Origin of the sequence: Bacillus sp. M13(2017) (assembly GCF_002218325.1) — a bacterium.
Taxonomy (GTDB): Bacteria; Bacillota; Bacilli; order Bacillales; family Bacillaceae_G; genus Bacillus_A; species Bacillus_A thuringiensis_K.
On the sequence record NZ_KZ268511.1, the window covers coordinates 1 to 57,671 of the forward strand.

Here is a 57,671-nt window from a genome sequence, read left to right on the forward strand (position 1 = left end):
GAGAAGAAAGATTCATAAACAAATCATTCTATGCGTATAACGAAGCTTCATTTAATGCAGCAAAAGCAAATGCTGGAGCATTATATAATCCGCAGAATTTTAGAGTTGTGGATGGGACAACTAGTGGATGGTTAAAGGTTAAAACATGGGAAGGCGAGAAATGGCTGAATCTAGATGGAGAAGAAAGATTTATAAATAAATCATTCTATGCATATAATGAACCTTCATTTAGTTCAGCAAAAGCAAACGCTGGAGCATTATATAGTCCGCAGAATTTTAGAATAATAGATGGGACAACTAGTGGATGGTTGAAGATTAAAACATGGGAAGGCGACAAGTGGATTAATCTTAACCAAACAGATTCTGGTAATTCTGGAGTGGTTGATCTTGCTTTAAAACAATTAGGAAAACCATATGTATTTGGAAATAGTGGACCTAATTCATTTGATTGTAGCGGTTTTATTTATTATGTATTTAAAAATAATGGATACAATATTGGAAGAACAAGCGTAGCTGGATATTGGGGAATGGTTACAAAAATAAGTGATCCTCAACCAGGAGATTTAGTATTCTTACAGAATACATATAAAGCGGGTCCTTCTCATTTAGGAATATATTTAGGGAATGGTGAATATATTCATGCTGCTGACGAAACAACAGGTGTAATTAAAAGTAAGATAAATAGTTCATACACTCAAAAGCACTTCTTGGGGTATGCTAGATTTTCAAAATAATTAAATTGGATTCAATAAAAAGACAGTTATCTATGGATAGCTGTCTTTTTATTATTTGTGTTGACTTGACTACTTATATATATTCACAAGCGAAACAACATAATATTAATACGGAAAAATATATTAATATGAATTTTTGCATATTTTAAAATTCAATATATCCCTCAAAAAATTTTAATTGTATAATATATTTTGTCATATTTTTAGATTTTTCGACATAAACCAACAAAAATAGAGAACGTATTGGGAGAAGACATTATGTATACAAAATTATTAAAATCAATTACATCATTATCACTTATTGGTGGTGCGTTGTTATATACAAATGGCAGTGATGTGAAAGCTGCTGAAGTGGGTGTTTTTTCTGATGTGCCGACATCACATTGGTCATATCCTGCAATTAAAGATTTAGCGAGTAAGAATATTATTTCCGGTTATGGAAATGGGATATTTGGTTTTGGAGATGTTGCGACAAGGGAGCAAGTTGCGGCTTTAATTTATCGAGTGTTAGTACCGAATAAACAAGGCGGTTCGTTTAGTAATGATGGAACTCGTTTCGTATTAAAGGATGGGTCTACGTTTAAAAATCCTTACGGTGATATTAATCAAAGTTCTACAATGTTCCCAGAAGAGGTATTAACTTTAACAAATTTAGGAGTTTTTAAAGGTGATGAAAATGGTCAATTTAGACCGAAAGCTTCTGTGAGTCGTGCGGAAATGGCACAAATTCTTACAAATGCTTTCCATCTTGCGGCAAAACAAAAACATACCTTTAAAGATGTTCCAAATCCGTTTTGGGCAGAAAACGCAATTAGTGCAGTGCAGTCAAATGGAATCGCAGATGGCACAGGAGACGGAAATTTTGAACCGTATGGTACAGTAACACGTGAACAGTATGCGCAATTTTTATATAAAACTTTAAAATATAAAAATGCTAATGTGAAAGATACAGGAGATGCGGCATTATTAACAGGGTTTAAAGAGGAAGTACAAAAGCGTATTAATATGTATGAAACGAATATTACACTTCCATATAAAACGAAAAATAATAATACAGAAGAAGTGATGAATACACTCTTTAACGCATATAAAGAAGTGGCAAGTAAAAATGAGTATACAAATAATAATAGATCGAATGTTTCATATGGACTTTCTGGATCACCTGGAAATTATACGTTTACGCTTAAGATTACATATCGTGAAACGAAAGAACAGACGGAATATGTCATGAAACAAGCGAAAGCAATCGTTTCTTCTATTACTCAAGTTGGAATGGATGATCACGAAAAAGTGAAGGCGATTCATGATTATGTAGTAAAACATGTTTCTTATGATACGTCTTATAAAGCTTACACAGCATATGAAGCACTTGTAAATCGTTCTGCAGTTTGCCAAGGTTACGCACTATTAACCTATCAATTATTAAAAGAAGCAGGAATTGAAAATCATTTCGTGACAGGAACTGGGGACGGACAACCCCATGCTTGGAATTTAGTGAAAATCGAAAACAAATGGTATCATCTTGATACAACATTCGATGATCCGGTTCCAGATGAGCAGGGCCGCGTAACGTATTCGTATTTCAATTTATCAGATGAACAAATCGCAAAAAATCATGAGTGGAACCGCGGAGACTACCCGCAAGCTACAACAAATTATTATAGTACACTGACAAATAAAATTGCGGCAGGTAGTACGAAAACGCCTGCATATCAGCAAATATTAAAAGATACAAAGTTAAATTATTTAGGAAATGAATATATCGCAAATAACTATACTGAATTAAAAAATAAAATGCAGCAGCGCTATAGTGCAAAGCCAGAAAAGATAGAAGTACTTTATAAGCAATCAATGAACGGTGCACTGCAAGATGTGAAAAAGGCAATTGGGGAAATCGGTTATCCGCAAGGGGCAAATCGAGTTTCTTATAAAGCGGAGCCTTACAATGCGAAAGAAGGATATTCTTTAGTGACGATTACGTTTACGTATTAAGAATGAAAAAAAGCATCTGTTTTAGATGCTTTTTTTATTGTATTAATTCGACAGAATGTGCCAAGTGAAAGGGCTTTGGTCTGTTATGATAATTTTTGAAATTTTACATTTTGGAGGATTAATCATGAATAAAAATAAGATTTTCGCTGCGTTAATAGGAATTGTAGCCTTATTTGTAATTATTAATGTAGTTGTTACGAAAGAGAAAACGACATCAACCAGTGAAAAAATGTACTCTGAGAAAGAATATAATAAATTAGTAGATGAACATTTTGAAGAAACGCAAAAGTTGAAAGGTGATATGAGTGTGTTAGAAACTGAAAAAAAATCTCTTGATGAGCAAGTGAAGAAGTTAAAAGATGAGTTAGCGAAAAAAGAGCAACAAGTAGCGCAGCAGCCGGAAAAGAAAGAAGAGCCAAAACCGGAACAACCTACTGGAGCATTCGAAAATCCAATGAAAAGCATAAACAAAACAGAGGCAATGAATAAAGTAAAAGAAAAGGCGAAGAAAGACTTCCAAGATGATTATATGACACAAAACTTTGTTGCAGAGGAACAATCAAAAGTATTTGATTTCTTAAACAGTATTGAAATTAAATCACAAGAAGAATTAAATGTAATGAAGAATGCATTGAAAGATTTTTCTAACGACTTTATGACAGCGAAGTTAAATGATCTAATAGAAAATTAGAATTAGTAGAACTGGTAAATAAACTTTGCTTTAGTCATACGAAAGTCCTCCATTTAAGTCAGGAAATTGATAAGTTAATTAATAAATATATGATTATAAAAAAAGGAACCCTATAATAGTAGGGTTCAAAGGGAACAGATACGTAAAATATATAAAGAGAATAATTCAATGTGTAATTAATATAGAATTGAATACTGAGATATTTGAAAATAAAGCCAGTCAGAAACATACTGAAGGTTTATCGACCGATAATAGGTTGAGGGAACCAAAGGATATAGCTGACATTATACCTTTTCTTTTTTTACCAGACAGTTGTTGAATAACTGGTGAATGAATTGATGCAATTAACGAATTTTGTTTATTATAACAATGGAAAAAATAACTTATTATGAGCTGTATTTTTAAAAAGATAGTTTTTATTGAAAGTCTATCGTTTAGGTAACTTACTTATAAAATTTGAATCTTATGTCTATTGTATCTACGTCATTCTTGTTAATTGTATGGATTATTAAATCATTTTGATATACATACTTATTTTATAGTAAACTAAAAGTGGTAAGGGTACTGAATGATCTGTTATTCTAAAAACACAGTACTTCAAGGTTTTGAAGCACTGATTTCCTTTGATTAACTATATTTAAATACTCATATTATGTTTTTTAGAAGAAGAAATAGGTTGTTCCATCTTTTGATGAACTATATGGAACAATAGAGAAGCTAGAATTCCAATCGCTAAAAATATTAACCAGTAGACCGATATGTGATTAAATTTATTTAACCAAGCTCCAAGATAGTTACCAATAGTGCCTCCAAAGGCCCAAAAGGCTTGGAAAATACCGAAAAATAAGCCTGCAGGTTTATTGTTACTAAACTGGGCAACAGTCATTTCAGCACCTGGAAGGGCAAGTGTTTCTCCAAGAGTATAAAGAAATATACAAAATAACATCCAATAAATTGATGAAATTAGTGGAATAGCACCAATTGAGAGTCCCATAATCAAAACGCCTAGTTTTACCATAATCAAGGGATGCTTACTAATAAATATTTTTCTTAATAAGAACATTAATAATAATCCGGAAACACCATTTAAAATAAAAATAGAACTTACTAATTGTTTATTGTCAGTTAAATTGTATGCTTTGACTGGAAAAGAAATATTTAATTGAACAAACATAATCCAAAATAAAGGCATAATACACATAAATAGTAAAAATAACTTATTTGAAGCTGTATCCTTTAAGCTTGCCAATATTTTTTTAGTATCTTTAAACGTCTTAGGATACTTATTACGATATACAAAAAGAACAAATGCTAAAAGTAGCATAGCGATACTTGCAATCGTAAATGGATATACTGGATCAAATTGAACTAATAAGGCCCCAACTAAAGGCCCCACAATTACGCCTGCATTAAGCATTTGGTTAAAATAAGTAAATATTTTCTTTCGTAGCGCCTCTTTTTGAGTAGTAAAGAAAGCAGTAATAGATGGATCAAATAATGCTCCTCCAAAACCAATAAAAAATGAGGCGATACTTACTGACCAAAAATCACTAGCAAAAACAAATAATCCAAATCCTACCGCTCTTATTACAACTCCTAGAAGAATATTTATTGTATGGCTTACTCGGTCACCTATAAAACCCGTGAATATTGGCAACCCTCTTTGTGAAATAAGAATTGTAGTTAAAATGGTCCCCACTTCCCAAGAAGAGAAGTGGAGATCATTAGTTAAATGTATTGCTAAAAAAGGCATTATCATAAAACTTCCTGTATTCATAAATAAAACAGCTGTAAGCAAAATCTTGATGGGAACAGGAATTTTTTCGCTAACCATTGACTTTGATTGCCTCTCTTTTTTCTTCTAATTTTTTTGAGAATTTTTCTTTTTTTACTACAGCTCTTTCATGAAAACCACTTAATATTTTATTACTTTCATCGAATGCCTCAACTTCAAAAAGCAATTTATTTTTATCAACTTTAATTAATTTTGAATGAATTGTTACTTTCTCATTATAAAGAGATGGGGCCAAATGCTTCATTTCATAATGACCTAGCCCTAAAGACATATAATTTTCTTCAATTTGGTTTTTAATAGCATCCATACAAGATACTTCTGCTAACCAGAGTAAAACGGGGGTTGCTAATACTTCTACGTCATTTTCCCAGTTGTTTGCTAAGTCCTTTTCTTGAACTACATATTCATATTTTCCTAAAGAATCAACTTGAAAGTTCATAATCTAATTCCTCCTATTTAGAGAGTTAATTTTTTTGTGTATTAGATTTACCACCATCTTTGTCTCAATCCACATGGAACTGGAACACGTATAAAATAGTAGGTTAAATATGGAATTTTTAAATGTATTTAATTTCAATGTCGCTCAGATTTATTTCTATTATTTTTTCTCTACCTCTAATATGTGCTGCTCTAAACTTAATAATGAATCTGTCAATATATTAAATAATTCCTCTAATTCATTTTCTGTGATAGTAAATGGGGGAGCTATTAAGAAAGCATCACCCTCTGAATAGTTAATCATATTTTTAACAGGATATATTAATAGTCCTTTTTCTAAAGCAATATCTACAATAATATCTGCAATATTAAGATTCCGTGGGAAAGGACTTCGTTTTTCTTTATTGGAGACTAATTCTACCCCCCAAAGTAAACCTATGCCTCTTACATCGCCAATAAATTCAAATCTATTCTTTAATTCATTTAGGTTTTTTCTTATAATTGCTTCGTTTTTACGAACATTTGTTATAAGATCGTTAGACTCAATATAGTTTAATACCCCTAATGAAATGGCAGCAGAACCTGGGTTTCCACTGTATGTGTGCCCATATACTGCTATTCCAGAACCAGCATGTATTGCATCATAAATTTTTTGATTAAACAAAACACCTGAAATTGGGGTATAGCCTGCACTCATCCCTTTACCAAGAGCAATAATATCTGGCTCAACATTCCAGTTGTTGATTCCAAACCACTCTCCAGTTCGACCTAAACCCGTCATCACTTCGTCACATATTAGCAGAATATCGTACTTATCACATATTTTTTTAACTATCTTAAAGTAGCTCTCAGATGGTGTAATCGCTCCACCTGATGCTCCTACAACAGGTTCCATGATAATCCCAGCAATATTCTCGCTTCCCATTTCTTTAATTACAGACTCTATAGCGGTTGCACATTCTAAATTACAAGTTTCAGGATCCTTAGAGAAAGGGCATCTATAACAGTATGGTGTTGGAATAGCTGGTTTATAAGTTAGAATATCTTCAAATTTTATTCTACGATCACTCCCCGACATCGAAAGGGCACCTAAAGTTACTCCATGATAACTAATCTTTCTTGATAATATTATGTTTTTTTTTGCTTTTCCAAGTTCTTGCCAATATTGAATAGCTAAACGTAATGCCGTTTCAGTTGCTTCTGATCCACTATTAGAAAAAAAGATATGATTGAGATTGGGGGAGAGTTGCGTAATTTTATTACCTAGCTCTTCTAAAGGCGAATTAGTAAATTGTGTTCTATATGTAAACGCAATTTTTGAGAGCTGATTGTATGCAATTTCTGCAATTTCTTTTACACCATGACCAATATTAGCCACTATCGCTCCAGAGCAGCCATCTAAATATTTCTTATTCTCTTGATCATATATGTAAACTCCTTTTCCATACTTTACAATAGGATATGATTTGGAAATATTCGGTTTTAAGACGGATGATTTTGAAAGGCTGAATGTACTCATTGAAATACGCTCCTCTATAGATATTAAATAATAAATTCACTTAAAAATGCCCTGAAAGATTTTTCTAAATCATAAGCTTTTTCTCTTGTCTCACCTATAATCATATATTCGATAGATTTGCTTTGATTTTCATCATTTAAAAGAACGACACCCTCTTTATTCTTTGAAGCTAATAAGCTATTTACTTCAAGTTCTTTCAACAATTCACCAAATGTTTTGTTACCTATACTAACTTTATTTTGAGTCAAAATTGTGTAATTATCTCCATAATTATCTCCGTATAAATGATGAGCAACGACATGTACATGGGTAGAGCCGCCTGTACGTCCATTAATCTCGGAAATCATGATTTTTCCATCACTAGTTAAAATACCGTCAATATTTATCAATCCAATATACCCTCTTTGCATAACAACTTCAGTAAGTTTTGTACAATTAGAAATAAATTCACCTATAGCGTATGGTCTTAATGATACGGTTGGTATTTCAAATCCATTCCATACTGGCTCCATTCTCATATCTCCAAAATTCAACAAATAAGGTCTAAGGACACCTTCTTTAACTTCTAGTTCAGCATAGAACACTGAAAATGTTTCGTAATAAGCTTCAACTACTAATTTAGTATTTAATTCACCTATCAATTGCATCCAAATGCCTGAATATATTTCTTCTAATTCGGATTCTTGATTAATACATAATGTTTTGTATGCACCAGGTGATTCAGTTCTCTTATCATATGTAATGACAATGTTGCCTTGACCACTTGCATTCGTGTCTTGTTTTACAATTATTGACCCTGTTATATCAATAAGTTCTCTCATAGCCTGATTCAATTCTTTTGATGTATAACAATTTATTCCCTCTGGCACAGGAATATTATATGCTCCCGCAATTCTACGATATTCAATCTTACTATTTAAAACTTCTGATCCACCTTGTCGAAAATAATCCAAAGTATGAGATTTAATTTTAACTGGTAAGTTTTTTACTAATTGAGCCACAGACCTGTCAAAAAAATAAGGTATAACTTCCCAATCAGCTCCTCCCATTAGACCTAAGAGTTTTTCTTTTAATTTAGGGCTATTTAAAGTCTCATAAGTTAATAAATCTTTTTTATGTACACTTTCAGGTACTATTACATGTATGTCATCCAGTTGTAATCCTTTAATGGATAGTATATAAGTTAAAAAATCATTAGAGATTTCTCTAGGTATTAGTAAAATATCACCCTTTTCAAGTAACCAAGCTAAGCGATAAGAAAATGATGACCACATTGATCCAGCCTTTTCAGTTAATTTATCAGGCTCACCAACTAAAGATTCGGCCCCTACGTTACCAATAATAAGTTTTGGTGATTTATTTAAATTAGTAGGTATTTTTTGTGTATTTGAAGTGAAACTGATTTCCATTGTAGAACCTCCTTAATATTGTTTAATAAAATTAAATTGTTATCAATGCAAACAATACACCGAAACAAAACAGGTTTGATTTTTTTAATAAAAAGTAAATTTATAGTAAATGATAATATGTAGGACTGTTTATATAGAGTAATCTTGATAGACAGCTTTTTATGTTCGCATTTTTCACTAAAACGTTCTTTTTATTACACTGAACATAATTACCTACTACAACGGTAATAATCACCACCTTTCAAGCACTTGGGAATATAGAAAGACATTTATTAACCATCTACTTATTTTAGTGGTTAACAACTATCTTTTATTATGTTATCAACAGTTGTATAATAAAGTCAATCCTAAAAATTATGAGGTGAGTGGTATTGATTAATAATCAAATAGCTCCAGGAAGATTAGAGATCATTCGTGATTTCTTAAATACTTGGGAAATTCCCAATGATACTCGTAAACCAACTGATCGTTTGAATACCAAAAAAGATGTAGAGGATTTTATTTTTAAGTATTTTGGAGATATTCATTTTTCTAGAGATTTAGAGATACTGCATCAATTTCGTAAGGATTTACGAATATCAATAGAGTTAAATACAACTAATAGTTTAAATAAATGGTTAACTCAGTACCCTATAGAAATATCTATTGTTAATCCTGAAAATATTCAATATAATCCTAAAAATAAACAAGACTTTTTTAGTGAGATATTGATAATTATCATCGAAAGTATTGCAAAAAATCAGTGGAAACGGCTTAAAGCCTGTCCAGACTGTCGTTGGGTTTTTTATGATAATTCTCGCAATGCAAGTAAACGTTGGTGTGGAATGTATGCATCTGAACCTAAAGGTAGATCATGTGGCACCATTGCAAAAGTTCAGCGGCACCGTAAAAAAAATAAAATTCAATTATGAGTATTTAATTTGTAAGAATGTCCATTGATAGATATATGGGCATTCTTTTTTATCTTTATCTTGTTAGTCAATAAACTTTATTTAATTCGAAATATATATATTCGTAAATATACATTTTTCATTATATGGAAATCACTTCGTTTTTAATATTGAGAAAAATTTATGAGATATGTACACAATTTTTTAATTTGAGAACTTTATTTTTAAAAATTTCTTAATAATACCTCTATGCTAATACTAAAATTAAAGTAGTTTTTTAGATACAGAACATGATATATGATAGGATTCTAATATTTTTCTTTATATTCAGAAAATTTTTGAAAAACGATAGTATCCTAAAAAAACTTGTTTAAATAAATTTACATTTGTGGTAAAAATTTTAATATAGCAAACCCAAAAGGCTAAATTGAAAACTAGATAGTGATTGGGATGTCGTTAACCTAATTAACTAGGCTATCAATATCTTTTTTTAACTATAATAGTGGATAGTTAGTTTTTTAAAAGTTATTTTGAAATAATTATATGATGTATTTGAAATCATACATTGTATTATTTTAGAGAAAAACATTAAATTCTTACTAATAATCTCGGTACATAATGGGACTACAGATGATTCACTTATCCTGTATTTCATTGAATTATTTATCCAGGTACACATGTATAAGAGGAAAATTTTGTGGAATTTAATAGTTAAAGTAATTAATGTGTGGTTTCACTAAAATTAAAAGCATTGGAGGGAAAAAATGTTACAGGAGATGGTTTATTCAATTGGGGAACGTATAGAAGAGTATGTACGGATAAGGGGTAACAAATATGCCATTATAGAATTTGAAAAAAACAATGAATATATTGTTGTTATTGAGTCCGATACAGTTATAAATTACTATATAGAAATTTATAACTGTATTAATATGAACATTCCCATCATTTCGTTCCAAACTGGACTTTACAAGACTTTTTACGATAGTGGAATTGTCCACCGTTCAGAAGCTAGTCCGCAACTACAGTCACTTGCTGCAGTAGTAGATTTACATTTAGGTACTGAACATTATTATGATTAACATAATGTTTTATTTAGCATAAAAAAAGAATTATAGTATGATACGGAATTAATATTCTGTATTTTAAAATAATAAATTATAAATAGAGAAGAGGAATTTTAATGGAATTTAATTGGAATAGTGTTCAGCAAGCAATGAAGACAAAATATACCCAGTTTAGCACAACATTAAATGAAAACGCAGCAGAATGTTATCAGAACAGATCGTTTGATTTTGAAACATGGAATCAAATTACTAAAGAAGGAATCTGGAAAATTCCCGTACCAGAAGAGTATGGAGGATTAGGAATGTCTTGGTGGGAATTTTCGGCAGCCCTTGAAGGGTTAGCATCACGCTCTACAGATTTAGGGTTTTTATTATCTATAATTGCTCATATTGGTTGCTTACGAGTTCTTCTTTTACATGGAACAGAAGAACAAAAACATTATTATTTAAATGAGTTGATGAACGGTAAGATTGGTGCAACTGCTATTACAGAATCAACAGGTGGATCCGATGTAGCACGAATCCGTACAGCTGGTGAATATGATGCAAACCAAATTATTCTTAATGGTAAAAAATCGCATATAACAAATGCACCAATCGCGGATATTGTTGTTCTAGTTGGAAGAATTCCAGAATTGGGGAAACAAGATATTACTTTATTTATCCTAGAAAAAGACCTGGAAGGGTTAAGTTTTGGTGAAAAAGAAGATATGTTCGGAAATCGGACAAGTCCAACAGGTGATATTTATTTAAATAACGTGAGTATCACGAATAAATCTATATTAGGTCACCCAGGGGATGGCTTACAAACTTTATATAATATGATTTCTTTGGATCGACTTTTATATGGACTGGTTGCTGCTGCATTTATGGAAGGATTGATGTTTAAAAGTTTGGAATATTCTAACGATAGGGTAGCGTTTAAAACTCCAATTGCAAATCATCAATATATACAACAGAAGCTAACAGATATAAAAATGAACATAGAAACTACAAAATTAATTACTTATTCTGCTTTAGAAAAATTAATAAAAAATGATGACGAGGCGTCTTTAATGTGTTCAATGGCTAAATATATTGGAACTGAGTCTCTTTTCCAGACAGCACAACATGTAATGCAAATACATGGTCATAGTGGGTATATGGTAGGTCAAATATCTAAACTATTCCAAGATTCTGCAGGAACTAGAATAGCAGGGGGAACTAGTGATATTCAAAGAGTTAATATGTTTAATCAAATGCAAAAAATATATCAAAATCGGGAGGCAGTTGTATGGAATTAATTGCGGGTTTAAAAAGTAAGTTTACCCATGAGATATCAGAAAATGAACTTGCTACCAATTGGAGGAATGATGTACCGGTATTAGCGACGCCAGTGTTATTATGGCTGACTGAATTAAGCTGCATGAAAACAATTGAACAAAGCGAATTAAGCACAAACCAAATGACAGTAGGATATGCGCATGAGATGAAACATTTAGCTGCTACTCCAATGGGGCATACTATAAATATTGAAAGTGAGCTTGTAGAAGTAAGTGGAAAAAAGCTGATTTTTAAAGTTGTAGGTTATGATTTTCACGATAAGGTAGTAGAGGGATATCATACTCGTTTTATTATTGATAAGGAAAAATTCCTAAAGAATTTAGCACAGAAAGAATTGGTCAAATGAGGGAACATAAAGAAAAACTTCCTCTCCATATAAAAATTTTGATTGTATCAGCATTCCTAATGAATGCTGGTACTTTCATGGTGAGTCCTTTTTTAGTAGTTTATCTATCAATTAATCTTAAATTCACGCCAATAGAAGTTGGTACTATTATTTCAGCGAATCTGATTTGTGGTAGAGCACTTCCTATTGTAACAGGTCTATTAGGGGATAGAATTAGTCATCGACTCACCTTGTTTATTGGCATAGCGATTAGAGCATTTGGGTTTATTGGCTATGGACTATTTACAGATTTTTGGGGGCTTGTATTTGCATCTGCATTAACTGGGATAGGAGGGGCTTTTTATGATCCTTCTGTTACATCAATTTTTGCTACACAAGATTCAAAAAATAGAAAAAGAATTTTTACCTATTTAAATCAAGCATTAAATGCAGGTGCTGTTTTAGGTCCGTTATTTGCTGCCCTATTACTCGGAATAGATGCTACTACACCATTTATAATTAGTGGTTTAGTATTAGTTTGTATTTTTGTTACATTATTTATGTTTAATAAACATTTCATAACACAGACTACAACTACTAATGTATTAAAAAGTATAAAAGAAATTATAGGTAATAAAGCATATTTAAAATATATTTCTGCAATGATGTTATTTTGGGCGATGTTTGCACAATTAACAATATCGATCCCGATACATGTGTTTAATATTACCCAAAGTGAAAAGTATATTAGTTTTATATTTATTGCAAATGGAATAACGGGTCTAATATTCATGTTTTTCTTACGAAAATATTTTGAAAAACATGAAGCACTAAACTTAATAAAAATAGGGATGTTAATTTGTGCTGCTAGTTTTATATTAATCCCACTAACTCAATCCTTAGTGTGGCTAGTATTAATTATAGTTGTATTTACATTGGGAGAAACATTAATCTTACCAAGTTCAGATATGGCAGTTGCAGACTATAGTCAAGGAAACAATACTGGAGGGTATTTTGGATTGTTTGAAATTTCTTTTGCAGGAGGAACCCTAATCGGAAATTATATTGGAATGTGGCTTATGGAAATGAATTCTATTTATCCATGGATTATTTATTGTGGCATTACATGTTTTACTTGTTGGTTAATTAGTAGGCTAAATACGAAACAAAATGTCATTTCCTTAAACATGGAAAAAGAAACGGGGGTTTAATAAGTGGAAATATTAATGAAAAAAGATAATAATCTAGAACATCAAAAAAAAGCTAGTCGGAAAATTATTATTGGTAACGTAGATGGAGAATCCTTAGTGGGTGAAACAAAAAATCACACTCCATACATGTTAGCAAGTGCGTCTATAGTCGCAAATAGATTAAGTTGGTTTGTGGAAGAGGGTGATATTCTTTTACTTCCTTATTCTATTTCAAGAGAATTTCAAGAATATATGTGTAAACTTCTAAGGATTAATCCGGACAAGATTAGTATATTATCTCCACCTGATTCTGAGGAGGAGAAAACAAAATTACTAACATTTGATATATTAACAGATGAGAGATTATATGAAAAAGTAAGGGGATTAGCAGGAAGTAATGATTCCATAGGGATTTTACCATATTATTTTGACCGTGCAGTTGCACAATTTGCACAACATATGAATACAAACGTTTATCCACATACAGTTGAATTTCTATTACAAGGTGGGTCTGAAGTACTAAATAGTAAAGTAGAGTTTAGAAGAATTGCAGCTTCCCACAATATTCCTGTAGCAGAAGGGATGAATTGTTATTCTAAAAATGAGCTTCAAAAGGCCATTCTAGCCCTAATAACAAAAACAGGTTCTGTAATTGTAAAGCAAGATGTAAATGCAGGGGGAGATGGAAATATAGTTTTAACGAAAAACATTGATAAAAAGGAATCTAAAGGTGCCTTTGAAACAATTTATTACGATCCAAATATACCTATAGAAGAGACCGTTTCTTATTTATGGAGCAAACTAATAGGATTTCGCAACACAGCATTAGTAATAGAAGTATATTATGAAACGGTGGGAGTTTACTATTCAGAACTTGCCGTTTCAAGACAAAATTTACGACCTTTGTTGTTAAATTTTGGAGATATGAGAATGGAACCAGTATGGAATGGTTTTGAAATTCCTACTTCAAACATGGACCCATATACATTAGCAGAATTTATTTCAAGTTCTACTGCATTGGCAAATGTTGCTCGTGAACGTGGATATGAAGGTAATATTAATATTGATGGATTATTAACAGATGATGGGAAGCTAATGATTAGTGAAATTAATGGTAGAAATGGTGGATGCAGTCATATTCATTATTTAGCTCAAAAATTATACGGGGAAAATTACGCTAAAGATTACAAAATCCTTACCAGAAATAAAATTAAAGCTGGGAAAAGCCTTGCAAAATTATTGGATTTATTACAGCAGGATAATTTATTGGTAACGAAGGAGTATCAAGAGGGCGTAATTATTTTAACTGAGGATTTTGCAAGAACTGAAACTATTGAATATATGGTTGTGGGTAAAGGGGATATAAATGCAAAAAAAATAGAAGATAAGGCACTTCATCTATTCGAAAGCCTTAACAAGTAGGATTTTATTCAGAGATTATAATCAAAGGTAAGTGTTTGATAGAAAGTTATTATTGTGAAAATATTTTTTTGTTGAAAATAATGGTTATATCATTAGTAATTACTTCGTCTGTATTGATTTATTCTTTTACAGAGGTAACACATCAATTTTATTAAAATAGTTTAGATTATAGGAATGCTAAAAAAATAATATTAGGAGGGATAACAAATGAAAATTGGAATTATGGGTTGGGATCATGAAGAATACGAATCAAAACAACTAGATGAAATAGCAAAGGAATTGGGTTATGATAGTTTATTATTTAGTCTACAGGATGTCAAAATGACTGTAATAAATAATGATTTTAAATTAACAGTGTTTAATGTAGATTTAAAAGAATTTGACACTATTATATCAAGAGCGCAAATTAGGCCAGAATACTATCAACAGGATTTAGAATTATTGAAAAGTATTCAGGAGTATACAGATTGTATAAATGAGAATTTCGATAATTACTATATGTCGGAAAGTAAAATGATTACCCAAAAACTATTAACTAAATGTGGTGTGAATGTTCCAGATACTTTTCTAGTTCATTCAGTAGAAGAGATAAAAAATTTATGGCTGACATATAAAAATATAGTTATAAAGCCGTCATTTGGTTATGGTGGGACTGATGTAGAAAGAATTAATGAAGATTTTGAGAGTTATTTACCTATTGTAGAAAATTTATTATCAAAGTACAAAAACCTTTTAGTACAACAATATATTCCTCATCCTGATGGGGATATACGAGTTACTACAATGGGGAATGAAGTATTTTATGCATTTAGAAGAATTCCTAATGAAAAAACATGGAAAGCAAATGTGGCAATGGGAGCAAATATTGAAGTTGTAAAAGATTATACATTATTAAAAGAAATAGCTTTAAAAGCTTCTAATGCTATTGGTCTATCCTTATCTGGAGTAGATATTATTGAGTACAATAATCAATTTTATGTGTTTGAAGTAAACAATTGTCCAGGATGGTATCCTTTATCTGTTGAAGAGGGTAGAGAAATATGCAAGGAAATCATTGAATATAGTATTAACTTAGCAAAAGGTAGGTTGGTACTAAAATGATAAAAATAGCTGAAGATTTAACTTCATATTTCAAGGAAAACGAAGAAAATGCTATAAAATATCATAATAAAATTTTTTCAGAGATTATAGAAAAAAGACTTTTTTATTTTAATACACAAACACCTATTTTTTCAGTTCCAATTGTCCAAAAGAAAGAGGAATTAGAAAAGATAAATGTAGATTGTAAAACAATTTTGGATTTAATTGTATCGCTTAATCAACGTTTGTCCAAGGAAGACAACGCTCAATTATTTGATAAATTAGGGTACAGCGTAGAAGAAAGAGAGTTGATAGAAACAACACTTCATAATAATGATGGTATGTTAGCAAGAAGTGATATGATTTTAGAAAACAGTGGCTATAAAATTATAGAGTTTAATGTTGAAAGTAGTGTTGGTGGTACTGAAATTGGCAATTTGAACAACATGATATTAAAAGAGGGTTTTTTTGATTCTGATAATTGGAAATTTAAAGATCCAAACAAAGAAATAGTAAAAGTATTTAAAGATATAATAAATAAAAATAAACTAAATAAAAAACAAGTGACAATTGGGATAATGGATTGGTACCCTGACATGATGCAATATATATATGCTCATGAGGAAATGAAGCAATTATTTATAGCTGAAGGGTTAAAAGCCGTGATATGTCACCAAGAAAATATAGAAATTAGAGAAGGAAACTTATTTACTCAAGGCGAGAAAATTGATATTTTATTTCGACTTTTTTTATTAGATGATATCAAAGGCGATAAAGGGGAGATTAAGAGAATTTTAGAATTATGTCGTTTAGATAATCTAATAATCACCAATGGTATTCATACGGATTTATATAGCAATAAGGGTAATTTTGCTTATTTATCCGATTTAGAATATCAATATATGTTTAATGAGGAAGAAAAACAAGTTATAAATAGATGTATTCCTTGGTCTAGATTTCTTGAAAAAGATAAATTAGTTAATTATGAAGGTGAAGATTATTTACTGCATAATTTGCTTATAAATAAAAAAGATACCTTTGTCCTTAAACCCCTAAGAGGATATGGGGGAGATGGTGTTGTTATAGGAAAAGGAATGAATCAAAATGCATGGGAATTACAGCTAGCAAATATTTTTCAATCAAATAGAAAATACCTTGTTCAAGAAAGGGTAGAATCCCCAAAAATTTTAATGCCGTATGTTGAAGATGATAAGGTGTCATATTTAGATACTGAAATCAATTATGCAACTTATATTTTTAATAATGAGTATTCTGGAACATTAATACGAGGTATTTCAAAAGATAAAAATACTGTAAACAACATAGCACATGGAGGCTTAATGGGAAGCTTATTTTATATATAAAGGTAAGATTCGAATGATTTAAGATATACATCAATTAGGATCCCAAATTGAAGCAATAGAGTAAGTAAATGAAGAGGGATGATAATAAGATTGGTCACTTTACATTTGAAAAAGGAAAGGAAGATTTTCAAAGTGCCTACGATGAATCAATGGCACTTCTTCCAAAACCTAACGATACGAAAGATATAGAAAAGAAATATGGCACAATTTGTGCTTATTATTTTACTAAAGAGGAAAACAAACATAAGGAACCAATACTCTTACTCCCTGGACGTGGTGCATCTACTCCAATGTGGGTACCTAATTTAGAAGGTCTAAGAGAAAATGCATCTCACGCAATCAATGGTGAGTTCTCTAACGCAGTTAATGCTAGGATCCTTGATTTTGTAGAAAAGCATTCTAATGATAACTAAGTTGAAAGTGGAAAATATGTTGTAATAACAACTTCATCTCTATATAGCTATTTAGGGGATTTTTATTTTTGCACATGTTAAAATCTGAGCCTGATGGGTATGGAACATGCCCACAATGTATATTTTACTTCTTCTATTTTCATGAATATGTATAATTACATGAAATTTCAGTGAAAAAGAGAGTATACTTTCGTATTGTGTAATAAAGATAAAGTCTGCCTACGGAAATAGGCGGGCTTTTTTTACTTATAAAGAAAAGACAACCTTTAAGGTGTCTTCCTTCGATTTGAAACATTTTACTAAGTTAAGTTTTTGTGATAATAAACGCTTTTAATTGGAATGAACCTACGCAGTACATCACTTTATTTTTAAGCATCATTCTCAACAAAAGTGAATATTTTCATTATCCTTTTCACTACAAAGGGTAGTAATTTAGAAGCTAAAAATGCAAGTACGAAAGCAATTCCCCATGTTTTCATCCATGATTTGAGAAATAAAGCTGTATATCCAACATTCATTGAAACCATGACGAAAGAGATAATACTAGATATACCTAAAATCATAAAGATATTAAAAATTAATGGTTCGAATTTTTTATTGATTTTCAAAATTAACACCTATTTTCTATATATGCTTTGCTGCCCGATTTCACCAACATCTAATCTTACAGTTTGAAATCTAGGTTGTCCAGCTTGTTGTACTTTTCTGCAATAGGAACAATAGGTATATAACTAAAGCGTAAATAAACGTCTTCATAATATATCATTAATATTTCTGCTTTGGATGATAAGGAGCAGAACTCGAGAGGCTGTATGAAGAGAGAAAGAATCCCCTTAAAGGAGATCCTTTTTACATTATTAAAAGAAATCCTTCATCATTTTAGCATCTTTAATATTCATTATCACACCTTCTACCTTATCTTTCTTCTCATCTTTAGTGATTGTAATTTGTTCCTTATTATCAACCCACACAAGAAATTCTTCTTTTGAGTCATCTTTATATGTAACGGTAATAGTAGAATGTGCAGATTCTCTCTTTTTTTGATCTAAAGTGATTGTTTTAGGTGTTCCATTTTGAACTGCTGAAACGATAGATTTTATCATTTCTTCGTTATCTGTTTGAGATTTGGAAGTAGTATGATTTGTTGTTTTTAGTATTTCAATATCTGAAATATTTGCGGAGTTTAATTGAAAGGTATGTTGAGTGCGTTCTTGCTTAACTTGTGAAGCTTTATCTGTAGCCGAGGTGCTTGTACAACCTATTAAAGTGAAAGATAGAGCGGTTAGAGCGCATATAGATATGGTTTTTTTCATAGTATCCCTCCTTAAGTTTAATTATAACAATTTTCTTTTATTTTAGGTGGTTATTGTAAGAAGAAGATGTTTTAAAGTGGTAAATGATGTTGTTCATTTTCTATTAAAATTAAAATTCACATAACTTTTTTCATATTTTATGTTTAACATTTCGAAAATAGGTGTACTACATATAATATAACAAATAATTCATTTTAAAGGAGGAAGTTAAAGATGGAAACGAAGTATAGTAAACCTTTTGTATATGAATTTATTACGGAGAAAGAGGTCATGAATGCGGCGAATGATCTAGTGAAGAAAGGAATAGACCAAAAAGATATTTACGTGTTAACACATGAGAAAGAGAGGACAGATAGAATCGCAGATAATGCAGACGTGAACACGATTGGAATAAAAGAGGAGGGACTTGGGACAAGTATTATTAATGTCTTTCATAAAACGGGAGATCAGTTAAGAAATAAGATGCAAGAGTTAGGACTTAATGAGGAAGAAGCTAACTTTTATGAAGAAAAGCTGGATGAAGGAAAAATCTTGTTATTCGTTAAAGATTTAGAAAGAGTCGGTGAATGGTTACAAGAAAGAAGATGCATGTATTCTATTTAAATTTGTATCCTGTAAATCTATAAATCTATTACGAAAAGGAGATTGTAAATATGAGTGAGAACGGACTAAAAGAACAAATTACAGGTAAAGTTGAAAAGAAAAAAGGACAAGTAAAAGAAGGAATTGGTGAAGTTACAGAAGATAGAGAGTTGAAAAATGAAGGGAAGTGGGAAAAAACGAAGGGAACGATAAAAGAAAAAGTCGGAAAAGTGAAACAAAAGATAAGCGATGAATTGGATAATAAAGAATAATATATGTTCATCAAGCTTTGGTTACATACTAAAGCTTGATGAATCCAATATAAAACGAATATAGGAGGTTTAATTGTGGGACTTATTATTACGTGTATTGTAGGTGGACTTATTGGTGCGTTAGCTGGAATGATTACAGGAAAAGACTTTCCGTTAGGTATAGTTGGTAACGTGATTGCCGGATTAATCGGATCTTGGGTAGGTAGTGCGTTATTTGGTCATTGGGGTCCTGAATGGGGAGGCATCTTTATTCTTCCGGCGTTATTAGGTGCAATCGTCTTTATTTTAATCGTTACATTCTTTTCTAGAATGCTACGGAAAGCGTAAGTATGGTAATGAATAGTAATCTTGAGTTTATTATATATAACTATAAAGTGAATAAACTGATAAATATACATAAAAAAGCATCCAATTAAACTAATTTGGATGCTTTTTTAATGTAATCTACATAGAAATGAGTGGAGGATGAAGAACCCCCCACTCATTAAAATTACACTTTCTATTATGTATTAAGCCATCGTTACTTTTTTACAACTGCTTATTCTTACGACCTGCCGTGGCTCTATATGAGATAAGTCCTCGTTATTACCTATATCAACTACAATTGTATTCGTTAGTATGTTAATAATGGAACCAACTAATTTTGTAGCATGATCGTGTCGATAAGAAAATTGAACGAAATCTCCCTTTTTAAAGTTGTGCTCTTCCATAGATAGATCCCCCTAAAAATAATGTTTATACATTATACATACACAAATTTATAAAGTTTAAACATTTGGTAGTATTTTTTTAGTATTAAGCTGAGAAAGGTGTAGAAAATTTATTTATAATTAAAATGAAAAAATATGTTTAAAACTAATTTTTAAGGGTAATTAAATAGTAGTAGTTTGAGATAAGGGGGCGGAAATGATGAATTTGGAAATAAATATTTTGCAAAATGATGTAGGTTATACGGTACAACTTAATGGTGAAATTGATGCATATACAGCATCAGATTTGAAAAATAAGATCATGCCTATTGCAAGTGAAAAAGAGGTTCATATTGTAGTAGATTTTCATAACGTAGATTATATGGATAGTACAGGCTTAGGAGTTTTTATAGCTTTATTAAAAGCAGTTAAGAGAAATGATGGGAAGCTAGAGTTTACTGGTGTGTCTAAAAGGCTAAAAAGATTATTTGATATTACAGGGCTAACAGAAATATTAAATTTGAATTCCGATTTTGAAAAAGTAGAAAGAAGGTGACTAGGGATGATGGAGAGATTTGAAAAGATAGAAATGAAAATTCCTGCAAAAGCAGAATATGTGGCTATTATTCGTTTAACAATGGCTGGTGTTGCGAATCGAATGGGTTTTGCTTATGACGATATAGAAGATATGAAAATTGCTATTAGTGAAGCATGTACAAACATTGTACAACATGCATATAAAGAAGACGTTGGAGAAATTACAATTGTCTTTGGCCTATATGAAGATCGATTAGAAATTATGGCCGCGGATAATGGAGTTAGCTTTGATTTTAATAGCTTAAAAAGTAAAGTTGGTCCGTATGATATTAATAAACCAGTAGAGTATTTGCCAGAAAATGGTTTAGGTTTATATTTAATCAATACGTTAATGGATGATATACAAATTATGCATGATGAGGGCATGACAGTTTTAATGACAAAATATATACAAAGAGAGCAGGTGGAGAATGATGGAAATCCAATCTCAACCTACAAATCTTACTAAAGAAGACGTTATTAAACTAATTGCAGACTTCCAACAAAACCAATGTGATGAAGCACAGGAAAGATTGGTTAATCACTATAAAAATCTCGTATATTCCATTGCATATCGCTATTCAAAAGGTGGGCCGATGCATGAAGATATTATACAAGTAGGAATGTTAGGGCTCTTAGGTGCAATAAGAAGGTATGATTATTCGATAGGGAATGCTTTTGAGCCGTTTGCAATACCTACAATAGTAGGCGAAATAAAGAAATATTTACGTGATAAAACTTGGGGTATTCACGTTCCAAGGCGAATTAAAGATTTAGGCGGGAAGATTAAACTTGCGATAGAGGAGCTAACAGATCGTTTGCAGCGTTCACCCAAGATTATAGAGATTGCAGATCATTTAGGACTATCCGAAGAGGAAGTGCTAGAAATTATGGATGCGAAAAATAATTATCGCGTATCTTCCTTAGATGATGTAGTTGAAAATTCATCTGATGGCAGTTCGGTAGCGAGGATTGAATCTGTAGGTGAAGTAGAGCAAGGATATGAAGAGACAGAAAGGCGTCTCGTTTTAAAGGATATTTTTAACGTATTAAATGAGACAGAAAAGAGTGTTATTCATTATATATTTGGAGAAAATTTAAATCAAAAAGATACAGGGGAACGGTTAGGTATTTCACAAATGCACGTTTCTCGTATTAAAAGACAAGCGATAAGTAAATTGAAGCAAGCAGCATTTTTAGATACATAAAAATTTAAAATCATTATGTTTAAAACATGAGAAAAGGGGTAGTTATTAAGTATAGGAGGAGATATAAAAATGTCACACGATGTGAAAGAACTAATCGAAGGATTGAATGAAGATTTAGCAGGAGAATACTCAGCAATTATTATGTATAACCATAATGCAGCTACAGTTTCTGGTATATATAGACAAGTGTTAAAACCTTTCTTTGAATCTGAAATTAGTGATGAACAAGGACATGCCCTATATTTAGCGGAGAAAATTAAGACGTTAGGTGGTACACCTACTACGATCCCTTTACCAGTGAAACAAGTAGAAGATGTTAGAGAAATGTTAGAATCCGCTAGACAATCAGAATATGAAACAATTAAGCGTTATGAAACGAGAAAAGAACAGGCAGCGAAATTAAATATGACAGAATTAGTTGTAAAGCTAGAAGATATGATTGCAGATGAAACAAATCATATGGAAGAATTAGATCGTCTTTTAAATGATAAAGCAATGGTGTTAAATTAAAAGTAGAAATTTATAGAGTGAAAGAACAAATTCCTATTTCTAGGGGTTTGTTCTTTTGTTGTATAAAAAATATATATGAGTAGGAAATTTTCATTTTGTAACTGAGTATGTAATACTAGAAAAATAGAAAATGATAATAGATTTACATTTTAAATAAGAAAAGGGGAAATAACTTGTGTCCATTTTAATTGTTGATGATAATCCGGTTAACATATTTGTAATTGAGAAGATTTTAAAACAAGCCGGATATCATGATCTTGTATCGCTCAATTCTGCACAAGAGCTCTTCGAATACATACAGTTTGGAAAAGATTCTTCCAGGCATAATGAAATTGATTTAATACTATTAGATATTATGATGCCTGAAATTGATGGACTTGAAGTTTGTAGGCGATTACAAAAAGAGGAGAAGTTTAAAGATATTCCTATTATTTTTGTTACAGCTTTAGAGGATGCAAATAAATTGGCCGAAGCTCTTGATATGGGGGCAATGGATTATATTACCAAACCTATAAATAAAGTTGAACTATTAGCACGTATGCGTGTAGCGTTACGCTTGAAATCGGAATTAAATTGGCATAAAGAACAAGAAGAAAATCTTCGGAATGAATTAGATTTAGCTACGCAAGTACAAAGAAACTTATTAAGTAGCCCATTAAGAGAAGATCATATAAAAATTGAAGCAAGTTACTTACCTTCATTTAAACTAGCTGGAGATATGTATTATTGGTATAAAATCGATGAAAATCGCTACGGTATTATATTATTAGATGTGATGGGACATGGTGTATCTGCTTCATTAGTTTGTATGTTTATTTCGTCTGTATTACGTGAAACAATTAAATGTTTAATTGATCCAGAACTCGTTATTAAAGAATTAAATAAATATATGACCCTTTTACATAATGAAAATGATAATATTCCCTATTATTTTACGGCTATATACTTAGTTGTTAATACAGAAGATAGAACAGTTGAATATGTAAATGCAGGGCATCCTTCTGGATATGTTTTAGTTGATGAAACAAATGTAGTTGAACTAGATCGCGGGAGTTGTGCGGTAGGATTTTTTGATGAAATAAAAGTTAAAAAGACAGTTATACCTTTTGAGAAGAACGCTCAAATATTATTGTTTACAGATGGTGTTCTTGAAGCAATTGCAAATGATGAATTTGAGGCTGAAGAGAAATTACGTACTTTTACAGAAAGAAAATGGGGAGATTTAGAAGAAGAGATAGAAGGGTTTTACAAGGAAGAACAAAAGAAAGCGCAATCAGATGATATGTGTCTAATTATGATACAAACGAATGCGAAATAAAAAGCGTATGAAATCCAAACAGAGGATTTCATACGCTTTTATTGTATTTTTTGATAGATTTGTTCGTTCGGATTAAATTGGATATAATGCGGCATTATATCGGAAAAACGTAGAGTTTCTTTATTTCCTAAACATAGGAATCCATTGTGACCTAAGCTTTCATAAAATAGTTGTTGTACTTGGTTTTGAAGTTTACTCGTAAAGTAAATTAAAACGTTACGGCAAAGTATAATATGAAATTCGTTAAAAGATTGATCAGTTACTAAATTATGCTGCGCAAAAATAATGTTTTGTAAAAGTGACGGATTAAAATAAGCAAAGCGATTATCTGTTGAATAATAGTTAGAAAATGCTTGTGTACCGCCAGCTTGTAAATAATTTTTCGTATAAGTTTGCATTTTATTTAACGGAAGGATAGCTTGTTTTGCTTTTTCTAACACATTTGTATTCATATCTGTTGCATAAATAACAGCTTTTTCACTTAATCCTTCTTCGTGAAGTAAGATGGACATGGATAATACTTCTTCACCAGTTGCGCATCCAGCGTGCCAAATTCTAATTTCAGGATACTTTTTTAATTCAGGAATGACATGCTCTCTTAGCGCTTTAAAAAAGTTAGGGTTACGGAACATTTCAGTTACATTAATGGAGAAATCATTTAATAACTGTTCTAAAAACCCTTCCTCATGAATTACTTTTTCAATTAACTTTGAAATGGTTGGGATATTAGAGATCTGCATTCGATTACAAATTCTTCTATAAATAGATGTACGAGCATATTGGCGGAAATCGAAGCCAGATAGTTTAAATACCGCTTCTAATAGTAATTCAATTTCTAAGTTCGTACGCTTATCCATATCTACAGATGGATCAAAATTATAATACTTATTTTCCACTTAAACTAAACCTCACTTATTTTATTAACCATACACTCATTACCGAATAAAGTTGATGTAAATTTAATGGTTTACTTATATAATCTGAAGCACCAGCAGATAAACATTTCTCTTTATCATTTGGCATTGCTTTCGCAGTTAATGCGATAATAGGTATTTCATGTAACCCTAAGTTCATTCGGATATGTTCCATCGTTTCATAACCGTCCATATTCGGCATCATAATATCCATTAAAATAAGGTCAATATTTGTATTGTTTTTTAGTATGTCTAAACACTCTATACCATTTTGTGCAGTAATAATGTTGGCATGTTGTTTTTTTAATGCATTTTGTAATGCAAATATATTTCGGTGATCATCATCGACAATTAAAATAGTTTTCTCTTGGAAGACGTTATTTGTTTCTGGAGTCACGATAGTCTCTTCCGCAACTTCAGCAGGAATAACATCTTCTATCGTTGCTGCAACTTCTAAATTGGATAACTGTATATCATGTAATCCATTTGGAAGGTTAGGAATATATACAGTGAAAGTACTGCCTTCTCCTACATGACTCTCTAACGTAATCCAACCACCTAACAATCTAGCAAATTCTTTACAAATAGATAATCCTAAGCCTGTACCACCATATTTCCGAATCGTTGCGCCATCTGCCTGTTGAAAGGCTTCAAAAATAAGTTGATGCTGTTCTTTAGCGATACCGATACCAGTATCTTTTACCGAAATTTTCATCCAATCATTACTGATAGATTGCATATCAGGACTTAAATTAGTTGTTTCTATTGAATCGAAATGTAAAGAAACGGATCCTGTTTCCGTGAATTTAAATGCATTGGATAATAAGTTTTTAATAATTTGTTCAATCCGTTTTGCATCTGTATAAAATAAATCAGGAATTGTATCACTATCTTCAATCGTAAATTCGACATTTTTTTGTGCAGCTATATGTAAAAAGTTTTGATGCATACTTGCTGCCATGTCATTTATATTTGTTGCTTCAAAAATTACATCTAGTTTCCCAGCTTCTACTTTCGATAAATCTAGTATGTCATTAATTAAAGTAAGTAAATCTTTCCCTGATGAATGAATGACGGTTGCTAATTCAATTTCATCGTCGGATAAATGATTATCATGATTTTCTTTTAACATTTCAGATAATAGTAAAATACTATTTAACGGTGTGCGTAATTCATGTGACATATTTGCTAGAAATTCAGATTTGTATTTTGAGCTACGTAATAACTCACTTGCTTTTTCTTCTAATTCTGATTTAGTAATTTGTAAGTCAGCTGTCTTTTGCTCCGCCTCTTCCGTTCTAGACTCTAGTTGTTCATTCGTTGTTCGTAATTCTTCGGCTTGCATTTGTAGTTCTTCAGCTTGCGTTTGTAATTCTTCTGATTGAACTTGCAGCTCTTCTGTCATTGCTTGTGATTCATGTAAAAGAGTTTGAATTCGCATACGTCCCATAATACTATGGATTGTCAAACCTAAATTATCAACAGTTTGTTGAATTAAATCTTGATGCAAGTCTGAAATCTCAGTTACACTTACTAACTCCATTACTGCAATTACTTCATCCTCAAATAAGATAGGGATGACTAGTAGGTTTTTAGGGCGTATTTCTAATAATCCAGTAGTAACGTAACGGAATTCTTCAGGTATATCCCTGAGAATAAAACTTTTCTTTTCTAAAGCAGACTGTCCAATGAAACCTTCACCCATTTTAATAGACTGTTTTCCAACATCAGGACCTTGACCAGCGAAAGAAGCTTTCTTCACATAGTAGACAGTGTCTTCAATTTCTTCACGAACATAAAATGCACCGCAAGAAGTTTGCGTTTTTTGTATAACCCCACTAAGAATTTTGTTACCTAACATCTCAATAGAAGATACACCTTGATACATTAAAATTAATTCTGCAAGCTCGGTTTGCAACCACTCTCTTTTCGATATTTCGTCTAGTAAGTGGTTCGTTGTGTGAGCTAGATCTTTTATTTCATCACGTGTGTTTACATGAATTCTTTCCGTAATTTTTTCTTTAGAAGAAATGGATTTAATAGCTTGAATTACATTTTTAATCGTTTTTGTAATGGAATTCGAAATATAGAGTGAAATGATAATAGAAATACAAGAAAGTAAGAACAATAAACTGTATAACCAAATCTCTAATTTATTATTTTCAGTATCTAATTGTGCTGCTCTTTTTTTCGTTAATTGCTCCTCAGTGCTACGGAAGTTAGTTACCTGTGACTGTAAGGACTGAATTTGAGTCGTGTCGATTGTTTGTACATTATTACTATTATTATTTGTAATGAGTGGGTGAATCTCTTTATTAATCCAACTAGTAATGTTTTCGTTAATCTGTTTTAATTTTTCTTGCTGAGATGGGTTATCCTCTAATAATGAGAAAAGATCTTGATAATGTTTTTCGTAATCCTTTTCCGCAGCGTTAAGGGATTGAACGTAATTTGCATCATTAGAAGTGATAAATCCTTTCGTTTTATTTTCAATTGTGAGTAAATCTTTCTCCACTTGATTCGTTAAATTAAGAACTTTAAAATCGTGCTCAATAATAAAATTACGAGATTTTTGTAAACTGGAAATCTCATTGTTTAGCATAATGAAAGAAATAAGTAAGAACAAAATGATAACTAAATAACCAGCCATAATTTTGTAACGAATACTAAATTTTGCTTTCGATTTCATCAAAAATTCCTACCTTCAAGATTATTAAAAGTTTTCAATCGTAAAGAATGAAAACGTAATATATATTATATCAGTTTTCGTAAGGCCAAACTAGAAATCCCCCTATTGTATTAGGGGGTTCGTTTTTCATAGAGGAAATCATGTTGAAATATAAAACTATATATGAAAAGTAACAATCGAGGGAATAGGGGGATCATAAAACTTTTAAGCAGGAAAAAGTGTTCTTAAAGCTTTTTTTGCATCTATTCCTTCAAAGATAAATAATACAAGTTCTTTCTTTTTGACAGTAAGGAAAAAGGATACTAATGTGCTTAAGTTTTTAATAGAAGTAAGTGCTCCATGTTTACCTATAAATACATTCGTTTGAAATGTTGTCATTAAAGCATAAAAATGATGAATCTGCGTTATTGTAGGTGTTTCATTATAAGAAATAGTAGTAGATTGAATGACATTCATCGTAATATTCCTTTCCATATAGTAAGCATAACAATATAAACATACCCGTTTTAAAAAATGTTAAACATATAAATAAGAAAAATATAATTATAGTTTTTTTACGTTTAGAAAAGGTTAGGAAGGGTATACATATACTACAAAGAGATTAACTGAAGATGAATTGTAAGATGTCTATGTTTAGTAGATTAGTCTATCAAAATATACTTTTACTTTAAATAAAAAGGAGCCTGGTATACATGAATGAAATGATGATTAATATTACATTTGATTTAATTTACTTGTTAAGTAGTTCACTTGTAGTGCTTTTACTATTCGCTTTTTTCGTAAATGGTTATGTTAATAAGAAGATTAGTGTATACAGAAATGAAGAAAAATAAAGATACATTATATAAAACTTTAGGAGGTTAATAGTTATGAATGTAGATAGAAAAATAGTAGGTGTTTTTAGAACAATTGATGATGCGGCACTCGTTATTAATGAATTAAATGATAAAGGATACTCAGCAAATAACATTTCAGCTATTGCAAAGGATCAAAAGGAAATTGAACATCTGGAAGAAAAATCGGGTGAAAAAGTGAATAGCGAAACTGCACATAAAGCAGATATCTTTTCAGCGACAGGGCTTGTAGCTGGAGGAGTAGCAGGCGGACTCGGTGGTTTATTAACAGGTCTTGGTATACTTGCCGTTTCTGGAATGGGTCCAATCGTAGCAGCAGGACCAATCGCAGCAGCTATTGGAGGAGCCGGTATTGGCGGAGGAGCTGGAAGTTTAATAGGAGCATTTATAGGATTAGGAATTCCAGAAGAACATGCTAAAAAGTATGAAGAATACATTTACGATGGCAATATATTAATTTTAGTAGATGCAAAATTAGATGATAAGTTAGAAATCTATAAAATATTCGATAAGCACAATGCGTATAACTCTGATTTCTTTAAATAATATGTACGTCACATATTTAAACATAATGAATATCGTTTTTTGATCTTACAACTTTGGCGCGACCGAGGAGTCGTATGACTATAAGAGAGGAAGGGCTTATAGTAAAAGATCAAGTCCTATTATGATATTGAGCAGGGAAGAGGTGTCTATTCGTGATTGTAAAAATATTAAAGGATAGTAGTAATAGTTTCCTTTGTACAGTTCAAAATAAAAATGGAGATCAGTATGTGAAAAAATGGTTTAGTAAACATGAAAATAATAAAGAATTAGGGCGACCAACTTTTAAAGAAGTAGAAAAGGATTGGAAAGAAAATAGAGAATCGTTTATGTATCCCAATATTAAAGCGCTTTATTAAAATGAAACATAAAGCGCGTTTTATTATTACAAAATTGTCACACTCCTGTAAGGTAATTCAATAGATTAGTTACTTTTTCCATGTCATAATAAAGATATAAGAAAGCTAATCAAAAATTATAATTTATAGGAGAGTGTCAGTCATGATTGTAACAACAACGTCTGGAATTCAAGGTAAAGAAATTATTGAGTATATCGATATTGTAAATGGTGAAGCTATTATGGGTGCAAATATTGTCCGCGATTTATTCGCTTCTGTTCGTGATGTTGTCGGTGGTCGTGCTGGTTCGTATGAAAGCAAGCTAAAAGAAGCTCATGATATCGCAATGGATGAAATGAAAGAACTTGCAAAACAAAAAGGTGCGAACGCTATCGTTGGTGTTGACGTAGATTACGAAGTTGTTCGTGATGGAATGTTAATGGTTGCTGTAAGTGGTACAGCTGTACGTATATAAGTAAATAAAAAACAGGCTCACCCCTTGAAGTTTATGCTTTGAGGGGGTTTTTGTTTTTAAGTTATAGAAGTGAAATTCAGTTGTAAGGGCGAGATGAAAAAAGAAACAGTGATGCTACATATATGTAATGTGAGTGCAAACTTTATAATAAAGTTGTTATTTGAGATAATGGAAGAATTAGTGGTATAAATAACTTTATAGATAATAATCAAAATAGAGAAGACAGAATGTTCATGGATGGAATGGTTAAGGGGATTTTCCAATCTGTAATAAAAAACCGAGGTACCGAGAGCGGTTTACAGATGTCTACTACATAAAATTTATAATGGATTGGGGGCAATTTTTATGTTTTGGTTAGGAGGCTTTTTAGGATACATTGTAGGTTCTATTACTACATGTGCGCTACTTTACTTTGGTTATAGAGCCGAGAAGAACAAAAAAGCGGATATGCGAAAGAAAGAGGAGAGAAACATCAATAAAAAAGGTGTATAGGATGTGGAAGAAAAATTGATAACATTGATGCAAAAATAAAGGACAGTTACATATTTTATATGATCACTATGTACTGTCCCGCTTATTCCTTGTGGCTTAACAAAAATCTTTTGCTGTCTTGCTATAAAATTCATAGGCGAAAAATCCAAATAAATAGCCTATTCCAGCTCCTAAACTAACTGAAAGCAGTGAGAAATCGGGGGAAAACATGCCGAAAATCAAACCGATTATACAGCCGACAAGCATTCCTATAGGTATGAAACTGTCTAATAACAGTTGAGCCTCTTTTGATTTTTTCTTACCCAAATTGCCGTGCTTATATTTATGTTCCAATCTTTTTATTACAAATACTACAATCCCCCCGACTAGTATAATAGGCCAAATTGCCGAAATTAGCCACATGTTAGAAGCTCCTTTCACCTTTCAATATAATTGTACCAAAAAATTACAATTATAGACTGCTAAACGTACTATCTAGTCTATTTAAAAGGTAAATGCAAAAGACTTCTTCTTTTGCATTTAATAACTCGTCAAAAATACTTTCCGATACGATAAACTTAACTAAATCTATACAATTCAATCAAATTTACACAAGTTAGTGCTTCAAAGTGTTCTCGCAGCCCCAAAGGGACGAGGGGTATAACACTCCACACGAGGCAGTATCGTTACCTCCTATTATCAAGCATTTATTTTACCCATCTTGATAAATTTATCGTAGCATTTACATCCCTATCGTGATGGCTATTACATGAAACACAACACCACTCACGTATTTTTAAACTCCACTGTCCTTCTGGTTGAACTGAATGGTCGTATTTTACGCCGCAACATGAACAAATCTTGCTTGAAGCGAACCATTTATCAGCTTTTACATACGCAATGCCGTACTTCTCGCACTTGTATGACAAACATTGAAAGAAGAAGTTTAATTTTTGAAATGAAAATGCTTTCGATAGTTTTTTGTTTTTTAACAGGTTTGAAATAGATAAGTCTTCCACAACAATCCTGATTGGTTTGGTTTTCACCAATTTAGCTGTTGCTTGATGGATATGGTTAGTTCGGATATTCGTAATTTTCCTAGATAACCGCAGGTGCTCAGCTTTCGCTTTTTCATATCCGGCAGATTGAATTTTTGCACCTTTTTTAAATCTCCTAGACATATCTCTTTGTGCTGACTTTTTCCTTTTCAAAAGTTTTTTAACCTTGGCATCTTTGTTTATATTTCGTTCTTTCATACCATTAGAAGCTACAAAAAGCTCTTTTAAACCAACATCCACACCAATCGACTCATTCGTTAGTTCTTGTAATTCAAAGTCTTCTTGGAACCCTACACTAATCCACCAGTGACGACCATCAAAGGTAACTCTTGGATTGGATGGTTTTTTATTTCTTGGTAGTTGTTGGCTTGTTTTCACTTCTCCAATAGACTGAATGTGAACTACTTTCTTTCCTATAATCAGTCTTTCATAATTAGCATAAAATCCTTGGATTACATCTTTTTTGGATTTATAAGAAGTGTGAGAACCATTTTTGTACTTTTTGAACGAATTTTTTCTCGCCGCATCAAAATCTCTTGAAGCCTGTTTAGGAACTTGTGCATTAATGTCTTTTAACCACTCATATTTCTTTCGCTTCTTGATCTTTGTAAATCGTTTCTGTAAAGCTAACTGTGAAACAGATTTTCCAAATAGCTTATAATATCTATCACTCATTCTTTTACAATAGTTATAAGCAAATCTTGCAGCACCAGCATGGTTTCTAAGCACTTTTTCTTGTTCAGGCGTTGGAATTAGTCTAACTTTCTTCGCCAATATCATCAGAATGTAACTCCTTTAATGAAAGATTTGTTCTTCTGAATCGTAGCGTGTTCCACCAGCATTCTCCTGAGACCACTCGGATGCAAACCTGTTAATTCCGATACTTGACTAACTCGTGAAAATTTCATTATTATTCTCACCTCATCGAATCAAACACAGCACGTACGTTCGATAAAATCAATAAAGTTTGATAGATTCAATAAAATTTATCTCGTTCAACTAAGGGCGCAACTCCTTAGCCAGTTCTCTTATGAACTTCTCATGTTTTCACATGAGCGCAGACTATATGTTTATCTACTTAGAGATAGAGGATTTTTCCACCACCATAGGCTTGTGATGTACTCTCGTCAGTTATACGAGATAGTCGTTGAACGTTCATCTTATCCATTTTGACTTAGATGATTCGAGGCGGAAGACCCATTGTTCTAGTGTTTAGGATTTAACCTTGCACGATCTGATTGATTTTTTCTGCTTTCGCGACATTCACGCTCACTATTTCTAGCCACGTTGTAGTTCAATCAGCTTTAGGGATTGCCCGCAGTTAACCCTCACTACTAGCCAATCACTTGACTAGCAGGGCTTACTGATATATTTAATTAACTTTCGTTATAATTGGTTAAATAAATCGTAACAGTTAGTTACCCTTTCGTTTTCTCAGCGGACTGCACAACATCAACTGCTGCTTTCACATCTGCTAAGTCATACGTAGAATGTACCGTCATAAAACACAATTGCTTATTTTCTACTAAGCGAATTAAGTGACGAAACGTTTCTTGCCATTTATATGGTGACACTTCTTTATTCCAATGTCGTAAATGAAATATGTTCGCGTGTACTTTGGCTTTCGTGACAATTTCTGCCCAGTTTACTTGTATTCCTGATAGAAGACCGATCGTTAAAAAGTGCCCGTTTGGACGTAAGGAGAAAGCTAATTCATTTCCAGCCGATCCCCCGATAGAATCAATTGCAGCATCCGCACCGAGCCCGTTTGTTAATTCCATAACAGTTTCATAAAGCGGGGCAGTGGAAGTATCAATTACATATGCAGCACCAAGGCGCAGTAATTCTTCTGTATGCTTATTATTTCTTGTAACAGCAATTAATCGGAAGTTTAAAATTTGTGATAACTGCGCAAATAGATGTCCAATAGCGGATCCACAAGCATTCACTAATAAAACGTCATTACTCTGTAAGTTTAACGTTTCTGTACAAGTAACCCACGCCGTAAGAGGGTTAATATACATTTGCGCCGCTGTAAAATCATCGATGGAATCAGGGATAGGGACTACAAAATCAGCTGACGTCTTCACATACTCCTGCCAAGTACCTTCTCCGCGTAACGGTAAAACACGTTTACCGATAAGGTCTCTCGTAACGCCCGCACCTACATCTTCTACAATACCAACACCTTCATAACCAGGTATGTTAGGTAAAGGAATTCTATGAGCGTACGCTCCGGTTATTGGAATTAAGTCAGATGGATTAATCGGTCTAACTAACATACGGACCAAAACTTCATTCTCTTTTAGTGGTTCTATATTTTTATATTCAACTTGTAATACATCTTTTGGGTTGCCAAACTTGTGAAATTGAATGTGTTTTCCGTGCACGATAAATGTTCCCCCTTGGTTTGATAGGATTAATTATAGCATTTTTGGTTGGAGTGATTATTTGGTTATCAAAAAATAAAAGGGAACAGAAATTCTTCGTTTATCTATTTGATAAAATCGGTTTCTTCTGAATACGTAGTAATATAAGAAAAAGACGCTCTTGTGAGCGTCTTTTTCTAACTTGAGATAGATGCATTATTATTGTTCTACTAGGTTACATAGTTCTCGTATAAAGTTTTCTCACACAAATGATCTGTATATCAATTTGCTTTTGATATACAGATCATTTGTATGATAATTATTATAGATAATTGCTGAATGATAACCTTACATGAATGCTTTTAAAAGTTCTTGAACTAATGGAATTACTCCACCTACAAATTTTAAAACTGCCATTGCGATTTCCATATGAGTGCCTCCTTTTTTAATGGTAAGATACAATAAATCTTTATACGCTTATTATAGTGAGCGCTTACAATTATATCAATGCATTTCGATATGCAATATTTCATATTTGTATTCTGTAATGGGGATGGGAGAAAGCCCCACTAATTAAAGTTTCACTTTATCAAAATGTAAGCTGCATCTTGTATAATATAATGGTGGAGGTCGAATATGAAAAAAATGAATTCAAATATAGACGTGGATACAAATGTATTGGAAGCGGTATTTATTCCAAGAAGGTTTATTGTTTTATGGATTACACTCGTATATATAGCTTCAATGCTTTTAGAATTTCGTAATAATATTCTCTCAATGGATAGTTTCTTCTTCACAATAATTATTGTTATTCATACTATCTTTCATTGGTATGCAAGTTCATTAAAGAATAGACAATTGTTGTATTTCTTTTTTGTACAACTCTTCATTGTGTTTCTTGCTGCATTTATTGTACCAAATGGTTCAATAGCTATTTTTGTTGGATTAACCCCTATTTTAATTGCCCAAAGTTTATATGTTTATAACAATATATTTAAAGTAATGGCGGTTTTCACTCTCATGTATGCCATATTTTGTACTGCGATTAGTATGAATTATGGTGTGAATAAAGTAGCTATTCTTATCTCTATGTTCCTTTTAGTACTAGCAATTATTATTCCTTTTTCTTATATTAATAAGCAGCAATATGATGCACGTAATCGTATACAGAGCTACATTCAAGAGTTAGAGTCTGCATATATGAGAGTAGAAGAATTGACATTAGCTAATGAAAGGCAACGAATGGCAAGGGATTTACATGATACGTTAGCGCAAGGTGTAGCGAGCTTAATTATGCAATTGGAAGCAATAGAAGCCCATATGCAAAAAGGGAATACAGGGCGATCGCAAGAGATTATGAAACAAACTATGATAAGAGCGAGACAAACTTTACATGACGCAAGGCTGGTTATTGATGATTTGCGTCATACTACTAATTCATTTAATAAAGCTGTAGAGGAAGAAGTTCAACGTTTTTCTGAGGCTACGTCTATACATGTGAGATTTACTATTCAAAGTCCCCCGCATATTTCAAGATTAGTAAAGGAACATTGTTTATATGTAATTAGTGAATGTTTAACGAATATCGCAAAACATTCACAGGCAAAAGATGTAAATTTGAAAGTTGAATATAGTGATAACCTTGAAAAACTTACTATTGAAGTTGAAGATAATGGAATTGGTTTTGACACTGGATATATCGGTAAGAATCCTGGACATTACGGCTTAATTGGCTTAAATGAGCGAGTTCGATTGATTAATGGAGAAATACATATATTGAGTGAAAAGATGAAGGGTACGAAAGTGTGTATTCAAGTACCTATTAATAATGAAGGAGATAGCGATGAAGTATAACGTATTAATTGTGGATGATCATTTCGTTGTAAGGGAAGGTCTGAAATTAATAATAGAAACGAGTGATTCATTTCAAATTATAGGTGAGGCTGCAAACGGAGAAGAAGCCCTTTCTTTCATAGAAAAAAAGAAACCTGATGTTATTTTAATGGATTTAAATATGCCTAAAATGAGTGGTTTAGAAACAATTGAGGCTTTAAATAAAAAACAAAATCATACGCCGATTATTATATTAACAACTTATAACGAAGATGAATTAATGTTAAAGGGAATTGAGCTAGGAGCAAAAGGATATTTGCTAAAAGATACGGATCGTGAGAATTTGTTTCGAACATTGGAAGCGGCTATTCGAGGTGAGATTTTACTACAACCTAATATTATGGAAAAGATAGTGAATTATAAAAGGAAAGAAGTATATGCTGATAAGGTTGAAGAAAATAATTTAACAGAAAAAGAATTGTTTGTGTTGAAAGCTATTGCGCGTGGAAATAAGAATAAAGAAATTGCATTCGATATGGGAATAGCTGAACGAACAGTAAAAGCGTATTTAACAAATATATATAATAAATTAGGTGTTAATTCAAGGTCAGAAGCAGTAGCTGTATCTATTGAAAGGAAGTTAATTCATTTTTAAAACGTTATATATGCCCAATCGTACATTATAGGCTTGCCCTTTTGTACGATTTTTTTATTATTTTCTCATGTTATGCTTTAGAAAGTATGAGAGATTTAAGAACGCTCTAATTGCATTACACAGACGTTTTTAATGTGGGAAAGGAAGAATGGGGGAGTTAGCGTAGATGTTTCTACTTATTACTACATTTGATAGGTTTATTTGGCTGGGGAATGTTGCTTCGTCTTCAGAAAAGATTAACAGGAATCTAGCGTTTTCGATGGCTGAAGAAAGTAATGCTAATTTGCGTAAAAAGAAATGTATAGGTTCAATTAATAATATGCATCAAAAAATAACGATAGCTTCTGTGGAATATGGTCATAATTTTGTGTTGGGTCGTGCAGAACCTCATTCAACAATTGTCATAACAAGTGGTGATATGTATGTTGGAAGCGGACGGGTTAATAAGTATGGGAAATTTAAAGTATGTACGAATGATTATCTAGAAAGAGATTTGGTAATAGAGATTCAGTTAATAATGGGTGGTTTTTATCAAGAGAGTATAACGGTAAAGATAGAACGTTAAGATAGAATTATTTCTTTTTTTCCACTATATAAAAAGGAAGCAACCGTAGTTGCTTCCTACATCAATTAAGCCGAAGCCTTCTTCATTCTCTCAAGTAAACTAGATAACACATGCGTACGATAAGATTCTAGTTTTTTACCTTCATAAGTACGGATACCTAATTTTTTAAGTTCTTTTACATACCAACCTTTGCTTCCGAAATACATGTGATCGCTCCCCTTCAACTTTGTTTTTATTTATCCTGATTGCATATGGAGGTACAGGAATTATAATGAAGGAAATGAATTTCGCACGAAAATGGTTAACTTTGTTGCAAAAGACATATATACTAAAGATAGTATACAACGAGGTGGACAAGACGTGATTATAGAGAAGCACGAAATTCAAATTGACCAAATTACGAGTGGTAAAGTGAATATCTTTACTTTCTATAGAAATAGAAAGCAAATTGATGATCATTTTTTACGATTACAAGAACCATCGCTTACAGCAAACTACTTCTTCCATTTTCATTTTGATGCAGAGAGCTTGCATCTATTGCAGAAAGAGTTTCCGAGCGTATATCCGTACGACGGTAGTGAAACGATTCACGACTGGACGGAAAAGATGAAAGCAGAATTGCAACATCAGATCCAAACAGGTAAATGGAATAAACGCGTACGTATCGGTAATCGCATTCTAGATGTGGTGTTTACGTGGTGTGACGAAGATATAGTAGAGTGAAAAAGAAGCGGATGACGCTTCTTTTTTTAGCGCTGGAATAAAACGAGCTTACCTGCAGAAGATGTGCAGCGATGTGTTTTCTCATACAATCCTTTTTCTTTTAAAATAGATTCACCTTTTGCTTTCGCTTCTTTTTCAGTTGCCGCCTCGAATGATTCGTCTAATGCTTTAGAACCATCTTTTTCAAAGACTGTTAGAACGTATACTCCCATGAAAATTCCCTCCAATAATAAAATCAGAATCTTATAACTATTTTGGCATAAATCACTAGAATATGCAAAGAAATATATGACATTGCGTGTTACAATAAGGTGAAACTTTTGAAACATAGAAAGGATCGTTATTTGTGAAACAAGTAAAGTTTATACATGCGGCTGATTTGCATTTGGATAGTCCATTTAAAGGGATGGAGATGAATGTACCGCAGTCTGTTTGGGAGAGAATGAAGCAGAGTACGTTTGAATCGTTCGAGCGTATTGTTGATAAAGCGATTCAAGAGCGCGTTGATTTCTTATTGCTAGCCGGGGATTTGTATGATGCGGAGACGAGAAGTTTGAGAGCGCAAGTGTTTGTGCGCGAGCAAATGAAGAGACTTTCGCAGTACGATATCCCTGTTTTTATTATTCACGGTAACCACGATCATTTAGGGGGAAGCTGGGCAGCAATTGAGTTTCCGGAAAATGTTCACGTGTTTACGGAGCCTTATGTAGAAGAGAAATCATTTTATAAAAATGGTGAGTTGTTAGCTTCTATTTACGGTTTTAGTTATTTGCAGCAAGCGGTAACGGATAATATGACAGCGCAGTATACGAAAATGAGTGATGCGCCTTTTCATATTGGTATGCTTCACGGAAGTGTGGAAGGGGATGCAGAGCATAATCGCTATGCGCCGTTTCAAATTCGTGAGCTGAAAGAAAAGCAGTTTGATTATTGGGCTCTTGGCCATATACATAAACGTGAAATTTTATCAGAAGAGCCGTATATTATTTATCCGGGGAATATACAAGGTCGTCATCGTAAGGAGACAGGGGAAAAGGGTGCGTACCTTATTGAACTTACAAAACAAGGAACGCAATGTTCATTTTTCCATACGGCGGATGTTGTGTGGGATGAGATAGAAGTGAATATTGATGGACTTGAAACTGTTGATGAACTGATGACGAGCGTATCGAGTGCGATGAATGAATGCCGAAGAGAAGAGGAAGGGACGCTACTTACTGTCGTATTTACAGGACAAGGGCCACTTTCTCCTTATTTACGTGATGAAAAGCGCGTAGAAGAGATTTTTCATATTTTAGCATCTGGTGAAGAGCGAAAAGATTTCGTATATACGATGAAGTGGAAAAATGAGACAGTCTCTTTTGCAGAAATCGAGCGTTTGAAAGAAGAAAATCATTTCGTCGGTAGTGTGCTGAAGGAGTTAGAAGCTTTCACCAATATGGACGGCGTGTTGCGCACGATTTGGACATCTCCTGTAGCACGTAATAGTATTGAATCTTTTACAGAGGAAGAGAAGAAAGAGATTCAAAAGGAAGCAGAAAATATTATTTTAGAACAATTATTCCAGCAAGAGAGGGATAAGAAATGAGAATTGAAAAACTCCATATTTATGGGTACGGAAAATTAGAAAATGTGGAAATGGATCTGTCAATGCTGACAGTGTTATATGGTGAAAATGAAGCGGGGAAATCAACAATTCGCTCATTTATGAAAAGTATTTTATTCGGTTTTCCGACGAGAGGACAGCGCCGTTATGAGCCGAAAGAAGGCGGCAAGTATGGCGGTGCGATGACTGTGCAAACAGAGAAGTACGGCCGTTTGAAAATTGAACGATTGCCAAAGATGGCAGCTGGCGAGGTGACCGTTTATTTTGAAGACGGGAAAACGGGCGGCGAGGAAATTTTACACGATATATTAAGCGGGATGAATGAAAGTTTATTTGAATCTGTCTTTTCATTTGATATGCATGGCCTTCAAAACATTCATCAGCTTGGTGAAGCGGATATTGGCAATTATTTATTTTCAGCAAGCGCAGTCGGAAGTGATGCGCTATTGCAGTTAGATAAAAAGCTAGAAAAAGAAATGGACCAGCGCTTTAAGCCGAGTGGTCGTAAACCAGAAATTAACGTGTCATTGCAAGAGATGAAGAAACTTGAAGAGAAGATGAAAGAGTGGCAAGGGAAAATTGGCACGTATGAAAAGCAAGTGGAGCAGTTAAAAGAAAGTGAAGAGAAGCTTGCTTCTGTTCGCGGGGAAAAAGAGAGTGCAGAAAAACGAAAGCAAGATTATGAAATATTAGCAGCGCTTGAGCCACTCGTTATTGAAAAGCGTGCGCATGAGAAAGTGTTAGAGAACGAGAGCGGGGAGTTTCCTGTAAACGGAATGGCGCGTTATGAAGCAATTAAGGCGAAGATGGAGCCGCTTCAATTACAAGTGGACTCACTTCATAAAAAAATTGAGAATGTGCAATCTGAAATGGAATCGATTCAAATAGATGAAGAGTTTTTGCAAAAAGAAAGTTATGTAGAAGAACTTCGAATGCAGCATATGTCTTACGAAAATGCACGCCAAGAAATGCGTGATCTGACAGGAACGATTACGAATATAAAAGAAGAAATCGCAGAACTGGAACAACAAATTGGTGCTACTTTTGAAAAGGAAACAGTTCTTTCATTTGATATGAGTTTGGCAACGAAAGAGTTAATTACGCAAACAGTGCAAAAGGCGCGCGAATTAGAAACGCAAAAAGCACAGCTCGATGATCGTTTTAAAGTAGCGCAAGAGCAATTAGAAGAACAAGAAGAAAATATAAGACAAATTAAGAAACAAATGTTAGTGGATGAAGAGAGAAATGTGTTAGTTGAGAAAGAGAAATCGTTCCAAGATGCGGCGTTTATCGGTATAGGCGCAGAGAGAATGAAGCGCAAGTATGAGGAAAAAGCAGGAACAGCTAAGCAAAAGAAAAAGCAGTGGCAAAGAGTTTGTCTTCTATTACTTCTTATTAACACAGGCGTTTTATTCACAAGCTTATTTATAGATAACCGAGCGCTCTTATTTATTAGTGTCATTGTTTTTGTAGGGATTGTTCTCGCCCTTGTTTTATATAAAGATCCATCAAGTGGATTACAAGAAGAGCTCCTTACACTTCAGCAAAGTGCTGGCGGAAGACAAAGTGAAGAAGCGATGTCTGTGCGCTATGAGTTAGAAAAAGATGAAGAGATACGTAAACTATTTGAGCGTGAGTCATATAAGTTACAGCAAATGGAACGAGCGTATGATAAAGTCGTTTCATCGTATGAGGAATGGGAGAGAGAAACGTTCCAGGCGGGAGAACAAGTCGATGCATATAAAACGCGCTATATGTTTCCTGAATTTTATACGTATGCACACATATTGCCGGCGTTTGAGCGTATTGAAAAAATGCAGCAATTATATCGTGATTTAGAGAAGAAAAGTGAGCGCAAATCTTCATTATTTGAAATGATTTCGCAATTTGAACATAAACTAGAAACTGTTATCGGTAGTGCGGAGTATAGTAAGCTACACGAGGCACAAAGCCGTATGCAAAATGAGAAAGAGAAGCGCCAAACTTGTAAGCAGTTAAAAGAAAAACTGGCGGAATGGCAAGAAGAATATGAGTTTATGCAAGAACGATTGAAACATCTGTTAGTAGAACGAGATGGTTTATGGCATATTGCAGAGGCTACAGATGAAGAGATGTTTTTAGAAGTAGGTAAACTAGCGGAAAAACGTGAAGATGCTGAGAAACAAGTGGGGCGTTTATTACCGCAAATTGATCTGTTGGAACAGCGTTTAACGAACTTATCATTAGCTGAACATTATGAGGCTGACGGGTATGATGAAAAATTAAAGCAAGAACTGACAGCCGTGCAAAACTGTCTTACAAAGGAAAAAGAACTGACAGAGCGTATTGCGAAACATCGTATGGAAATTGCGAATTTAGAAGAAGGTAGTACGTACGGCGATTTAATGCATGAATGGGAAATGAAAAAAGCGCAAGTGCGTGAACAAGTAAAGAAGTGGGCTGCTTATGCGGCCGCAAAGACAGTGTTAACGAAAACGAAGCAATATTATCATGAAGTACATCTTCCTCGTATTTTACAAAAATCAGAAGAGTATTTCGTCTATTTAACAGGCGGACGATATAGTAAAATCTTTTCACCGTCAGAGGCAGAACCGTTTATCGTTGAACGTAACGATGGTATGCGTTTTTACAGTCATGAACTAAGCCAAGCGACAGCGGAGCAGTTATATTTATCGCTGAGATTTGCACTCGCGAAAACATTCGAACATGATTATCCATTTATTATTGATGATAGTTTCGTGCATTTTGATGCGGTAAGGACGAATCGAACGATTGAACTTATAAAGGAAATTGCAAAGGATAGACAAGTCATATTCTTTACATGTCATGCGCATTTACTCGCGTATTTTACAGAAAAACAGATTATAAAATTAACACATATGCGTAAAGAAAATGAGTTGTAGTGTGCTATACTAAAAGTAACTGATTTGGTGGAGGAATTCGAATGAAAAAGAAAATTGCAGAATATGAAGTTGGTGAACAAGTCGATATTTTCTTGTTAATTAAAACAGCGACAAAAGGTATCGCAAGCAATGGAAAGCCATTTTTAACAGTAATCTTACAAGATCCAAGTGGAGATATTGAAGCGAAGCTATGGGACGTATCACCAGAAGTTGAGAAACAATATGTAGCGGAAACAATCGTGAAAGTAGCTGGAGATATTTTAAACTACAAAGGACGTATTCAATTACGTGTGAAACAAATTCGTGTTGCGAATGAAAATGAAGTAACAGATATCTCAGACTTCGTAGAAAAAGCACCAGTGAAAAAAGAAGATATGGTTGAGAAAATTACGCAATACATATTTGAAATGAGAAACCCGAACATTCAACGTCTAACAAGACATTTATTAAATAAGCATCAAAACGAATTTTTAGACTATCCAGCAGCGACAAAGAACCATCACGAGTTCGTATCTGGACTAGCTTATCACGTCGTATCAATGCTTGATTTAGCGAAAGCTATCTCAAATCTATACCCATCGTTAGATAAAGACTTACTATATGCAGGTGTTATTTTACATGACCTTGGTAAAGTAATTGAATTATCTGGCCCAATTTCTACAACGTATACGTTAGAAGGAAACTTACTAGGCCACATTTCTATTATGGTAAACGAAATTGGTAAAGCAGCAGACGAGCTGCAAATTGATGCAGAAGAAGTATTAATTCTTCAACACATCGTCCTTTCTCACCACGGAAAAGCAGAATGGGGTAGTCCAAAACCACCATTAGTAAAAGAAGCAGAAATTCTGCATTACATCGATAACTTAGATGCAAAAATGAACATGATGGACCGCGCATTAGGACGCACAAAACCAGGCGAATATACAGAGCGTGTCTTTGCGCTTGATAATCGTTCGTTCTATAAGCCGTCGTTCCATAATTAATAGTGTGAATAAAGTGGCCTCATTAAGTGTTAATATGCTTAGTGAGGCTGTTGTATAATGATAATAAAGTTATTGAATTTTGATTATTAAAAAGCTAAGAGCCTTACTACATTCTACGTAGCAAGGCTCTTTAAAGTTGTTTCAAATTAAATCCATCTGTTCGTTCAAGTGTAACTATTCGTAATTATTTGATATTATACAGGTGAATAGAAAGATGAATTAAAATTTAGTTTCGTAGTTGTAAAAGGAGGTTATTTATATTATTCTCTTATAATTTTCCAAAAAGGAGAGTTTATGAAAAAGATTATTGTTTTTGTATTAACGATATTTATATTATTCTCAGGATTTGCAACACAAAGTTATGCGTTGTCAGATTCTCAATCTGCGGCAATACAAGCGTTGCTAGATGATGCCTGTCGTATATCAGGTGTGCCGGGAATGTCAATCTCAATACTTGCTGATGATGAAGTGTTCTACTTTTCTTCAGGGTATGCAGACCGTGAAAAGGGGTTGTCTGCAAGTGAAAATACACTCTATGAGTTAGCGTCGGTCAGTAAAGCTTTTACCGGTATGGGTATTATGCTATTGGAAGAGCAAGGGCTGCTTTCAATGACTGACCCTGTCCAAAAATATTTACCTTGGTTTACATTAAAGTATCAAGGGAAACTTGTTGATATGCAAAGTCTTACACTAAATAACTTTCTTCACCATACCAGTGGTCTAACAAATATTAGGCATCTTCAAAATATTCCACAAGGCAATACACCGGATATGTTGCAAAAGACTGTGGAAATGCTCGTTGATGCTGAATTGGCGTTCCCTCCCGGTGAACAGTATAACTATGGAACCGTTAATTATGACGTATTGGGTTTGGTTATTGAGATTGTGTCGCGACAAAGCTATGAAGACTTTATGAAGGAACAGGTATTTCAGCCGCTAGGTCTTCACCAGACGTATGTTTATAAAGAAGATGCTCAAGCTACTGGACAGTTGGCACAGGGCTACCGTTCTTCCTTTTTTATGACAACTCCATTTAAAGCTCCGGATTATGCTGGGAATAAACCCGCAGGCTACATCATTTCTAATACAAAAGATATGGCTCGTTGGCTGGGCATACAGATGGGTATCGTGCAGGACATACCCGAAATATTTCACACGGTTATCGGAAAATCACATAGGGGTGATATGTCTGTTTCGGCTGTCAACGGTATGTATTATGCGGCAGGTTGGTCCGTAAATGACGAACAAACGATTATAGAACACACTGGGGGCAATCCAAATTTCAGAACCGAAGTAGTCATACTGCCAAATGAACGAACAGCCGTCTCCTTGCTGAGCAACGGCACAAATACCAATACAAACATGGTACTAAAAGTTAAAGATATATTAGAAGGCAATCTAACTCAGTCATATGAAATAAGCGGCACACAGCTTTTGGATATCATTTTGTCGTCTATCACAATTATTTTTTGCCTATTGGCCGTTTTGCTATTTCTCTTAGGATTACGCAGAAGGAGAACGAATGAGCGACAGCCAATGACAAAAAAGAGAATAACCGTAACAGTTATTTTCCTGATCGCTACGATTGCTCTGGGTATACTGTGCTGCGCTTTCGATTGGTCAACAATACTTATGTGGCAAACATATAGTGTTCTTACAGCTTTGATTTCGTCAGCATTATTAACAGCAAGCATTACATGGTTTGTATACACTCACCGATAAAATACCTCGCTCCTAAGATAAGCATAATGTTAAGTCATTAAATTTCAATTTATCCCGCTTTAATGGGCAGTAAGACCCCTAACTCAAAATTCAGCGAAAGCAAAGAATTTAGGTGGGGGTCGGGCTGCCCATTAAAGTCCGATTGGTGAGGGCTGATTAAAGTTTCACTTTATGAAGAAAAGGAAATGGACTTAGCGTTGTAAATCTACATTTTTATGACGCTATTTCATATAGAAATTCATCATTCTCCGGTTCAAAATGTTATCCAATAAAAAAATATCTCGAATTTGAGATAAATTACTTGCTTTTTAATCACTTGAGTTGTAAAGTGATAGTAACGACAGCGATTGAGTCATATGAAAAACATATACTCAGTTGCTTTCGATTAAAAAACGAAGTAACTTATTTAGTAAAAATTAAGATGAATTTACAAAAACATAATGAGAATAAATTGAAAAGCTAAGAAGCATATTATTTTTTAGTTATCACTTGACTAGTAAAATGAAACGGAGGAATTATCAATGTATGAAATTAAAGGGCACCATCACATTTCAATGGTTACAAAAAACGGAAGTGAGAATAATCACTTTTATAAAAATGTACTTGGTTTACGTCGTGTGAAAATGACAGTAAACCAAGATGATCCGTCAATGTACCATTTATTTTACGGAGATAAAACAGGAAGTCCGGGTACAGAGTTATCATTTTTTGAAATTCCTTTAGTAGGAAGAACATATCGCGGTACAAATGCGATTACGCGAATTGGATTACTCGTTCCTTCAGAGGAAAGCTTACATTACTGGAAAGAACGATTTGAGAAATTTGATGTGAAACATAGTGAGATGACAACATATGCAAATCGTCCTGCTTTACAATTTGAGGATGCTGAAGGTCTTCGCTTAGTACTACTCGTTTCAAACGGAGAAAAAGTAGAGCACTGGGAAACTTGGGAGAAATCAGAAGTTCCTGCAAAGCATCAAATTCAAGGAATGGGTTCTGTAGAAATGACAGTTCGTAGACTTGATAAAATGGCGAGTACACTTACAGAGATGTTTGGTTATACAGAGGTTAGCCGAAGCGAAGAGGAAGCAATTTTTCAGTCTATTAAAGGAGAAGCCTTTGGAGAAATCGTTGTGAAATATTTAGATGGTCCTACTGAAAAACCGGGCCGCGGTAGCATTCACCACTTAGCAATTCGCGTGAAAAACGATGCAGAGCTTGCTTATTGGGAAGAACAGGTGAAACAAAGAGGCTTCCATTCTTCAGGAATCATCGACCGTTTCTACTTTAAAAGCTTATATTTCCGTGAATCAAACGGAATCCTTTTTGAAATTGCGACAGATGGACCAGGATTTACAGTTGATGGAGATGTGGAACATTTAGGAGAAAAACTTGATTTACCACCGTTCTTAGAAGATCAGCGAGCAGAAATTGAAGCGAATTTAGCACCTATTGAAGAGAAGTAATAGGAGAGAAAATATAAATTAAAAAACATTGGAGGAATATAAAATGAACCAATTAAAAGGAATTCACCACGTTACAGCGATTACAAGTAGTGCAGAAAAAAACTATGAGTTTTTCACTCACGTTTTAGGAATGCGTTTAGTTAAGAAAACAGTAAACCAAGATGATATTCAAACGTATCATTTATTCTTTGCAGATGATAAAGGTAGTGCAGGAACAGATATGACATTCTTTGATTTCCCAGGTGTTCCGAAAGGTGTACACGGTACAAATGAAATTTCAAAAACTTCATTCCGTGTTCCGACTGATGCAGCATTAGAGTATTGGGTGAAACGCTTTGACCGTTTGGAAGTAGAACATACAGGAATTAAAGAGCAATTTGGTAAGAAAACTCTATCTTTCATTGATTTTGATGACCAACAATATCAATTAATCTCTGATGAATTAGATAAAGGGATCGAATCAGGTACACCTTGGCAAAACGGGCCAGTACCATTAGAATACGCAATTACTGGTTTAGGACCTGTATTCATTCGTATCGCGAACTTTAGCTTCTTTAAAGAAGTGTTAGAAAAAGTTTTATTATTTAAAGAGATTGCGCAAGAAGGAGAATTCTATTTATTTGAAGTGAACGAAGGTGGAAACGGTGCCTCTGTCATCGTAGAACATAATACAGTTCTTCCTGAAGCACAACAAGGTTTTGGTACAGTGCACCATGCGGCATTCCGCGTAGAAGATCGCGCTGTATTAGAAGAATGGATTGAGAGAATTAGTAGCGTAGGACTTCCTTCATCTGGATATGTAAACCGTCACTTCTTCGAATCATTATATGCAAGAGTTGCACCACAAATTTTATTTGAATTTGCAACAGATGGCCCAGGATTTATGGGAGATGAGCCATACGAAACACTTGGCGAAAAATTATCTTTACCTCCATTCCTAGAGCCAAAACGTGAAGAAATTGAAAAATTAGTTCGTCCAATTGATACAGTGAGAAGTACGAAGGAATTTATTAAAGAGTAAAAATAGAGATAGTAAGTAGGAGAGCAAGTAGTTTTAGCGGAGTGCTGGAACTGCTTGCTTTTTTATTTATTCTAGTAAGTTTTCTGACAATTATTTCTCAAGTTATTAAAAAGGAAAACTTTGGTATAATTAATTAAAATATTAAATTTTCTGATAATTATTTTTCAATACATAGAAAAGGAGTGGTAATATACAATTTTAATAATTGTATAAAAATCCTAATTTTGTAATTTTGGAGAAAAGGGGATGCGAGTGTATGGGAGCAGATGTAGTAACGCGGGAGCAAATGAAACATTCTTTAGATGATTGGTATCGTGTAATGTTGCAGCAAAATATAGAGAAGGCCACAGAAATGAAAGAGGAGATTGAAAGTAAGATTAGTGGGTTGGATGTGGATCAGGATGTATTACTTTATCATGCGTTGTTGAATTTTAGATATGATGCATTAGTTGATTGGATTTCAGTTAGAGAAGATAGTTTTGATAAAGTGGAATCTTTCGAAATTCCAACAGAGGGCTTTTTAGCTTATTATTATCACTTTTTTAAAGGGTTTCATTGCACATTAATTTCAAATTATAACGAAGCGAAAGAACAGTATGAGCAAGCTGAGAAGTTATTGAAATATATTGCAGATCCGATAGAACATGCGGAGTTTAATTATCGGATGGGATATTTTTACTATCAAGTATATCAGCAAATGTTAGCTTTAGATTATATCAAAAAGGCGAAAGAAATATTTTGTGAACATAAAGGTTACGAAGGAAACGTGGCGTTGTGTCATAACTTCATAGGATTATGTTGTATTGATTTTAAACAGTTTGAGTTAGCGGAGGAAAGTTTTAATACCGCAATCCATTTACTTCAACAACATGATAAAGAAGAAAAACATATTTTAATGGTTAGAAGTAACTTAGGGTGGTTATATAGTAGTCAGAATTTATCAGATTTGGCAATTAGACATTTAAGTGAAGTGACTAAGAAAATGCCTAAGCATTTTAAAGCGATTTTTACTGAAGCAGAGGAAAATTATAAACTGGGCAAAATAGAAATTGCTAATAACTTAATAGAACTAGGGCTGAAAATTTGTAATGAGTTGCAAAATAAAGAATTTCAACATCGCTTTATGATATTGAAGGAATTAAATATTAATTCGAGTGCTAATGAGTTAGAGAAAGTAACTGTGGAAAGTATTTCGTATTTTGAAGAACACTCCCTTTTAGATTGTGTTAAGGAATACGCAGAAATATTAGCTTATAAATTTTATCAAGAAGAAAAACATGAAAAGGCTAGTAAATACTTTTATATTAGTAGCCAAGCTCGAAAAAAACTTTTAAAAGAAGGAGCGCTAAAATAAATGAAAAAAATTAATGTATTGATAGCAGGTTTAGTAATACTACTTTCATTAGGGCTTACTGCTTTTACAGAGTCTGAACAACATGCTTTAAATAGAGGTGATGGTGGCGGAGCACCAGCAAGACCAGACTACGTTAACATTGGCGACACAGGAGGAGCACCAGCAGATAATAAAGGCGACGGCGGCGGAGTAAGCCAACTATAATAACAAAGAAAGGGACTTCAACATGAAGTCCCTTTTTCTATTTTCAGGCCATGTAGAGAAAAGAATTGACTTACTTTAAATATGTAACTATAATAGTTACAGAATAACCATTAGTAATAGAAGTGAGTTATATTTTTTTAGTATAATTGTAACTGTTTTAGTTACAATTAAAAAGAGAACATAAAATAACCAAAAAATGTAAAAACTTTAAATAGCCATTCGAGAAAGGAGACGGGAACTTTGAAAAGGTTTAAGTTTTATATGATTAGCGGTATTGTGCTCGTTTTGTTAATTGTTTGTAATTTCGTCGATAAGCCGATTGCGAAGGTTGGAGAAGTGAAAGATACTGTTATGATGAAGCTGCATACGAAAGAGAGTATGGCGCAAATTGATGGGCAGACAATTTATTTTAAGCAAATTGGAGAGGGGAAGCCGCCTTTACTTATGCTTCATGGGTTTGGTGGTTCATCTGATGGGTTTAGTGATATTTATCCGGAACTTGTAAAGGATCACACGATTATAGCGGTTGATATTTTAGGATTTGGGCGTTCTTCTAAGCCAGTTGATTTTCAGTATTCGTTTCCTGCGCAAGTGAATTTATATTATAAGTTAATGAAGAAGCTCGGATACGATCAGTTTGCGGTGCTCGGTCATTCGATGGGCGGAGAGATGTCCCTTAATTTAGCGTATTTATATCCGGATGCAGTGACGCATCTCATCTTGGCGGATGCTACAGGGATAGAGTCTTTCCAGCAAAAAGACAGTTATGAAGTGCCGCCGCTATCGACGGACTTACAAACTGTAACTGAGATTACGAAGTATAATAAAAATGAAGTGAAAAATAGTCGTGATGATAAAGAGCATTATGATCAGCTTACGAAAATGAGAGAGCGCCGCATTGCGATGGAAGCTGATAAAATTAAGGTGCCAACTCTAATTATATGGGGACGACATGATAAGAGTGTTTCTTGGAAAAATGGTGAACTGTATCATGGGCTATTTGCAAATAGTACGTTTCATATTATTGAAAAAGGATACCACGCACCGTTTCGTCAGGAACCAATCGAGTTTATGGAATATGTACAAGCGTTTTTCGCGAAGCATCCACAATAAAAATTTTAAGCATAAATCCACTTCTTTCCTCATAAAGTGAAACTAATAAGGCTTGTCTAAGGAAAGGAATGAAGTGATTTGGAAACTTTACCATGGTGGGTGTATCTTGTAATTGTCGGGATTGTACTAAGTGGCTACATGGTTTTATATACTTCGAAAAAAGAGCAAGATATGGATAATGAGTTTATTGAAAAAGAAGGCGAAGTATATATGAAGCGCTTAGAAGAAGAACGCGAGAAACGTAATCAGGATAGTGATAAAGATTCGGTATTGCTTTAATAAAAATTTTGAAAGGCTACCACCTAGTAGGATTTTACATCTAGGTGGTAGCTTTTTTTCTTCTGCGGGAGCAGTATATGTTCATCAAGCTAAGGTTATATTAGTTTAATTTTACATGTATAAGAGAGTCATCATAAACTTTTATTGATGGTATTTATATATATTTTTACTCATAAGAATGGAACTAGTGGGGATTTTACTGGGGGGGATTAACAATGCATAGGGATGAAACTTCATTACATCCTGATACAGGTGTTACATCTGTAATGTTTGTTGAGCGTTCATTAAATGAAATTCGTTTTTGGTCTAGAATCATGAAAGAGCATTCTCTTTTTCTTCGCTTAGGGTTTAGATGCGAGGATACGCAATTAATCGAAGAGGCGAATCAATTTTATCGATTGTTTGAACATATTGAACAAATAGCGCATTCCTATACAAATGAAACAGATCCTGAGCAAATAAAAAGATTTAATGCAGAAGTACAACAAGCCGCAACTAATATTTGGGGATTTAAACGAAAAATTTTAGGATTAATTCTCACATGTAAATTGCCAGGACAAAATAACTTTCCACTTTTAGTTGACCATACAAGTAGGGAAGCTGATTATTTTAGAAAACGTTTAATACAATTAAATGAAGGTAAATTAGATGCGCTTCCTGATGCTATTATTAAAGAAAATGTTTTCTTTTTACGGATTATGGCAGACCATGCTAAATTTATTGGTCATCTTCTTGATCCATCGGAAAGAAAGCTTGTAGATACAGCACGAAATTTTAGCAATGATTTTGATGAATTGATGTATCAAGCAATTGACTTAGAATCTATGAAACCACAATCCCAAACAGCTCCTCTTTTAGATCAATTTTTAGATCAAAATCGCGTGTCGGTTGTATCTCTTCGGGATTTTAAGAAAACAGCACGTGATTTAATTGAGCAATGTAAAATAAAGAGTATCATTCATCCATTATTAGCAGACCATGTTTTCCGTGAAGCTGATAGATTTCTTGAAATCATTGATATGTATGATGTTCACCTTACAAATATTCAATCACAACCTAGATATTAGAAGATAAGGAAAGATACTATTTTTCCTTAAGCTGAGAAGTTAACAATTTATTGTTAGCTTCTTTTCTTTGTGATTAAAATTTTCTTTTAAGGACTACATAAATCCCTTTGACCAAATATGTAATTCTTTGTAAAATGTTATATATGGAAATATTATGAATATGCAGGAAATCTATGGATAATAGATTTTAATAAATTATTCAAGGGAAATTTATTAGTTAAGTATATTAACTTGTTTGCACTACATTTTACAAATAAAGGGGTATTAGTAATCATGAAAGCAAAGAAATTAGTAAGTTTAGCGCTACCAGTTATGTTATTGAGTGGTTGTATTACAATTGAAACTGATGGTAAGAAAGCTGAACCAAAGAAAGAAGAAACGCAAAAGGTAGAGAAAGAGAATAAGACTTCTGAAAAAGAGAGTAAGTCAACTGATAGCAAGAAAGAGGATAGCTCATCTGTAGCGAAAGGTGAAGGTACAAATAGTAGCTCATCAAGTAGTCAACCAAGTTCTTCTTCAAATAATTCAACTTCTTCTAGTTCTTCAACTGGTAAGGTAACTGGTTCAGATGTTGAAAGGTACAAGGCAGATATCATAAATAGTGCTACTCAAATTGAAGATACAATGAAATTAATTGAAGGAATAGCAGATTCAGACGTAAAATCATACAAACAAAAGAAAAGTGAAGTACAACTGAGTTTAGGTGGAGCAAAGGCAACTGCAACGAAACTGAAGAATCTACAAGCGCCTCCTGAGTTACAGGGAGAACAGGCGAAGATAAAGCAGTCGATGGAACTATATGCGGATTGTTTTCAACTTCTATTTGATGCATTAGATCAAGAAGACGAAAGTAAAATGCATCAATCACTAAGTAAAGCACAAGAAGGTTCGAAACTGTTTGAAGAGGCAGCGAAGAGTATCGGTAGTAAAACCAACTAAGAATAAATTATTTTAAGGGGTACTTGTGGGTGCAGTTGGTGCAAGTGAAGAGTTAGGAATTAGTTATGGAAACACATTACAAATTTATCAAATGGACGATAATGTTCGTATTCGATATATAAAACAATAAATAATTGGTGAAAAACTCTGTAATAAATTTTACAGGGTTTTTTGTTAGTTCTAGTTTATTTTTTTGTCTTCCTAAGCGCTAAGCATACTAGTATAAGTTGAGAAATGAACAAAACGATAATGATAGGCAAACCTTTCTCACGATGTAACTGTAACCATCTAAAGCCCAATTCATACACTATGATGGAGGCTTTTTACTTACTAATCGGATGAAAAAGGAGTGTAATCATGAAGAAATGTACTGTTAATGAAGCGGGAGGGAATGTGCCACAACCAATCCGCAGCGACGGAGCAGGTGCGATTGATTCTGGACCTCGTAATGTTATGAGGGATATTCAAAATCCGAATATGCTTGTTCCGCCTATAACGGATGCAGGGTTAGTTCCTAACTTGAAGTTTTCATTCTCGGACACTTCTATGATTTTGAAACAAGGCGGGTGGTCTCGGGAGATTACTGCTCGGGAACTACCGGTTTCGACGACGATTGCGGGAGTGAATATGAGTTTAACGGCCGGTGGAGTACGAGAACTACATTGGCATAAAGAGGCAGAATGGGCGTATATGCTTTTAGGACGGGCGCGCATAACGGCTGTTGATCAAAATGGGCGTAATTTTATTGCTGATGTTGGGCCAGGTGATCTTTGGTATTTTCCTCCTGGTATTCCGCATTCCATTCAAGGATTGGAACATTGTGAATTTCTACTCGTTTTCGATGATGGGCATTTTTCTGATTTATCTACTTTAGCTATTTCTGATTGGTTTGCGCATACGCCAAAAGAAGTGTTGTCGGCTAATTTCGGAGTACCTGAGAGTGCTTTTCGTTCTATTCCTTCAGATCAAGTTTATATTTATCAAGGAGAGGTGCCAGGTTCGCTTGAAAGTCAGGAAATTCAATCACCTAAAGGAGAAGTTCCTTTAACATTTAAACATGAATTGTTAAAACAAAAGCCGATTAAGACTCCTGGTGGTAGCGTTCGAATTGTAGATTCTACAAATTTCCCTATTTCCAAAACAATCGCAGCAGCGCTCGTTGAGGTTGAGCCTGGCGGAATGAGAGAACTTCATTGGCACCCGAATAATGATGAATGGCAATATTATTTGACAGGGGAAGCGAGAATGACTGTGTTTCTTGGAAATGGTACCGCTCGTACATTTGATTATAGAGCTGGCGATGTCGGATATGTACCGTTTGCGACGGGGCATTATATTCAAAATACAGGTACCGAAACATTATGGTTTTTAGAGATGTTCAGAAGTAATCGTTTTGAAGATGTATCGTTAAATCAATGGATGGCACTGACTCCTAAAGAAATAGTGGAGAGTAATATACATGTTGGCCCGCAAGTAATGGATTCCCTGCGTAAGGAGAAGTGGCCTGTTGTGAAATATCCGGAGTTTTTATATAGTCCGAAAAATGATGAGTAAAAATGAAAATTTGCGTTATTCTTTCTGGAGACTGATAAGAAGGGATGGCGTATTTTTTATGCCTAATCTAGTCTTTATCCCGCTATTTGCCGGGCAGTAAGACCCCCACCTCAAAATTCAGCGGAAGCAAAGAAGTTAGGTGGGGGATCAACAAAACCCCCACTGATTAAAGTTTCAATTTATTAGTATCCGTCCTTTGTATTATTGTTCGGGAAATTATTATTGGAGCATAGTATAGGGAAGATACATATAAAATAGCGCCATTATAAGCTGTAACGCATAAGTTGCGCAGGAAATGCAACGATAACTCGCTTTACTCTTCATCATTTATTTGAACATAATGGGCATAGAGAGGTGATAAACACAGTATGATTTTTAGTGAGCGTTTAAAAGAAGAAAGGGAAAAAAGAAATTGGTCGCAAAATGATTTGGCTGAAAAACTTCATGTGAGCAGGCAATCTGTTTCGAAATGGGAGACGGGAAAGAACTATCCGAGCATTGAAATTATTATTCATTTAAGTGATCTGTTCGGTATTACAATTGATGAACTGCTGAGGAGTGATGAAGAATTGACGCAGAAAGTAATTGAAGATAGTAAGCAATTGGCGTATCCAAAATGGAAGGTGTTTTTTGATAGTCTATTTATGATAGGAGTATTTTTGTTTATTGCAAAAATCGTTGTATGGATGCTAAATAAGTTTGCTGGAGCAAGTATTACAATTGTAGCAGATGCGCCATATGTAATGAATCTTTTGCCCCTTGCACTAATGATTATAGGTGGTATAGGTTCCGATAAGTTGAAGAAAATATATAGATAAGAGAAAGATTTGAAAGAAATCCCCAACACTAGCTGTTCTTTTCACTTAAATTGTGTACTATAAAGGATAGGATGACATAAAGAAGGGGACATATAGAATGGAATTTCATGAACAGAAAATTTTGCCGGCAGTGAGGCAAATTAAAGATTTGGAAAAGCTATTACATAGTTCGTATGAATATATCGTTATTTTAGATATTCATGTCGGTCAATTGAAGAGTGTTATATCACTTGCGAAGCAATATTGTAAAAAGGTGTTTTTACATGTGGATTTAATTCATGGTTTGCAGAGTGATGGGCATGCGACGGAATATTTATGTCAGGAGTTTAGACCGTACGGGTTACTTTCAACAAAGGCGAGCGTTATTATGAAGGCGAAGCAAAAAGGTGTTGTGGCAATACAACGCATCTTTTTAATCGATTCGAGTGCAATGGAGAAGAGCTGCAATCTTTTAGATAAGACGAAACCGGATTATATTGAGGTACTTCCTGGAGCATTAACGGATGTTATTGCTGAAGTGAAAGAGCGTACTGGTGTACCGATTTTAGCAGGTGGTTTTATTCGTACTGTAGAAGATGTGGAAAGAGCTTTAAACGCTGGTGCGACAGCAATTACGACATCAAAACGCGAACTATGGAAACATTACCAAAAAAAGTGACGGAAATGTGAATTTTTTCGTTGACACCGCTTTCATTTACGGTTAACATTATAGACAAGTTAATAAACGTGACGGAGAAAAGTAGAGATCCACATTTCATTGTTTCTATATAAATTTATATAGAAGCGTGCAAAGCTGTGGGTCTTTTTCTTTTGACAAAAACGAATGGCCATTCATTTTACCTCTATCACATTTGGAAGCGTTTAAATTGATTGTGGAGGGATACTATGTCAGCATTTTTAGGAGAGTTAATAGGGACTGCGTTGTTAATCGTACTTGGTGGCGGCGTTTGTGCTGGTGTAAGTTTAAAGAAATCGTTTGCGAAAGATTCAGGTTGGATTGTTATTACAATGGGCTGGGGCTTAGCAGTAGCGGTTGCAGCGTATGCGGTTGGATCAATTAGTGGGGCACATTTGAATCCAGCTTTAACGATAGGACTAGCATTTAAGGGAGCGTTCCCATGGAGTGACGTACCAGGTTATATCGTAGCACAAATGATTGGGGCAATTATCGGGGCAGTTATCGTATATTTACATTACTTACCACACTGGAAAGAAACAGAAGATCCAGGAACAAAGTTAGGCGTATTTGCAACAGGTCCAGCAATTCCGAACACATTTGCAAACCTTTTAAGTGAAATGATTGGAACATTCGTTTTAGTATTTGGTATATTAGCAATTGGTGCAAATAAATTTGCAGATGGATTAAATCCATTCATCGTAGGTTTCTTAATTGTAAGTATTGGTTTATCATTAGGTGGGACAACAGGATACGCAATTAACCCAGCACGTGATTTAGGTCCGCGTATCGCACATTTCTTCCTTCCGATTGCAGGAAAAGGCGGTTCAAACTGGAAGTATGCATGGATTCCAGTAGTTGGTCCAATTTTAGGTGGATCACTTGCAGGTTTATTCCATCAAGTTGTATTTGAAGGAAAACAAAATTCAGCACTTATTTATGTGATTATCGCAACTGTGATTGTACTAGCAATCTCTTATATGACAAGTAAAAAAAGCGGAAGCAATACAAATAGTAGAAAAGTAGCATAAGGGGGAAACCGATATGAAAAAATATATTCTTTCATTAGACCAAGGAACAACAAGCTCACGCGCAATTTTATTCAATAAAAAAGGTGAAATTGTTCATTCAGCTCAAAAAGAGTTTACACAACATTTTCCAAAGCCGGGCTGGGTAGAGCATAATGCACAAGAAATTTGGGGATCTATTTTAGCAGTTATCGCAACTTGCTTAAGCGAAGCAGATGTAAAACCAGAACAAATCGCTGGTATCGGTATTACGAACCAACGTGAAACAACGGTTGTCTGGGATAAAACGACTAGTAAACCAATTTACAACGCAATCGTATGGCAATCTCGCCAAACAGCTGAAATTTGTGATGAGTTAAAAGAAAAAGGTTATAGTGAAATGGTTCGCGAAAAAACAGGTCTTTTAATTGATGCATACTTCTCTGGAACGAAAGTAAAATGGATTTTAGATAACGTTGAAGGTGCAAGAGAAAAAGCAGAAAACGGCGATCTATTATTCGGAACAATTGATTCGTGGCTTGTATGGAAACTATCTGGTGGTAAAGCACACGTAACAGATTACTCAAACGCATCACGTACGTTAATGTTTAACATTCACGACTTACAGTGGGATGATGAGCTTCTAGAAATGTTAACAGTACCAAAGAGCATGCTTCCAGAAGTACGTCCATCATCTGAAATTTACGGAGAAACAATTGATTACCACTTCTTCGGTCAAAATGTACCGATTGCAGGTGTAGCTGGTGACCAACAAGCAGCATTATTTGGACAAGCTTGTTTCGGTGAAGGTATGGCGAAAAATACTTACGGAACTGGTTGCTTCATGTTAATGAACACAGGTGAAAAAGCAGTTGCTTCTGAGCACGGTCTATTAACAACAATTGCATGGGGAATAGATGGTAAAGTAAACTACGCATTAGAAGGAAGTATTTTCGTAGCAGGTTCTGCAATTCAGTGGTTACGTGACGGAATGCGCATGTTTAAAGATGCAAGTGAGAGTGAAGTGTATGCGAATCGCGTTGAATCAACTGATGGTGTATACGTTGTACCAGCATTCGTTGGACTAGGAACACCTTATTGGGATAGTGAAGTACGCGGCGCTATGTTTGGTGTAACACGCGGTACGACGAAAGAGCATTTCATTCGTGCAACGCTAGAATCTTTAGCTTACCAAACGAAAGATGTATTATGCGCAATGGAAGCAGATTCAGGTATTGAACTGAAAACATTACGCGTTGATGGCGGAGCGGTTAAAAATAACTTCTTAATGAAGTTCCAAAGTGATATTTTAGATGTTCCTGTAGAGCGTCCAGTGATCAACGAAACAA

General features: G+C 33.7%; 62 protein-coding genes and 2 pseudogenes (1 of these 64 running past the window's edge). 47 read left to right on the forward strand and 17 right to left on the reverse strand.

What is annotated here, in order from left to right; translation table 11 throughout:
* The 4 genes from CGQ22_RS32570 to CGQ22_RS22235 all read left to right on the forward strand — a co-directional run.
* A partial coding sequence (locus CGQ22_RS32570) for a C40 family peptidase (RefSeq protein ID WP_254922575.1) occupies positions 1 to 734 on the forward strand: 734 nt, incomplete at its 5' end.
* A gap of 258 nt (positions 735 to 992) precedes the next feature.
* Positions 993 to 2,726, forward strand: a complete 1,734-nt coding sequence (locus tag CGQ22_RS22225) for an S-layer homology domain-containing protein (RefSeq protein WP_089149378.1) — start codon at positions 993 to 995, stop codon at positions 2,724 to 2,726.
* Between the two features lie 124 nt (positions 2,727 to 2,850).
* The gene (locus CGQ22_RS22230) at positions 2,851 to 3,417 is read left to right on the forward strand and encodes a hypothetical protein (RefSeq protein WP_001038911.1); all 567 of its coding nucleotides are present in this window, start codon (positions 2,851 to 2,853) and stop codon (positions 3,415 to 3,417) included.
* Between the two features lie 11 nt (positions 3,418 to 3,428).
* Positions 3,429 to 3,533 carry an aspartyl-phosphate phosphatase Spo0E family protein gene (locus CGQ22_RS22235; RefSeq protein WP_074594354.1) on the forward strand — a complete coding sequence of 35 codons (105 nt, stop codon included), beginning with the start codon at positions 3,429 to 3,431 and terminating at the stop codon, positions 3,531 to 3,533.
* 521 nt (positions 3,534 to 4,054) lie between these two features.
* On the opposite strand, the gene CGQ22_RS22240 is transcribed toward CGQ22_RS22235, so the two are convergent.
* From CGQ22_RS22240 to CGQ22_RS22255, 4 genes are all read right to left on the reverse strand, one after another.
* Positions 4,055 to 5,251 (reverse strand): MDR family MFS transporter, encoded by a 1,197-nt coding sequence (locus tag CGQ22_RS22240; protein ID WP_000253212.1) that lies wholly within the window; start codon positions 5,249 to 5,251, stop codon positions 4,055 to 4,057.
* Complete coding sequence (locus CGQ22_RS22245) at positions 5,244 to 5,651, reverse strand: thioesterase family protein (RefSeq protein ID WP_001011131.1); 408 nt, start codon at positions 5,649 to 5,651, stop codon at positions 5,244 to 5,246. Before CGQ22_RS22245 ends, CGQ22_RS22240 begins: the two co-directional genes overlap by 8 nt.
* A gap of 159 nt (positions 5,652 to 5,810) precedes the next feature.
* Positions 5,811 to 7,169, reverse strand: a complete 1,359-nt coding sequence (locus CGQ22_RS22250; protein ID WP_074594342.1) for an aspartate aminotransferase family protein — start codon at positions 7,167 to 7,169, stop codon at positions 5,811 to 5,813.
* 23 nt (positions 7,170 to 7,192) lie between these two features.
* Entirely contained in the window at positions 7,193 to 8,578 is a 1,386-nt protein-coding gene (locus tag CGQ22_RS22255) for a preATP grasp domain-containing protein (protein ID WP_000406132.1), read from the reverse strand.
* Positions 8,579 to 8,949: 371 nt separating this feature from the next.
* On the opposite strand from CGQ22_RS22255, the gene CGQ22_RS22260 reads away from it, so the two are divergent.
* From CGQ22_RS22260 to CGQ22_RS22300, 9 genes and pseudogenes are all read left to right on the forward strand, one after another.
* Positions 8,950 to 9,489: a CGNR zinc finger domain-containing protein gene (locus CGQ22_RS22260; protein ID WP_000609507.1), complete on the forward strand. Its 540-nt coding sequence runs from the start codon at positions 8,950 to 8,952 to the stop codon at positions 9,487 to 9,489.
* Positions 9,490 to 10,232: 743 nt separating this feature from the next.
* Complete coding sequence (locus CGQ22_RS22265; RefSeq protein ID WP_089149379.1) at positions 10,233 to 10,550, forward strand: hypothetical protein; 318 nt, start codon at positions 10,233 to 10,235, stop codon at positions 10,548 to 10,550.
* A 101-nt stretch (positions 10,551 to 10,651) separates the two neighbouring features.
* A complete protein-coding gene (locus CGQ22_RS22270) occupies positions 10,652 to 11,818 on the forward strand; it encodes an acyl-CoA dehydrogenase family protein (protein ID WP_000395615.1) in 1,167 nt (388 codons plus the stop codon).
* Positions 11,809 to 12,204, forward strand: coding sequence for a thioesterase family protein (locus CGQ22_RS22275; protein WP_000419007.1), 396 nt, complete (start codon positions 11,809 to 11,811; stop codon positions 12,202 to 12,204). Before CGQ22_RS22270 ends, CGQ22_RS22275 begins: the two co-directional genes overlap by 10 nt.
* Entirely contained in the window at positions 12,201 to 13,394 is a 1,194-nt protein-coding gene (locus CGQ22_RS22280) for an MDR family MFS transporter (protein ID WP_001206702.1), read from the forward strand. The genes CGQ22_RS22275 and CGQ22_RS22280 overlap by 4 nt, the downstream gene beginning before the upstream one ends.
* Before the next feature lie 15 nt (positions 13,395 to 13,409).
* Entirely contained in the window at positions 13,410 to 14,795 is a 1,386-nt protein-coding gene (locus CGQ22_RS22285) for a preATP grasp domain-containing protein (protein ID WP_206774322.1), read from the forward strand.
* Positions 14,796 to 15,002: 207 nt separating this feature from the next.
* Positions 15,003 to 15,896: an ATP-grasp domain-containing protein gene (locus CGQ22_RS22290; RefSeq protein WP_000689988.1), complete on the forward strand. Its 894-nt coding sequence runs from the start codon at positions 15,003 to 15,005 to the stop codon at positions 15,894 to 15,896.
* Positions 15,893 to 17,239, forward strand: coding sequence for a hypothetical protein (locus tag CGQ22_RS22295; protein ID WP_000589954.1), 1,347 nt, complete (start codon positions 15,893 to 15,895; stop codon positions 17,237 to 17,239). Before CGQ22_RS22290 ends, CGQ22_RS22295 begins: the two co-directional genes overlap by 4 nt.
* A gap of 68 nt (positions 17,240 to 17,307) precedes the next feature.
* A pseudogene (locus CGQ22_RS22300) lies at positions 17,308 to 17,562 on the forward strand (carboxylesterase); the annotation flags it as partial.
* A 458-nt stretch (positions 17,563 to 18,020) separates the two neighbouring features.
* On the opposite strand, the gene CGQ22_RS22305 reads toward CGQ22_RS22300, so the two are convergent.
* Positions 18,021 to 18,260, reverse strand: a complete 240-nt coding sequence (locus CGQ22_RS22305; protein ID WP_000700225.1) for a DUF2798 domain-containing protein — start codon at positions 18,258 to 18,260, stop codon at positions 18,021 to 18,023.
* 249 nt (positions 18,261 to 18,509) lie between these two features.
* Entirely contained in the window at positions 18,510 to 18,965 is a 456-nt protein-coding gene (locus CGQ22_RS22310) for a hypothetical protein (protein ID WP_000751338.1), read from the reverse strand.
* A 213-nt stretch (positions 18,966 to 19,178) separates the two neighbouring features.
* Between CGQ22_RS22310 and CGQ22_RS22315 the strand changes: the two genes are divergently transcribed.
* From CGQ22_RS22315 to CGQ22_RS22325, 3 genes are all read left to right on the forward strand, one after another.
* Positions 19,179 to 19,568 carry a YflT domain-containing protein gene (locus CGQ22_RS22315; protein ID WP_000448805.1) on the forward strand — a complete coding sequence of 130 codons (390 nt, stop codon included), beginning with the start codon at positions 19,179 to 19,181 and terminating at the stop codon, positions 19,566 to 19,568.
* A 50-nt stretch (positions 19,569 to 19,618) separates the two neighbouring features.
* Entirely contained in the window at positions 19,619 to 19,819 is a 201-nt protein-coding gene (locus CGQ22_RS22320; protein WP_001293464.1) for a CsbD family protein, read from the forward strand.
* A gap of 75 nt (positions 19,820 to 19,894) precedes the next feature.
* Entirely contained in the window at positions 19,895 to 20,146 is a 252-nt protein-coding gene (locus tag CGQ22_RS22325; protein WP_000522902.1) for a GlsB/YeaQ/YmgE family stress response membrane protein, read from the forward strand.
* Between the two features lie 182 nt (positions 20,147 to 20,328).
* Here the strand turns inward: CGQ22_RS22325 and CGQ22_RS22330 are convergent, their stop codons facing one another.
* Complete coding sequence (locus tag CGQ22_RS22330) at positions 20,329 to 20,529, reverse strand: hypothetical protein (protein WP_000390998.1); 201 nt, start codon at positions 20,527 to 20,529, stop codon at positions 20,329 to 20,331.
* Between the two features lie 196 nt (positions 20,530 to 20,725).
* Between CGQ22_RS22330 and rsbV the strand changes: the two genes are divergently transcribed.
* The 5 genes from rsbV (at position 20,726) to CGQ22_RS22355 (ending at position 24,120) form a co-directional block, all read left to right on the forward strand.
* Positions 20,726 to 21,064 carry an anti sigma b factor antagonist RsbV gene (gene rsbV / locus CGQ22_RS22335; RefSeq protein ID WP_003300267.1) on the forward strand — a complete coding sequence of 113 codons (339 nt, stop codon included), beginning with the start codon at positions 20,726 to 20,728 and terminating at the stop codon, positions 21,062 to 21,064.
* Between the two features lie 6 nt (positions 21,065 to 21,070).
* Positions 21,071 to 21,553 (forward strand): anti-sigma B factor RsbW, encoded by a 483-nt coding sequence (rsbW, locus tag CGQ22_RS22340; RefSeq protein WP_002163876.1) that lies wholly within the window; start codon positions 21,071 to 21,073, stop codon positions 21,551 to 21,553.
* On the forward strand, positions 21,516 to 22,292 hold the full coding sequence (gene sigB, locus CGQ22_RS22345) for an RNA polymerase sigma factor SigB (RefSeq protein ID WP_016117354.1): 777 nt from the start codon (positions 21,516 to 21,518) through the stop codon (positions 22,290 to 22,292). Before rsbW ends, sigB begins: the two co-directional genes overlap by 38 nt.
* A gap of 69 nt (positions 22,293 to 22,361) precedes the next feature.
* Positions 22,362 to 22,802, forward strand: coding sequence for a ferritin-like domain-containing protein (locus CGQ22_RS22350; RefSeq protein WP_000017755.1), 441 nt, complete (start codon positions 22,362 to 22,364; stop codon positions 22,800 to 22,802).
* A 175-nt stretch (positions 22,803 to 22,977) separates the two neighbouring features.
* The gene (locus tag CGQ22_RS22355) at positions 22,978 to 24,120 is read left to right on the forward strand and encodes a fused response regulator/phosphatase (RefSeq protein ID WP_000025519.1); all 1,143 of its coding nucleotides are present in this window, start codon (positions 22,978 to 22,980) and stop codon (positions 24,118 to 24,120) included.
* A gap of 38 nt (positions 24,121 to 24,158) precedes the next feature.
* On the opposite strand, the gene CGQ22_RS22360 is transcribed toward CGQ22_RS22355, so the two are convergent.
* The 3 genes from CGQ22_RS22360 to CGQ22_RS22370 form a co-directional block, all read right to left on the reverse strand.
* Positions 24,159 to 25,016: a CheR family methyltransferase gene (locus CGQ22_RS22360; RefSeq protein ID WP_000429029.1), complete on the reverse strand. Its 858-nt coding sequence runs from the start codon at positions 25,014 to 25,016 to the stop codon at positions 24,159 to 24,161.
* A 16-nt stretch (positions 25,017 to 25,032) separates the two neighbouring features.
* Entirely contained in the window at positions 25,033 to 27,723 is a 2,691-nt protein-coding gene (locus CGQ22_RS22365) for an ATP-binding protein (RefSeq protein ID WP_000836702.1), read from the reverse strand.
* Positions 27,724 to 27,927: 204 nt separating this feature from the next.
* Positions 27,928 to 28,179 carry a hypothetical protein gene (locus tag CGQ22_RS22370; RefSeq protein WP_001100943.1) on the reverse strand — a complete coding sequence of 84 codons (252 nt, stop codon included), beginning with the start codon at positions 28,177 to 28,179 and terminating at the stop codon, positions 27,928 to 27,930.
* 236 nt (positions 28,180 to 28,415) lie between these two features.
* Here CGQ22_RS22370 and CGQ22_RS32115 point away from each other — a divergent pair, with 236 nt between their 5' ends.
* The 5 genes from CGQ22_RS32115 to CGQ22_RS32120 all read left to right on the forward strand — a co-directional run bounded on the left by CGQ22_RS32115 (position 28,416) and on the right by CGQ22_RS32120 (position 30,425).
* Positions 28,416 to 28,556: a hypothetical protein gene (locus CGQ22_RS32115; protein ID WP_001004571.1), complete on the forward strand. Its 141-nt coding sequence runs from the start codon at positions 28,416 to 28,418 to the stop codon at positions 28,554 to 28,556.
* 36 nt (positions 28,557 to 28,592) lie between these two features.
* Positions 28,593 to 29,123, forward strand: coding sequence for a general stress protein (locus tag CGQ22_RS22380; protein WP_001100093.1), 531 nt, complete (start codon positions 28,593 to 28,595; stop codon positions 29,121 to 29,123).
* A 152-nt stretch (positions 29,124 to 29,275) separates the two neighbouring features.
* Positions 29,276 to 29,479: a DUF4028 family protein gene (locus CGQ22_RS22385; RefSeq protein WP_000635853.1), complete on the forward strand. Its 204-nt coding sequence runs from the start codon at positions 29,276 to 29,278 to the stop codon at positions 29,477 to 29,479.
* 142 nt (positions 29,480 to 29,621) lie between these two features.
* Positions 29,622 to 29,933, forward strand: coding sequence for a YbjQ family protein (locus tag CGQ22_RS22390; RefSeq protein WP_089149380.1), 312 nt, complete (start codon positions 29,622 to 29,624; stop codon positions 29,931 to 29,933).
* A 345-nt stretch (positions 29,934 to 30,278) separates the two neighbouring features.
* A complete protein-coding gene (locus CGQ22_RS32120) occupies positions 30,279 to 30,425 on the forward strand; it encodes a hypothetical protein (protein ID WP_000498642.1) in 147 nt (48 codons plus the stop codon).
* 96 nt (positions 30,426 to 30,521) lie between these two features.
* Here CGQ22_RS32120 and CGQ22_RS22395 read toward each other — a convergent pair whose 3' ends face one another.
* The 5 genes and pseudogenes from CGQ22_RS22395 to CGQ22_RS32795 all read right to left on the reverse strand — a co-directional run bounded on the left by CGQ22_RS22395 (position 30,522) and on the right by CGQ22_RS32795 (position 34,364).
* Positions 30,522 to 30,827, reverse strand: a complete 306-nt coding sequence (locus CGQ22_RS22395; RefSeq protein ID WP_061883859.1) for a hypothetical protein — start codon at positions 30,825 to 30,827, stop codon at positions 30,522 to 30,524.
* 284 nt (positions 30,828 to 31,111) lie between these two features.
* Positions 31,112 to 32,242, reverse strand: coding sequence for an RNA-guided endonuclease InsQ/TnpB family protein (locus tag CGQ22_RS22400; protein ID WP_000599318.1), 1,131 nt, complete (start codon positions 32,240 to 32,242; stop codon positions 31,112 to 31,114).
* Positions 32,242 to 32,370, reverse strand: coding sequence for a hypothetical protein (locus tag CGQ22_RS32575; protein WP_000672782.1), 129 nt, complete (start codon positions 32,368 to 32,370; stop codon positions 32,242 to 32,244). The genes CGQ22_RS22400 and CGQ22_RS32575 overlap by 1 nt, the downstream gene beginning before the upstream one ends.
* 510 nt (positions 32,371 to 32,880) lie before the next feature.
* The gene (locus tag CGQ22_RS22405) at positions 32,881 to 33,852 is read right to left on the reverse strand and encodes a zinc-dependent alcohol dehydrogenase family protein (RefSeq protein WP_000546057.1); all 972 of its coding nucleotides are present in this window, start codon (positions 33,850 to 33,852) and stop codon (positions 32,881 to 32,883) included.
* A 327-nt stretch (positions 33,853 to 34,179) separates the two neighbouring features.
* Positions 34,180 to 34,364: pseudogene (locus tag CGQ22_RS32795) on the reverse strand (hypothetical protein).
* Positions 34,365 to 34,467: 103 nt separating this feature from the next.
* Between CGQ22_RS32795 and CGQ22_RS22410 the strand changes: the two are divergent.
* The 3 genes from CGQ22_RS22410 to CGQ22_RS22420 all read left to right on the forward strand — a co-directional run bounded on the left by CGQ22_RS22410 (position 34,468) and on the right by CGQ22_RS22420 (position 36,884).
* Positions 34,468 to 35,685 carry a sensor histidine kinase gene (locus CGQ22_RS22410; RefSeq protein WP_000738695.1) on the forward strand — a complete coding sequence of 406 codons (1,218 nt, stop codon included), beginning with the start codon at positions 34,468 to 34,470 and terminating at the stop codon, positions 35,683 to 35,685.
* Positions 35,675 to 36,319: a response regulator gene (locus tag CGQ22_RS22415; protein ID WP_000876838.1), complete on the forward strand. Its 645-nt coding sequence runs from the start codon at positions 35,675 to 35,677 to the stop codon at positions 36,317 to 36,319. Before CGQ22_RS22410 ends, CGQ22_RS22415 begins: the two co-directional genes overlap by 11 nt.
* Before the next feature lie 166 nt (positions 36,320 to 36,485).
* The gene (locus tag CGQ22_RS22420; RefSeq protein WP_046945955.1) at positions 36,486 to 36,884 is read left to right on the forward strand and encodes a hypothetical protein; all 399 of its coding nucleotides are present in this window, start codon (positions 36,486 to 36,488) and stop codon (positions 36,882 to 36,884) included.
* Between the two features lie 65 nt (positions 36,885 to 36,949).
* Here CGQ22_RS22420 and CGQ22_RS22425 read toward each other — a convergent pair whose 3' ends face one another.
* Positions 36,950 to 37,090, reverse strand: coding sequence for a YflJ family protein (locus tag CGQ22_RS22425; protein ID WP_000273536.1), 141 nt, complete (start codon positions 37,088 to 37,090; stop codon positions 36,950 to 36,952).
* 154 nt (positions 37,091 to 37,244) lie between these two features.
* Between CGQ22_RS22425 and CGQ22_RS22430 the strand changes: the two genes are divergently transcribed.
* Positions 37,245 to 37,607, forward strand: coding sequence for a hypothetical protein (locus tag CGQ22_RS22430; protein WP_000582785.1), 363 nt, complete (start codon positions 37,245 to 37,247; stop codon positions 37,605 to 37,607).
* A 26-nt stretch (positions 37,608 to 37,633) separates the two neighbouring features.
* Here the strand turns inward: CGQ22_RS22430 and CGQ22_RS22435 are convergent, their stop codons facing one another.
* Positions 37,634 to 37,819 (reverse strand): YhzD family protein, encoded by a 186-nt coding sequence (locus CGQ22_RS22435; protein WP_000539547.1) that lies wholly within the window; start codon positions 37,817 to 37,819, stop codon positions 37,634 to 37,636.
* A 134-nt stretch (positions 37,820 to 37,953) separates the two neighbouring features.
* Here CGQ22_RS22435 and CGQ22_RS22440 point away from each other — a divergent pair, with 134 nt between their 5' ends.
* The 17 genes from CGQ22_RS22440 to glpK form a co-directional block, all read left to right on the forward strand.
* Positions 37,954 to 39,195 carry a metallophosphoesterase family protein gene (locus CGQ22_RS22440; protein WP_000815719.1) on the forward strand — a complete coding sequence of 414 codons (1,242 nt, stop codon included), beginning with the start codon at positions 37,954 to 37,956 and terminating at the stop codon, positions 39,193 to 39,195.
* Positions 39,192 to 42,116, forward strand: a complete 2,925-nt coding sequence (locus CGQ22_RS22445) for an ATP-binding protein (protein ID WP_089149381.1) — start codon at positions 39,192 to 39,194, stop codon at positions 42,114 to 42,116. Before CGQ22_RS22440 ends, CGQ22_RS22445 begins: the two co-directional genes overlap by 4 nt.
* Positions 42,117 to 42,157: 41 nt before the next feature.
* Positions 42,158 to 43,102 (forward strand): 3'-5' exoribonuclease YhaM, encoded by a 945-nt coding sequence (yhaM, locus tag CGQ22_RS22450; RefSeq protein WP_000726638.1) that lies wholly within the window; start codon positions 42,158 to 42,160, stop codon positions 43,100 to 43,102.
* A 294-nt stretch (positions 43,103 to 43,396) separates the two neighbouring features.
* Positions 43,397 to 44,824, forward strand: coding sequence for a serine hydrolase domain-containing protein (locus CGQ22_RS22455; protein WP_089149382.1), 1,428 nt, complete (start codon positions 43,397 to 43,399; stop codon positions 44,822 to 44,824).
* 521 nt (positions 44,825 to 45,345) lie between these two features.
* Entirely contained in the window at positions 45,346 to 46,290 is a 945-nt protein-coding gene (locus CGQ22_RS22460; protein ID WP_089149383.1) for a ring-cleaving dioxygenase, read from the forward strand.
* 43 nt (positions 46,291 to 46,333) lie between these two features.
* Positions 46,334 to 47,311 (forward strand): ring-cleaving dioxygenase, encoded by a 978-nt coding sequence (locus CGQ22_RS22465; protein WP_001072575.1) that lies wholly within the window; start codon positions 46,334 to 46,336, stop codon positions 47,309 to 47,311.
* Between the two features lie 256 nt (positions 47,312 to 47,567).
* Positions 47,568 to 48,665, forward strand: coding sequence for a response regulator aspartate phosphatase (locus CGQ22_RS22470; RefSeq protein ID WP_000500590.1), 1,098 nt, complete (start codon positions 47,568 to 47,570; stop codon positions 48,663 to 48,665).
* Positions 48,666 to 48,869 carry a hypothetical protein gene (locus CGQ22_RS22475; protein WP_000723609.1) on the forward strand — a complete coding sequence of 68 codons (204 nt, stop codon included), beginning with the start codon at positions 48,666 to 48,668 and terminating at the stop codon, positions 48,867 to 48,869.
* Positions 48,870 to 49,109: 240 nt separating this feature from the next.
* The gene (locus tag CGQ22_RS22480; RefSeq protein ID WP_000819476.1) at positions 49,110 to 49,982 is read left to right on the forward strand and encodes an alpha/beta fold hydrolase; all 873 of its coding nucleotides are present in this window, start codon (positions 49,110 to 49,112) and stop codon (positions 49,980 to 49,982) included.
* A 78-nt stretch (positions 49,983 to 50,060) separates the two neighbouring features.
* The gene (locus CGQ22_RS22485) at positions 50,061 to 50,261 is read left to right on the forward strand and encodes a sporulation YhaL family protein (RefSeq protein ID WP_000449223.1); all 201 of its coding nucleotides are present in this window, start codon (positions 50,061 to 50,063) and stop codon (positions 50,259 to 50,261) included.
* A gap of 215 nt (positions 50,262 to 50,476) precedes the next feature.
* Positions 50,477 to 51,328 carry a DUF2935 domain-containing protein gene (locus CGQ22_RS22490; protein WP_089149384.1) on the forward strand — a complete coding sequence of 284 codons (852 nt, stop codon included), beginning with the start codon at positions 50,477 to 50,479 and terminating at the stop codon, positions 51,326 to 51,328.
* A gap of 273 nt (positions 51,329 to 51,601) precedes the next feature.
* Positions 51,602 to 52,267: a DUF7018 domain-containing (lipo)protein gene (locus CGQ22_RS22495; RefSeq protein ID WP_089149385.1), complete on the forward strand. Its 666-nt coding sequence runs from the start codon at positions 51,602 to 51,604 to the stop codon at positions 52,265 to 52,267.
* Between the two features lie 357 nt (positions 52,268 to 52,624).
* Positions 52,625 to 53,821: an oxalate decarboxylase family bicupin gene (locus CGQ22_RS22500; protein ID WP_000710666.1), complete on the forward strand. Its 1,197-nt coding sequence runs from the start codon at positions 52,625 to 52,627 to the stop codon at positions 53,819 to 53,821.
* A 368-nt stretch (positions 53,822 to 54,189) separates the two neighbouring features.
* Positions 54,190 to 54,639: a helix-turn-helix domain-containing protein gene (locus CGQ22_RS22505; RefSeq protein WP_000577657.1), complete on the forward strand. Its 450-nt coding sequence runs from the start codon at positions 54,190 to 54,192 to the stop codon at positions 54,637 to 54,639.
* Between the two features lie 97 nt (positions 54,640 to 54,736).
* Positions 54,737 to 55,297, forward strand: coding sequence for a glycerol uptake operon antiterminator GlpP (glpP, locus tag CGQ22_RS22510; RefSeq protein WP_000394285.1), 561 nt, complete (start codon positions 54,737 to 54,739; stop codon positions 55,295 to 55,297).
* 227 nt (positions 55,298 to 55,524) lie between these two features.
* Positions 55,525 to 56,346 carry a glycerol uptake facilitator protein GlpF gene (gene glpF, locus CGQ22_RS22515; RefSeq protein WP_001272200.1) on the forward strand — a complete coding sequence of 274 codons (822 nt, stop codon included), beginning with the start codon at positions 55,525 to 55,527 and terminating at the stop codon, positions 56,344 to 56,346.
* A gap of 13 nt (positions 56,347 to 56,359) precedes the next feature.
* Positions 56,360 to 57,671, forward strand: the 5' portion of a protein-coding gene (gene glpK, locus CGQ22_RS22520) for a glycerol kinase GlpK (protein ID WP_000760009.1). Its footprint extends 179 nt past the window's final position; the window shows 1,312 of its 1,491 coding nt (coding positions 1-1,312); it begins with the start codon at positions 56,360 to 56,362; its stop codon lies off the right edge, out of view.

Coding starts and splice junctions, on each gene's coding strand:
- CGQ22_RS22400 (WP_000599318.1), bottom strand. CDS start 32,242: ATGATATTGGCGAAGAAAGTTAGACTAATTCCAACGCCTGAACAAGAA.
- CGQ22_RS22380 (WP_001100093.1), top strand. CDS start 28,593: ATGAATGTAGATAGAAAAATAGTAGGTGTTTTTAGAACAATTGATGAT.
- CGQ22_RS32575 (WP_000672782.1), bottom strand. CDS start 32,370: ATGAAATTTTCACGAGTTAGTCAAGTATCGGAATTAACAGGTTTGCAT.
- CGQ22_RS32115 (WP_001004571.1), top strand. CDS start 28,416: ATGAATGAAATGATGATTAATATTACATTTGATTTAATTTACTTGTTA.
- CGQ22_RS22295 (WP_000589954.1), top strand. CDS start 15,893: ATGATAAAAATAGCTGAAGATTTAACTTCATATTTCAAGGAAAACGAA.
- CGQ22_RS22390 (WP_089149380.1), top strand. CDS start 29,622: ATGATTGTAACAACAACGTCTGGAATTCAAGGTAAAGAAATTATTGAG.
- CGQ22_RS22475 (WP_000723609.1), top strand. CDS start 48,666: ATGAAAAAAATTAATGTATTGATAGCAGGTTTAGTAATACTACTTTCA.
- CGQ22_RS22315 (WP_000448805.1), top strand. CDS start 19,179: ATGGAAACGAAGTATAGTAAACCTTTTGTATATGAATTTATTACGGAG.
- CGQ22_RS22310 (WP_000751338.1), bottom strand. CDS start 18,965: ATGAAAAAAACCATATCTATATGCGCTCTAACCGCTCTATCTTTCACT.
- CGQ22_RS22500 (WP_000710666.1), top strand. CDS start 52,625: ATGAAGAAATGTACTGTTAATGAAGCGGGAGGGAATGTGCCACAACCA.
- CGQ22_RS32120 (WP_000498642.1), top strand. CDS start 30,279: ATGTTTTGGTTAGGAGGCTTTTTAGGATACATTGTAGGTTCTATTACT.
- CGQ22_RS22225 (WP_089149378.1), top strand. CDS start 993: ATGTATACAAAATTATTAAAATCAATTACATCATTATCACTTATTGGT.
- CGQ22_RS22320 (WP_001293464.1), top strand. CDS start 19,619: ATGAGTGAGAACGGACTAAAAGAACAAATTACAGGTAAAGTTGAAAAG.
- CGQ22_RS22460 (WP_089149383.1), top strand. CDS start 45,346: ATGTATGAAATTAAAGGGCACCATCACATTTCAATGGTTACAAAAAAC.
- CGQ22_RS22270 (WP_000395615.1), top strand. CDS start 10,652: ATGGAATTTAATTGGAATAGTGTTCAGCAAGCAATGAAGACAAAATAT.
- CGQ22_RS22410 (WP_000738695.1), top strand. CDS start 34,468: ATGAAAAAAATGAATTCAAATATAGACGTGGATACAAATGTATTGGAA.
- CGQ22_RS22495 (WP_089149385.1), top strand. CDS start 51,602: ATGAAAGCAAAGAAATTAGTAAGTTTAGCGCTACCAGTTATGTTATTG.
- CGQ22_RS22370 (WP_001100943.1), bottom strand. CDS start 28,179: ATGAATGTCATTCAATCTACTACTATTTCTTATAATGAAACACCTACA.
- CGQ22_RS22445 (WP_089149381.1), top strand. CDS start 39,192: ATGAGAATTGAAAAACTCCATATTTATGGGTACGGAAAATTAGAAAAT.
- CGQ22_RS22435 (WP_000539547.1), bottom strand. CDS start 37,819: ATGGGAGTATACGTTCTAACAGTCTTTGAAAAAGATGGTTCTAAAGCA.
- CGQ22_RS22350 (WP_000017755.1), top strand. CDS start 22,362: ATGTCACACGATGTGAAAGAACTAATCGAAGGATTGAATGAAGATTTA.
- CGQ22_RS22425 (WP_000273536.1), bottom strand. CDS start 37,090: ATGTATTTCGGAAGCAAAGGTTGGTATGTAAAAGAACTTAAAAAATTA.
- CGQ22_RS22265 (WP_089149379.1), top strand. CDS start 10,233: ATGTTACAGGAGATGGTTTATTCAATTGGGGAACGTATAGAAGAGTAT.
- CGQ22_RS22455 (WP_089149382.1), top strand. CDS start 43,397: ATGAAAAAGATTATTGTTTTTGTATTAACGATATTTATATTATTCTCA.
- CGQ22_RS22505 (WP_000577657.1), top strand. CDS start 54,190: ATGATTTTTAGTGAGCGTTTAAAAGAAGAAAGGGAAAAAAGAAATTGG.
- CGQ22_RS22280 (WP_001206702.1), top strand. CDS start 12,201: ATGAGGGAACATAAAGAAAAACTTCCTCTCCATATAAAAATTTTGATT.
- CGQ22_RS22275 (WP_000419007.1), top strand. CDS start 11,809: ATGGAATTAATTGCGGGTTTAAAAAGTAAGTTTACCCATGAGATATCA.
- CGQ22_RS22470 (WP_000500590.1), top strand. CDS start 47,568: ATGGGAGCAGATGTAGTAACGCGGGAGCAAATGAAACATTCTTTAGAT.
- CGQ22_RS22250 (WP_074594342.1), bottom strand. CDS start 7,169: ATGAGTACATTCAGCCTTTCAAAATCATCCGTCTTAAAACCGAATATT.
- glpF (WP_001272200.1), top strand. CDS start 55,525: ATGTCAGCATTTTTAGGAGAGTTAATAGGGACTGCGTTGTTAATCGTA.
- CGQ22_RS22490 (WP_089149384.1), top strand. CDS start 50,477: ATGCATAGGGATGAAACTTCATTACATCCTGATACAGGTGTTACATCT.
- glpP (WP_000394285.1), top strand. CDS start 54,737: ATGGAATTTCATGAACAGAAAATTTTGCCGGCAGTGAGGCAAATTAAA.
- sigB (WP_016117354.1), top strand. CDS start 21,516: ATGATGGAAATCCAATCTCAACCTACAAATCTTACTAAAGAAGACGTT.
- CGQ22_RS22245 (WP_001011131.1), bottom strand. CDS start 5,651: ATGAACTTTCAAGTTGATTCTTTAGGAAAATATGAATATGTAGTTCAA.
- rsbV (WP_003300267.1), top strand. CDS start 20,726: ATGATGAATTTGGAAATAAATATTTTGCAAAATGATGTAGGTTATACG.
- CGQ22_RS22290 (WP_000689988.1), top strand. CDS start 15,003: ATGAAAATTGGAATTATGGGTTGGGATCATGAAGAATACGAATCAAAA.
- CGQ22_RS22240 (WP_000253212.1), bottom strand. CDS start 5,251: ATGGTTAGCGAAAAAATTCCTGTTCCCATCAAGATTTTGCTTACAGCT.
- yhaM (WP_000726638.1), top strand. CDS start 42,158: ATGAAAAAGAAAATTGCAGAATATGAAGTTGGTGAACAAGTCGATATT.
- CGQ22_RS22415 (WP_000876838.1), top strand. CDS start 35,675: ATGAAGTATAACGTATTAATTGTGGATGATCATTTCGTTGTAAGGGAA.
- CGQ22_RS22285 (WP_206774322.1), top strand. CDS start 13,410: ATGAAAAAAGATAATAATCTAGAACATCAAAAAAAAGCTAGTCGGAAA.
- CGQ22_RS22230 (WP_001038911.1), top strand. CDS start 2,851: ATGAATAAAAATAAGATTTTCGCTGCGTTAATAGGAATTGTAGCCTTA.
- CGQ22_RS22465 (WP_001072575.1), top strand. CDS start 46,334: ATGAACCAATTAAAAGGAATTCACCACGTTACAGCGATTACAAGTAGT.
- CGQ22_RS22420 (WP_046945955.1), top strand. CDS start 36,486: ATGTTTCTACTTATTACTACATTTGATAGGTTTATTTGGCTGGGGAAT.
- rsbW (WP_002163876.1), top strand. CDS start 21,071: ATGATGGAGAGATTTGAAAAGATAGAAATGAAAATTCCTGCAAAAGCA.
- CGQ22_RS22395 (WP_061883859.1), bottom strand. CDS start 30,827: ATGTGGCTAATTTCGGCAATTTGGCCTATTATACTAGTCGGGGGGATT.
- CGQ22_RS22330 (WP_000390998.1), bottom strand. CDS start 20,529: ATGGAAGAGCACAACTTTAAAAAGGGAGATTTCGTTCAATTTTCTTAT.
- CGQ22_RS22365 (WP_000836702.1), bottom strand. CDS start 27,723: ATGAAATCGAAAGCAAAATTTAGTATTCGTTACAAAATTATGGCTGGT.
- CGQ22_RS22255 (WP_000406132.1), bottom strand. CDS start 8,578: ATGGAAATCAGTTTCACTTCAAATACACAAAAAATACCTACTAATTTA.